This window comes from Njordella calcicola, from assembly GCF_056494125.1.
Map to the genome: position 1 here is coordinate 519043 of NZ_CM151396.1, position 57671 is coordinate 576713.

At 52.0% G+C, this 57671-nt stretch carries 43 protein-coding genes (2 of these 43 only partly in view); 31 read left to right on the forward strand and 12 right to left on the reverse strand.

Annotation, left to right across the window (positions count from 1 at the left end):
* The 26 genes from rpmB to SH302x_RS02005 all read left to right on the forward strand — a co-directional run.
* A protein-coding gene (gene rpmB, locus SH302x_RS01880; RefSeq protein ID WP_479366885.1) for a 50S ribosomal protein L28 crosses the window boundary here: on the forward strand, window positions 1-58 show its end. The gene continues 203 nt to the left of window position 1, outside the view; only the last 58 of its 261 coding nucleotides appear in the window; the start codon falls outside the window, past its left edge; it ends in the stop codon at window positions 56-58.
* A 77-nt stretch (window positions 59-135) separates the two neighbouring features.
* Window positions 136-420, forward strand: coding sequence for an Asp-tRNA(Asn)/Glu-tRNA(Gln) amidotransferase subunit GatC (gene gatC / locus SH302x_RS01885; RefSeq protein WP_479366887.1), 285 nt, complete (start codon window positions 136-138; stop codon window positions 418-420).
* Window positions 421-670: 250 nt separating this feature from the next.
* The gene (rpmE, locus tag SH302x_RS01890; protein ID WP_479366889.1) at window positions 671-919 is read left to right on the forward strand and encodes a 50S ribosomal protein L31; all 249 of its coding nucleotides are present in this window, start codon (window positions 671-673) and stop codon (window positions 917-919) included.
* A gap of 168 nt (window positions 920-1087) precedes the next feature.
* Window positions 1088-2161: a peptide chain release factor 1 gene (gene prfA, locus SH302x_RS01895; protein ID WP_479366890.1), complete on the forward strand. Its 1074-nt coding sequence runs from the start codon at window positions 1088-1090 to the stop codon at window positions 2159-2161.
* Between the two features lie 4 nt (window positions 2162-2165).
* Window positions 2166-3050: a peptide chain release factor N(5)-glutamine methyltransferase gene (gene prmC / locus SH302x_RS01900; RefSeq protein WP_479366892.1), complete on the forward strand. Its 885-nt coding sequence runs from the start codon at window positions 2166-2168 to the stop codon at window positions 3048-3050.
* A gap of 123 nt (window positions 3051-3173) precedes the next feature.
* Window positions 3174-4781, forward strand: coding sequence for a glycine--tRNA ligase (locus SH302x_RS01905; protein WP_479369231.1), 1608 nt, complete (start codon window positions 3174-3176; stop codon window positions 4779-4781).
* A 50-nt stretch (window positions 4782-4831) separates the two neighbouring features.
* The gene (locus SH302x_RS01910) at window positions 4832-5203 is read left to right on the forward strand and encodes a hypothetical protein (protein ID WP_479366894.1); all 372 of its coding nucleotides are present in this window, start codon (window positions 4832-4834) and stop codon (window positions 5201-5203) included.
* Window positions 5204-5469: 266 nt separating this feature from the next.
* On the forward strand, window positions 5470-6285 hold the full coding sequence (locus tag SH302x_RS01915; protein WP_479366895.1) for a cupredoxin domain-containing protein: 816 nt from the start codon (window positions 5470-5472) through the stop codon (window positions 6283-6285).
* Between the two features lie 220 nt (window positions 6286-6505).
* A complete protein-coding gene (locus SH302x_RS01920; protein WP_479366897.1) occupies window positions 6506-7108 on the forward strand; it encodes an NYN domain-containing protein in 603 nt (200 codons plus the stop codon).
* Between the two features lie 135 nt (window positions 7109-7243).
* On the forward strand, window positions 7244-8368 hold the full coding sequence (locus SH302x_RS01925; RefSeq protein ID WP_479366898.1) for an MraY family glycosyltransferase: 1125 nt from the start codon (window positions 7244-7246) through the stop codon (window positions 8366-8368).
* Window positions 8365-10782, forward strand: coding sequence for an O-antigen ligase family protein (locus tag SH302x_RS01930; protein WP_479366900.1), 2418 nt, complete (start codon window positions 8365-8367; stop codon window positions 10780-10782). Before SH302x_RS01925 ends, SH302x_RS01930 begins: the two co-directional genes overlap by 4 nt.
* A gap of 153 nt (window positions 10783-10935) precedes the next feature.
* Window positions 10936-12156, forward strand: a complete 1221-nt coding sequence (locus SH302x_RS01935; RefSeq protein ID WP_479366901.1) for a DUF1573 domain-containing protein — start codon at window positions 10936-10938, stop codon at window positions 12154-12156.
* A 44-nt stretch (window positions 12157-12200) separates the two neighbouring features.
* Window positions 12201-14051, forward strand: a complete 1851-nt coding sequence (locus SH302x_RS01940) for a multiheme c-type cytochrome (RefSeq protein WP_479366903.1) — start codon at window positions 12201-12203, stop codon at window positions 14049-14051.
* A gap of 12 nt (window positions 14052-14063) precedes the next feature.
* Complete coding sequence (gene hisN, locus SH302x_RS01945) at window positions 14064-14882, forward strand: histidinol-phosphatase (RefSeq protein WP_479366904.1); 819 nt, start codon at window positions 14064-14066, stop codon at window positions 14880-14882.
* A 138-nt stretch (window positions 14883-15020) separates the two neighbouring features.
* Window positions 15021-15284 carry a hypothetical protein gene (locus SH302x_RS01950; RefSeq protein WP_479366905.1) on the forward strand — a complete coding sequence of 88 codons (264 nt, stop codon included), beginning with the start codon at window positions 15021-15023 and terminating at the stop codon, window positions 15282-15284.
* Window positions 15285-15514: 230 nt separating this feature from the next.
* Window positions 15515-18283 carry a RecQ family ATP-dependent DNA helicase gene (locus tag SH302x_RS01955; protein WP_479366907.1) on the forward strand — a complete coding sequence of 923 codons (2769 nt, stop codon included), beginning with the start codon at window positions 15515-15517 and terminating at the stop codon, window positions 18281-18283.
* 161 nt (window positions 18284-18444) lie between these two features.
* On the forward strand, window positions 18445-20442 hold the full coding sequence (ftsH, locus tag SH302x_RS01960; RefSeq protein ID WP_479366909.1) for an ATP-dependent zinc metalloprotease FtsH: 1998 nt from the start codon (window positions 18445-18447) through the stop codon (window positions 20440-20442).
* A gap of 53 nt (window positions 20443-20495) precedes the next feature.
* Window positions 20496-21659, forward strand: coding sequence for a ribosome small subunit-dependent GTPase A (gene rsgA / locus SH302x_RS01965; RefSeq protein WP_479366911.1), 1164 nt, complete (start codon window positions 20496-20498; stop codon window positions 21657-21659).
* A 100-nt stretch (window positions 21660-21759) separates the two neighbouring features.
* On the forward strand, window positions 21760-22485 hold the full coding sequence (locus SH302x_RS01970; protein WP_479366913.1) for a DUF533 domain-containing protein: 726 nt from the start codon (window positions 21760-21762) through the stop codon (window positions 22483-22485).
* A 182-nt stretch (window positions 22486-22667) separates the two neighbouring features.
* Window positions 22668-23249, forward strand: a complete 582-nt coding sequence (locus SH302x_RS01975; RefSeq protein WP_479366915.1) for a dihydrolipoamide acetyltransferase — start codon at window positions 22668-22670, stop codon at window positions 23247-23249.
* Between the two features lies 1 nt (window position 23250).
* Window positions 23251-23628, forward strand: a complete 378-nt coding sequence (gene fliN / locus SH302x_RS01980) for a flagellar motor switch protein FliN (RefSeq protein ID WP_479366917.1) — start codon at window positions 23251-23253, stop codon at window positions 23626-23628.
* A gap of 112 nt (window positions 23629-23740) precedes the next feature.
* Window positions 23741-24622 carry a FliO/MopB family protein gene (locus tag SH302x_RS01985; RefSeq protein ID WP_479366919.1) on the forward strand — a complete coding sequence of 294 codons (882 nt, stop codon included), beginning with the start codon at window positions 23741-23743 and terminating at the stop codon, window positions 24620-24622.
* Window positions 24619-25566 carry a flagellar type III secretion system pore protein FliP gene (gene fliP / locus SH302x_RS01990; RefSeq protein WP_479366921.1) on the forward strand — a complete coding sequence of 316 codons (948 nt, stop codon included), beginning with the start codon at window positions 24619-24621 and terminating at the stop codon, window positions 25564-25566. The genes SH302x_RS01985 and fliP overlap by 4 nt, the downstream gene beginning before the upstream one ends.
* Before the next feature lie 2 nt (window positions 25567-25568).
* Window positions 25569-25847: a flagellar biosynthetic protein FliQ gene (locus SH302x_RS01995; RefSeq protein ID WP_479366923.1), complete on the forward strand. Its 279-nt coding sequence runs from the start codon at window positions 25569-25571 to the stop codon at window positions 25845-25847.
* Window positions 25848-25854: 7 nt separating this feature from the next.
* Entirely contained in the window at window positions 25855-26679 is an 825-nt protein-coding gene (locus tag SH302x_RS02000; protein ID WP_479366924.1) for a flagellar biosynthetic protein FliR, read from the forward strand.
* Between the two features lie 11 nt (window positions 26680-26690).
* Complete coding sequence (locus tag SH302x_RS02005) at window positions 26691-27788, forward strand: EscU/YscU/HrcU family type III secretion system export apparatus switch protein (protein WP_479366926.1); 1098 nt, start codon at window positions 26691-26693, stop codon at window positions 27786-27788.
* A 26-nt stretch (window positions 27789-27814) separates the two neighbouring features.
* On the opposite strand, the gene SH302x_RS02010 is transcribed toward SH302x_RS02005, so the two are convergent.
* Window positions 27815-28924, reverse strand: a complete 1110-nt coding sequence (locus SH302x_RS02010) for a sulfotransferase family protein (protein WP_479366928.1) — start codon at window positions 28922-28924, stop codon at window positions 27815-27817.
* Between the two features lie 198 nt (window positions 28925-29122).
* Between SH302x_RS02010 and flhA the strand changes: the two genes are divergently transcribed.
* Together flhA and SH302x_RS02020 are read left to right on the forward strand one after the other, a co-directional pair.
* Window positions 29123-31198, forward strand: coding sequence for a flagellar biosynthesis protein FlhA (flhA, locus tag SH302x_RS02015; protein ID WP_479366930.1), 2076 nt, complete (start codon window positions 29123-29125; stop codon window positions 31196-31198).
* Between the two features lie 441 nt (window positions 31199-31639).
* Window positions 31640-32149 (forward strand): tetratricopeptide repeat protein, encoded by a 510-nt coding sequence (locus SH302x_RS02020; protein WP_479366932.1) that lies wholly within the window; start codon window positions 31640-31642, stop codon window positions 32147-32149.
* Window positions 32150-32274: 125 nt separating this feature from the next.
* Here SH302x_RS02020 and SH302x_RS02025 read toward each other — a convergent pair whose 3' ends face one another.
* From SH302x_RS02025 to queC, 7 genes are all read right to left on the reverse strand, one after another.
* Window positions 32275-33321: a prenyltransferase/squalene oxidase repeat-containing protein gene (locus SH302x_RS02025; RefSeq protein ID WP_479366933.1), complete on the reverse strand. Its 1047-nt coding sequence runs from the start codon at window positions 33319-33321 to the stop codon at window positions 32275-32277.
* Between the two features lie 26 nt (window positions 33322-33347).
* Window positions 33348-39161, reverse strand: coding sequence for a hypothetical protein (locus SH302x_RS02030; protein ID WP_479366934.1), 5814 nt, complete (start codon window positions 39159-39161; stop codon window positions 33348-33350).
* Entirely contained in the window at window positions 39158-41506 is a 2349-nt protein-coding gene (locus SH302x_RS02035; RefSeq protein ID WP_479366936.1) for a hypothetical protein, read from the reverse strand. Before SH302x_RS02035 ends, SH302x_RS02030 begins: the two co-directional genes overlap by 4 nt.
* Window positions 41506-43803: a BatA domain-containing protein gene (locus SH302x_RS02040; RefSeq protein ID WP_479366937.1), complete on the reverse strand. Its 2298-nt coding sequence runs from the start codon at window positions 43801-43803 to the stop codon at window positions 41506-41508. The genes SH302x_RS02035 and SH302x_RS02040 overlap by 1 nt, the downstream gene beginning before the upstream one ends.
* Window positions 43800-44714, reverse strand: a complete 915-nt coding sequence (locus SH302x_RS02045; RefSeq protein ID WP_479366939.1) for a DUF58 domain-containing protein — start codon at window positions 44712-44714, stop codon at window positions 43800-43802. Before SH302x_RS02045 ends, SH302x_RS02040 begins: the two co-directional genes overlap by 4 nt.
* A gap of 29 nt (window positions 44715-44743) precedes the next feature.
* A complete protein-coding gene (locus SH302x_RS02050; RefSeq protein ID WP_479366941.1) occupies window positions 44744-45769 on the reverse strand; it encodes an AAA family ATPase in 1026 nt (341 codons plus the stop codon).
* 136 nt (window positions 45770-45905) lie between these two features.
* Complete coding sequence (gene queC, locus SH302x_RS02055) at window positions 45906-46664, reverse strand: 7-cyano-7-deazaguanine synthase QueC (RefSeq protein WP_479366943.1); 759 nt, start codon at window positions 46662-46664, stop codon at window positions 45906-45908.
* A gap of 365 nt (window positions 46665-47029) precedes the next feature.
* Between queC and leuA the strand changes: the two genes are divergently transcribed.
* From leuA to SH302x_RS02070, 3 genes are all read left to right on the forward strand, one after another.
* Complete coding sequence (gene leuA, locus SH302x_RS02060) at window positions 47030-48685, forward strand: 2-isopropylmalate synthase (protein ID WP_479366945.1); 1656 nt, start codon at window positions 47030-47032, stop codon at window positions 48683-48685.
* A 667-nt stretch (window positions 48686-49352) separates the two neighbouring features.
* Window positions 49353-50216, forward strand: coding sequence for a hypothetical protein (locus SH302x_RS02065; RefSeq protein ID WP_479366947.1), 864 nt, complete (start codon window positions 49353-49355; stop codon window positions 50214-50216).
* 190 nt (window positions 50217-50406) lie between these two features.
* Window positions 50407-51096 carry a hypothetical protein gene (locus SH302x_RS02070; protein ID WP_479366949.1) on the forward strand — a complete coding sequence of 230 codons (690 nt, stop codon included), beginning with the start codon at window positions 50407-50409 and terminating at the stop codon, window positions 51094-51096.
* A gap of 1211 nt (window positions 51097-52307) precedes the next feature.
* On the opposite strand, the gene SH302x_RS02075 is transcribed toward SH302x_RS02070, so the two are convergent.
* The 4 genes from SH302x_RS02075 to SH302x_RS02090 form a co-directional block, all read right to left on the reverse strand.
* Window positions 52308-52817 (reverse strand): PH domain-containing protein, encoded by a 510-nt coding sequence (locus SH302x_RS02075; protein WP_479366950.1) that lies wholly within the window; start codon window positions 52815-52817, stop codon window positions 52308-52310.
* Between the two features lie 413 nt (window positions 52818-53230).
* Window positions 53231-54406 (reverse strand): carbon-nitrogen hydrolase family protein, encoded by a 1176-nt coding sequence (locus SH302x_RS02080; protein ID WP_479366951.1) that lies wholly within the window; start codon window positions 54404-54406, stop codon window positions 53231-53233.
* A 78-nt stretch (window positions 54407-54484) separates the two neighbouring features.
* On the reverse strand, window positions 54485-55954 hold the full coding sequence (locus SH302x_RS02085; RefSeq protein ID WP_479366953.1) for a DUF1501 domain-containing protein: 1470 nt from the start codon (window positions 55952-55954) through the stop codon (window positions 54485-54487).
* Between the two features lie 91 nt (window positions 55955-56045).
* Window positions 56046-57671, reverse strand: partial view of a DUF1549 and DUF1553 domain-containing protein gene (locus tag SH302x_RS02090; RefSeq protein WP_479366955.1) — the 3' portion only. The gene runs 1251 nt beyond the window's last position; the window shows 1626 of its 2877 coding nt (coding positions 1252-2877); the start codon falls outside the window, past its right edge; the stop codon is at window positions 56046-56048.

The window sequence follows — 57671 nt, forward strand, 5'->3', positions numbered from 1 at the left end:
CCGCAGTGGACGCGTGCGAAAAGCGGTCCGTCAGAAGCCCTTTGCGCTGCCGAAATAGTCAGCGGACTGGTCGGGTTGCAGTTGGGCAACGGATGTTTTTTGTTTTCGCCGAGCGGCCGGTAAGGGCCATTTGCCATGGGTATCCATCGAGATCAGGTAGCGAAGGTTGCGAAGCTAGCTCGTTTGTCATTTACCGACGCCGAGTTGGATGAGCTCACGCTACAGCTTGGCAATATGTTGGATTTAGCTAATCAGTTGGCTGAGGTTGATACGGCAGACGTTGAGCCTATGGTGCATGCCGTTGAGCTGACCAATGCTGTTGTTGCTGATCAGTTGGGGCAGTCGTTGCCGCGAGAGCTTGCTTTAAAGAATGCTCCCGAAGATGACGGCGAGTGCTTTCTTGTTCCGGCGGTCTTGTGATTTTAGTGCCGGACGGTACTTGCTGATGCCGCTTGCGAAAGCTGTCGTAGGGTGGGTTCCGGGTTGAATTCGACGTGGTCTGTAGGCAGGAAAGTAGCGGTTAGGGCGATGTTTTGGGGGGCTGGTGCTTCGGAAACTCGCTTTGCCCTTGCAAATTCCAGTTTTCGTCCGTAATATTTCCGTCCCGCGCAAATCTTGTATCGTTCCAAGTCGCGAAATTTAAAACTCTATCTATATAGTTGTCGCTTCCATGAAATCCGAAGGTCATCCCAAGTATTTCCAAACTCAAGTCATTTGCGGCTGTGGTAATACTTTCGTAACTGGTGGGACTCGCAAAGAGTTGAAGATCGACATTTGCAGCGAATGCCATCCGTTTTACACCGGCAAGCTGAAGTATGTTGACACTGCCGGTCGTATTGAAAAGTTCCAAAACAAATTTGCGGCTGGAACTTACGCATCTTTGCAGCCCAAGAAGGCGAAGAAGGCTGCCAAGAAATAGCTTGGTTACATCGAAAATTGGTACCGCCGTCGTGCGCCATTCGAAATGGATGGGGTTCACGGCGGTTTGCTTTTGATGGTAGAACTGTTGATTGTGATGGCTGAAGTGTCCGCGTCCTAATCAGCAATCCAGGCTTTTTCTCTCGCAAATGAAGGCTCGCAGTGCGGTATGAATATCCGCGAACAACTTGACGAATCACTCCAGAAATTTGAACAACTGGAGCAAGATATGGGCGATCCGGCGGTGCTGGCTGATTCCAGCAGGATCGCGACGGTAATGCGTGAGCATGGTGCGTTGGCCAAGCTGGCTCAGAAGTATCGCACGTACCGTAAGTTGTCCGACGACATTCGGGAACTGACAGCCATGAGCGATTCGTCAGATTCTGATGAACGTGCGATGGCCGAAGAAGAGCTAACCCGAGTTCGTGCGGAACGCGAAGTCTTGTGGAAAGAACTGCTGGACTTCACCATTGGTGGTGAAGATGCAAATCGAACGCGTTGCGTTTTCGAGATTCGTGCAGGCACGGGCGGTGAAGAAGCCGCTTTGTTCGCTCGCGACCTTTTTACCATGTACAATCACCATGCCGCCAGCAAGGGTTGGAAGGTGGAGATCATGGACAGCAGCGTCAGCGAACGCGGAGGATTCAAAGAAATCGTCATGGCCCTGGAGGGCGAAGGCGTTTACCGCGAAATGCAGTTTGAAAGCGGCGGCCACCGAGTGCAACGCGTACCGGAAACAGAAACTCAAGGTCGCGTCCATACTTCCGCTGCGACGGTCGTCGTCATGCCCGAGCCCGAGGACGTTGAGATTGATCTCAAGCCGGAGGACTATCGATTGGACAAATTCTGTGCGTCGGGCCCTGGTGGTCAGCACGTCAACAAGACGGAATCAGCAATTCGTTTGACGCACTTGGAGACCGGCATTGTGGTTCAGTGTCAGGATGAAAAGAGCCAGCACAAGAATCTTGCGCGAGCTATACGCGTTCTTAAGACTAGGCTCTACGAAGCCAAACGGGCCGAAGAAGAAAAGCGACGTTCCACCGAGCGGCTTTCGTTGGCTGGTACTGGCGATCGCAGCGCACGGATTCGAACTTATAATTTCCCTCAGAATCGGTTTACCGATCATCGGATCAATTTGACGCTGTATAAACTTGATCAAATCATGTCAGGTGATTTGGCACCAGTGACCGAAGCGTTGCTGGAGTATGAACGAGACCAGCTTCGAGGCAACATGGATGAGTGATTCGATGGCACCTGCGGAAGTTTGGAATGTGGCGAAGCTGTTGACTTGGACCACCGACTATTTAAAGAAGAATGGTTCGGAATCTCCTCGCTTGGATGCAGAAGTTCTGCTGTCGCATGCGATGGAGTGCAAGCGTATTGAATTGTACACGCGTTTCGAAGAGCAGCCTGGTGATGTCGTAAAGGCCGCTTTTCGTGAAATGGTAAAGCGTCGCGCTGAAGGCACGCCCGTCGCATACTTGGTCGGTCACAAAGAGTTCTATTCGATCTCGTTTTATGTGAATTCCGACTGCTTGATTCCCAGGCCTGAGACAGAACATTTGGTGCTTACGGCTTTAGATTTGGCCAAGCAGCGTGTGGCCGTTGAGAATCGCAAATTGCACATCGCGGATGTTTGTACGGGCAGTGGATGTATAGCGGTTGCGTTTGCCAAGCAATTTCCGCGAGCCGACTTGGTGGCCGTAGATATCGACGCCAAAGCCTTGGATGTGGCGCGTCGAAATGTCGAACGCTATGAGCTGAATGAGCGAATAGAGTTGCGGCAAGCGGATCTTTTAGATTCGTTTGCGGCAGCACCAACTTTTGATCTCATCCTTTCCAATCCACCGTACGTAAGCCAACCAGAGTATGAGCAATTGGATCGCAGTGTTCGAGAGTTTGAACCGCGGCTAGCACTGGTGGCTGGTCCGACGGGCCTGGAGGTGATCGAGCGACTTGAGCAACAAGCCTTCGAGCGACTTCACTCGGGCGGCAGTATATTGATTGAACTATCGCCGATGATTGCAGACCGAGCCGAGGGGCTGTTTTCCGACCAATCGCGTTGGCAGAAGACAAGCTTCGTGAAGGATCTTGCTAAACTTCGACGTGTGTTGGTGGCTCAGAAATTGTAGAAGTCATGCACATTTCGCTTTGCAAAGTGAATTGTTCATCGAGTCTGCTTGAGTTTCTGAAATGAATTGTTAGTTCCCTTTGTTGATAAACCTTCTGTCTGCAGCCTGTTAATTATGGTCACTATGGAAAAGCTGGTCTCGCTGTGCAAACGCCGAGGCTTTTTGTTTCAGTCAAGCGAGATTTACGGCGGCATGAACGGCTTTTGGGATTATGGCCCATTGGGAGTCGAGCTGAAGCGAAACATTAAAGACGCTTGGTGGCAAGATATGTGCTCTGGGCATAACGAAATGGTGCAGCCTGAAGGTGCACCGGCTTGTTACGAAATGGTTGGTCTGGATTGCACCATTTTGATGCATCCTCAGGTCTGGAAATGCTCTGGGCATTACGATCTGTTTCATGACTTTATGGTCGACTGCCGCGAGTCCAAGAAGCGATATCGTTTTGATCAGGTGAAAGGTCGTTGGGTTACTGCCAAGGGGCAACGGATTTTTGTAACCACGCTGGCCGACGCGGAGAATCAAGATGAAGATACACAGCGCAGGGCCTTGAAGTTCTATAATCTGCGAGCCAAGGACGTCGAGCAATTGCAGTGGGAAGGCAGCTATACGTCGTTGGACAAACTGTCGCCTAGCGACACGGTAAATATTCTTGCGCCGGATGTGAACACGCTGGGCACGTTGACCGAACCACGCGAATTTAATTTGATGTTCAAGACGTATGTCGGCGCTTTATCTGGCGAAGAAGGTGCGGCGTTCTTGCGACCAGAAACCGCGCAGGGCATCTTCGTAAACTTCAAGAATGTTTGCGATAGCACGCGTGTGGCGATTCCATTTGGTGTGGCTCAAGTGGGCAAAAGTTTTCGCAATGAGATTACTCCGCGGAATTTTACTTTTCGCTCCCGCGAGTTTGAACAAATGGAGATTGAGTTCTTCTGTCATCCCAGCCAGTCTCGCGAGTGGTATTCGTACTGGCGCAATCGCCGCATGGCTTGGTACACCGCGCTAGGGCTCTCTGGCGAGCGACTGCGATTACGTGAGCACGAGCACGATGAACTGAGTCATTATTCCTGTGGTACCGCCGATATTGAGTATGCTTTTCCGTTTCTAACCGCTGGTGAGTTTGGCGAGTTGGAAGGCATCGCGCATCGCGGTGATTTTGATCTGCGTTCGCACATGGAAGGCAAACTCGATCCAAAGACACGTCCACTTACCGTGGAGCTTGATGAGCATGGGCAGCCACGTCATCGGGGCAGCGGCAAAGATTTAAGTTATCGCGATCCGATCACCAATGAAAAATTCGTTCCCCACGTCATAGAACCTTCGGCTGGCGCGGATCGAGCGACGTTGGCTTTCTTATGCGAAGCGTATTTCGAAGACCAACAACCTGACGAAAACGGGCAAATGCAAACTCGCGTTGTGATGCGATTCCACCCACGAATCGCGCCTATCAAAGCCGCCGTGTTCCCGCTGGTGAAAAAAGATGGTATGCCCGAGGTGGCTAAGGAAATCTACGGCGGACTGAAAGCCAAGTTCAGCGCGTTCTATGATGAAAAGGGCGCGGTTGGTCGACGCTATCGACGCCAAGATGAAGCGGGCACACCTTATTGTATTACCGTCGATGGTCAGACCATGATCGATGGGACCGTGACCATTCGCGATCGAGACTCATTAGAGCAATGGCGTGTTCACAAAGATGATGTGGTCGCGGAAATTGAGAAACGCGTAAGCTAATCGTTTTCACTTGTTGGTTCGATCGTCGATGTAGCGAAAGGGTATCACGCATGAAGTCGCCAGTGGGTTGGGTGGGATTGGCTGTACTCCTGTTGGGCGGACCGTGGTTGGTCAGCGAACTGAGATCGCAACAGCCCGGCGGGTATCAGCCGCCTGTGCCAGCGGCCGTGAGTGGCGGGGTGTCGGCTAGTAGCGCTGCGGCGGGTAATTTGATAGCAAGTGTCCAATCGCTGCCCGGAGGTCGTACACAAGTGATTGTGCTGGATGCTTCGATGCGGACTATGGCCACGTATATGGTAGCGGCCGAAACAGGCGGGATTGAATTGAAAAGCGTCCGGAACATCGAGGCGGACCTGCGGTTAAAGGACTTTAACGGGACTAAGCCGACGCCGGATGAAGTTCGAGCGGTCGTGCAACCGTAATGAGGGTTTGGACGGCAGCCAACCTGGACGGATTGTTTCCTGCGACGTCAGCCGCAGTGTAGGCCGAAAAGGTCGACGGCACTGGCTGACACGGTAGACTGAGCTGCATCTATTGAGTAAAGTAGCAGTGGCTGTTGGTAGCACGCTGCACAGATGTGGCGATCCGCCAGTGGCCGGAATGGAACGGTTCGCTCCCACCTATTTGGCCTGCCCTTGGGATAGGCTTCTTCTGATACTTAATTTGACGGTGACTTGACGAGGAATAAATGAAAATGCGTTTAATGAGTTTAATGGCAGTCGTGAGTTTAGCGCTTTTCGGCTCTGGTTTTTCTGCTAACGCCGCGGATACGGCCGATCTGAAAGTCACCTTTGTGTATGACTCGGACAAGATGCCAGAGAACAAGGAGATTGCGATGGGCAAAGATCCTTGGTGCGATGATGCGAACAAGGCCATCAATGCCAAGGAAGACAAAGTAATTGTCAATCCTTCGACGAAAGGCATCAAGAACGTGGTCATCTATCCAGATGCCCGTAAAAGCAATCTGAGTGTTGGCGATGTGCCTGCCGAAATGATGACTGCGGCGAAAGAGAGTTCCGTGTTGGACAACGTCAATTGCGTGTTCGAGCCGCATATCTTCACCGCAGTCGCTGGCGGGTCGGTGACCGTAAAAAACTCGGACCACACTGGACACAATGCGTCTTTCAGCTTCTTCGAGAATGATGCGGCTAATCAGATCATACCTCAAGGTGGTTCGGTCAAGTTCGATGTGAAGAAGGTGGAGCGAGCGCCGATCCCTGTTGAATGCAACATCCATCCTTGGATGCGAGCGTATGTTATTGTGAGTGAAACGCCTTATGTTGGGATTAGCGATGACAACGGAGAGCTTTTGATCAAAGGCTTGCCCGTTGGTAAAGAGCTTACGCTGAAGATTTGGCATGAGAATTCCGATGGCGCAATCGCCAAGGTGAATTTGGATGGCAAGGACACCGAATGGAAGAAAGGCGTAATTGAGATCACTTTGAAGGCTGGTCTGAATGATTTGGGGGTATGTAAGCTGACTCCCAAGCACTTCAAGCAATAAAGTTGCGACAGAGAGTTTTTAGTTCTCTGCGACTAAGTAATAAGACCCGTGCCAGATTGGTGCGGGTTTTTTTGTGGACCGAGGTAGCTCCACGGGTACACTGCTATGTGGAGAGGTGATGGCCTTTCATGGTATTTAAAATAGTATTCGTTCACACCGCGTCGATCAGCCGCAGGGCATCAGCCCCGGTTTTTGTGGTCTCCTGCTCGGTCTAGCATTAATGTCTCAATTCCAGTTTCTCATCATCGACGGCTACAACGTTTTGTTCCAAACGCCGTTGATGGTCGCAGGAAAAGGGGCTCGGCACTACGAACTAAGTCGGCAACGTTTGGTTGCGTTCGTGCAGTGGACGGTCGATGCGAGTTTGCTGAAAGACGCCACGATAGTTTTTGATTCGAAGCAAACGCGGACTGTGGAACCATTGATTCAAGAACACGCGTCGGGTATGCGGATTGTATTTGCATCGAACTACGAAGAGGCCGATCAGTACATCGAAGATTGGATTATCCAGCACCCGCGGCCCAAAAGTGTCTTGGTGGTCTCCAGCGATGGAAAAATCAAGTCGACAGCGCGATCGTATGCGGCGAAGACGATGGAGTCCAAGGACTGGTTCTTTCAGAGTTTGGCTCGAATTCCCATCGCCCAGCAAGCGTGGATCCAGGCAGGGAAGTTGCCAGAATCTGGACCGGATTCCAAGCCCAGCTTGAAACCGGCGGTTGAGTTGCAGCGACCTCCAGGGGATCCGCAGCATCAAAGTCGGGCGAGAAGGAATCTAACGGCAGAAGACTTGGCCGGTTTTCACGATTTTGATTATGACGAGTAGGCAGACGGCAGGACTCGATAGATACTAGAGCACTTGGTCCATGCAGTTTGTGGACTTCAGAATTCGTGCGGACACTTATTTCCCGGTCATTGCTTAGGGCATTCAGCAAGAGCATAGAAGCGTAACGAGGCAGGCATGGTGTGGATACTGGCGGCGGCGGTGCTGCTGCCGTCGATGGCAGTGAGCCTCGTATGTGTGGCGGTTGTAAAGCGAGCGGCCAGTCGTATGGGTCTGTTAGACAAGCCCAACGCGAGAAAAGTGCACACCTCGCCTGTTCCGCTGGGTGGCGGTTTGGGCGTCTGGTGCGGTTTGATAGGCACGTTTGCGATGGGAACAGGCGTCGCATTTTTGGCGACCCCGGACTTGCTGACCTACTTCGGTCTGGGGAGATTCATTGAACATTTGCCGGGGTTGCAAGAGAAGGCCACTGAGATTTGGGCGCTGCTTGGATGCGGAACAATATTAATGCTTTTGGGGCTCATGGATGATCGTCATGGCTTGGCATGGCAGTTAAGGCTGGGAGTTGAGTTTGCGGTAGCGGCGGTCGTAGTGTTTGTTTTGGATGTTCGCTTTACGGCCTTTATCGACAGCAACTTGATTACCGGCTTGGCCAGCATGATTTGGATCGTCGCGTTGATCAACTCTTTCAATATGCTGGACAACATGGACGGTCTGAGTGGTGGCGTGGCTGCGATCATTTGCGGCGTACTGGCGGTGATGCTGCTCGCCAGTCCACATGTAAATGGTTTCCGCCCGCAATTGTTTGTCGCCTGCATGTTACTTGCTTTGCTAGGTGCCCTGTTAGGTTTCTTATGGCACAACTGGCCGCCTGCGACCATCTTCATGGGAGACGCTGGAAGCTATCTGGTTGGATTCTGGATCGCGGTCGCGACACTTTTGACAACCTACACGGGGTATCGATCGGTCACGCCTCATGCGGTCATCGCTCCTTTATGCGCGTTAGCTATACCGTTGTATGACACGCTGAGTGTGATTTGGATTCGGGTGCGTGAAGGCCGCAGTCCCTTTCAGGCTGATAAGCGACATTTTTCGCATCGTTTGGTTGAACTTGGGCTATCGAAAAAGCAAGCGGTGGTCACGATCTATTTGGCGACCTTAACGACCTCTTTGGGAGCATTGCTGCTTCAGCGAACGGACATAGTTGGAGCCGGCGTAGTCGTCGCGATTGTCTTGTGCACGTGTAGTTTGATGGGCATGCTGGAGGTCCTTGCCTTGAGAGGAAGAAGCAAAGACAAGTGAAGACATTGCTGTTTCAACTGGCGCTGGTGGCTGCGATGGGTGCCATTTTATTTGGTTTTGCTCATCCAGCTTCCGCCAATGAAGTCGCTTCTGGCGAGGCACTTTTTTCCTGTCTCCTATGGATAGTCGCTGCAGTGCTGGCGTCGTTGCCTGGCATGACTGGAACAAAAGAACCAGACGATGCACCCAAGCGATTATCGTCTTGGGTTCGAATGATCGCAGTGATTTTGGCGATTTGTTGGGGATGCGTGTTGGCTGCAACCTTGGTGATGGGGGGGCAAGCGAATTATCGGCATGCGTTGAATACCGCTTGGCAATGGGTGGCAAGTGGTTTCGCGGTTGCCAGCATTTGGTTGTTGCTTGAGCACAGCGGCCGGAATTGGCGATGGTTCAGCGACCGGTTGGTGATTTTGCTATTGGCGATTGTTTGGACTTTAGCGATGCACGGCGTGTATCAAAAACTGGTGGAGATACCCGCGGATTTAGCTCGCTACGAAGCCAACCCAGCAGCAGTGTTGCGTGAGGTAGGGATCGACGAATCGTCGGGGCCTGGCATGGCCATGTTGTATAAAAGTCGTTTGTACGACGCCGCTCCCACGGCCACTTATTCGCTGACCAACTCGTTAGCAATTGTGCTGGCGGCAGGTTTGGTGTTGCTGCTTGGGTTGCTGCCTGCTTACTGGCGAACATCCAAGCAGGCGGGGGGAATGTTGGCGATTGCCGTGGGCCTGCCGATGGTCATGTGTTTGTTGTGGACCAAAAGTCGAACGGCTTGGCTGGCCGCGTTGCTGGGAATCCTGTGGTTGGTCATCACCCAGCCAGCTTGGAAGTCAGCTTTCCAGATGCATTATCGCCGCAACATTGGGTTTAGTATTCTTGGCGGCGTTATCGCACTGACGGGCATCTATTTCTGGGACGCGTCCATATTGCGAGATGCGCTGGATTCGCTGCTGTATCGCACATCGTATTGGCAGGCAACAGCCGCAATCGTGCGTGACCATTGGTGGCTGGGAGTAGGTGGCGGTAATTTCCAAGACTACTATGCCCAGTACAAGTCGCCGCTTTCGGCGGAGACGGTGAGCGACCCTCATAACTTTGTGTTTGAGACGGCTGCCACTGGGGGCCTGCTGGCGGGGCTAAGTTTGTTGGTCGCGATCGTTGGATTACTTGGCTGGTTTGTTTGGCGGTCGTTTGGATCAGTTGATTCAGCAGTCGAGATTTCGAGCGACCCACTTGATGAAGAGTTTGCTGCGGGTCAGCAAGCAGTCATTGCCAAAGGCATGTTGCTGGGCAGTGCGTTTGGAATCGTTTTACCATGGGCTGCAGTAGCGGTGATGTCGCTTTACCCTGATCCTACTTCGTACGTGTTCAGCATACCGATGGCTTGCGCGGTGTTGTTTTATCTGCGAAGGCAGTTTGATGTCCTGCCCGAAATTGGGTTCAATCCGTTAGTAGCGGCCGCGATTACGACTACTGTTTGTTTATCGTTTGCGGGCGGTTGGATGACTCCGGGCGTCAGTAACTATTTTTGTATCCTCTGGGCGATGTTGATGTATGCGGCCGTGCAGGTTTCAGGGGAGGGGCCACATCGCGTTGGTGAGTTGCGATCCAAGAGGCTGTCCGCGATAGTGTTCGCGTGTGGGCTGCTGGCGCTGGCGACTTTTTTGTGGAGCAGTTGGTATCCGGTTCGTAATGCCGCTGCGGCCGTGGCGGAATTGCGGGGGGCCAAGCAGATGCCGTCGGCGTCCCAGTTGCAACAGTTCGTCCAGGCCGATTCGGTTGATCCTACGTTGTGGCGATACGCAGCCGAGGTGGAGTGTCAGCGTGGTTTGAGTGTGCTGCGCAATAGCCGAGCGATCATGCCGCGCGAGTCAGAGTTTTTTGAAAACTTCCACCGCTTCAGCGATGGCTTTGTTCAGCGTGATCGTCAAAGCTGGGCCGCTTGGCTGCAGCGCGGGCATTGGTATTTCGAGTTTGCTGCGTTGGATGCAGCTCAGTGGTTGACAGTCGCGGCAGCGGATTATGCGCATGCGGCCCAGTTGTATCCCAGTGACGTTAAAGTGTTGCTACAAGCGGCTTTGGGGCACTTTCTGCAGGGCGAGTATGCGCAGGCAGAGTTGCTCTTGGCTCAAGCGGAACGCATCGACCGAGAAATTCCACATTTTGATCGTCGTATTTTTGCCGGGTCCGTGTATTGGCCAGAGGCTTTTGGGCGATCGCTGCAGGCTGCGGTACAGGCCGGGGAAGAAGTGAACCCAGCCGATCGCCAACGCAATGCGGCCAATTGGGAATTGTGGACCAAGGGCCGTCAACGGATTGCTCAAGACCCAGCGCGAGTCCAGGCTGAACCGCTGGCTAAAACCATGCGTATTTTACTGAATTCGATGCCGCAGGAGAGGTCGCCGGGCTCATAGAGCCGCTGCAATTATCGGGGCGTTTCGATGGATTCCCTTGCAGAATCCGCCATGCCTGCTTCGAACCGATCAGATAAGACGCTTCTGTCAGGTGCTGATTGCAGCTAGAATGCGGGCATCTTTCTTTCGAAGGTTCAGTTTTACGGTGAAGTAATGCGATTGATTGTTTTGTTGGTCGTCGGCAGCTTGTTGGGCAGCCTTGGTGGTGTTTGGCAAGCGAAAGCGTTCGTTTCTCAGAACAAGATCCAGATTGGTCAGCAACTGGACGAAGCCCAGCGCCTGGCGATTGTGAATTCCGATACGCAGGCGGAAAAAATCAACGAGTCGGGCATGGTCACTTCCAGCGTGTTGCCGCGAGTTGAAGTCATCGGCGGTACCGACTTCGATTTTGGGACGATGAAGCGAGGCACCAAACGGTCGCACCAGTTTGTCTTCAAAAATACGGGCGAAGCTCCCTTGAAGCTGTGGGTTGAAAACAGCACCTGCAAGTGTACGGTCGGCTCGGTCACGGAAAACTACATCCAGCCTGGAGAGGAAACGCCAGTAAAGCTTGAATGGAAAGCCGAAGGCATACAGGCGGATTTTGCTCAAACGGCCACCATCGGGACCACCGACCCACGGATGCGAGAGATCAAGCTCACAATTACGGGCCGAATCGGCGACAATTACTTGCTATCTCCCGATTTCTTAAGCTTGGATGAATTTTCTTCCCGGGACACCGTTGTCAAAAAATTCAAACTCTACGCGATGGAAGATACCCCGTTGCAATGCAGTGGGTATTGGGGTGACTTGGACTTGATGGAGATCGTCAAGGTGACTCGCGAAATCCAGCGACTGGAACCTGGCGCTGATCCCCAGTACGCGGACGCTCGCTGGCTGGCCGAATTCACGGTTACCTTTAATCCTGGCATGCCTGCTGGTCCCATCAACGGGCAGGTTCGCTTAAGTGTTGGTCCGGATGAGATTCCTATGTCGGTGCCGACAACCGGTAAAGTCGTCTCTGACCTTCGCATTATTGCCTCCACGAACTACGACGAAGCCAGAAACTACTTGGACTTGGGCGATTTCAATGGCGCTGAAGGCGGTGAGTCGACTAGCTTTTTTGTGGCAGCCCTTAGCGATCGGCAGGACTTAACGCTTGAAGTTGGACAAATCTTGCCAGATTCGATTGCAAACCAAGTGCAGTTTGAAATCGGCGAGCCGATTAGAAGCGAACGGAAAACGCTGTTCCCCGTCAAACTGGTGATTCCGCCGGGGACTGGTTCGATTGATAGGGGTGGCACCAATCCAAAAAACTTCGCGATGGTGACGTTTAAGGCAAATATCGAAAACTCTGGCGAAATCCAGTTGTTCCTTCGGTTCCGTGTCAAGTAAAACATGCGGCTGGGAAAGTGCAACGACCTTGCTGAGAGATGACAATGAATAGCAAGCAAAACAAGTATCAAGATGATCAACCTGCGGTCCGCCGTCGAGCTGCTAGGGCGTGGCCGTCGAAGTACCGAGGGCGGTTGGCCGTTTCATGCCTGCTGGGGCTGGTAGGACTCATGGTTGCGAGTTGGGCGGTGATGGCACAGGAGCCACGCTTTCGACTGCGAAATGTCCCTCAGCGGCTATTGAATCGAATTCAGCCCAAAGAGGAGGCTCCGCAAGCGGCCAAAACGCCCGGTGCGCCTGCTCTAGAGGATGTCGAAAAGAAGCTGGATTTGATGGAATCAGAATCAGCCTCGGAGCCATCGTCGGCGGCTGGTCCTTCGGTGGACACGCAAAACGCAGACAATTTGGCGGTGGTTTCTTTGGTCCCTACCAGTAGTTTGACCGCCGCGCCAGACGATGACAATCAGCGGCCGCTGGTCGTTGCGACGGAAGCAGAGAAAAACCAAGAGATTGCCAAGGATTGGCCGGAGCCTTGGGCTTGTTTCTTCATCACAGGTCGTCAACACGGATACGTCGAGCCTTGTGGATGCACTGGCCTGGCGAATCAAAAAGGAGGGCTGCTGCGACGTGATACTTTGCTGACGCAGATTCAGCAGCGAGGTTGGCCAATGGTTCCCATTGATGCAGGAGATCAAGTGCGTCGTACGGGCCGGCAAGCGGAACTGAAATTCGCCCACACCTCGGAAGCTCTCAAGCAGATGAATTACGCGGCGGTTGGCTTCGGGCATGAAGAATTGAAGCTGTCGTCGACCGATTTGTTTTATCAACTGACCAGCAGCAATGGCAAACGGCTATCGCAGTTTGTTTCCGCAAACGTAGCGGTTCTTACGCCGGATGCTCCAGAGCGAATGAAGGTTATTGAGTTGCCCAATGGTCGCAGGATCGGCATCACCGCGGTGCTTGGCGACGATTATCGTGGGGAAGTACCCGTGGGTGATGTGAAGACTCAAGAAGCAGTCGCGGCGCTCAAACCGATCGCGGCACAGTTGGAATCGCAGAAGTGTGATTACTTGGTGTTGTTGGTGAACGGTTCGCTGAATGAGACGCGACGTATCGCTCAAGCAGTTCCCAGTTTTGACTTAGTTGTGACCGCTGGTGGGCACGGCGAGCCGCTCTATAAACCAGAACCGATTGCCGGGACGGATTCGATCATGATCCAAGTCGGTGTGAAAGGTATGTACGTTGGGTTGCTTGCACTTTATGACGATGCAAAACAGCCTTTCCGTTATCAACGAATCGCTTTGAGTAGTCAGTTTGATGATTCGGAAAGGATGACGGAATTGTTTCGCAAATACCAAGAGGAACTCAAGAAGCTTGGCTTTGCCAATTTGGGGCTCAAGGCCTTATCACATCCTAGCACTCGAGAATATGTTGGCACTGAGACGTGCGCAGAGTGCCATACAACGGCCTATAACATTTGGAAGGATACCCCCCATGCGCATGCAACCGAATCCATCGTCCATCCTCCAGAACGCGGGGATATTGCGAGGCATTTTGACCCTGAGTGTATCTCTTGCCACGTAACTGGTTGGAATGCTCAAGAGTATCGTCCTTACCGAACAGGTTACGTCTCGTTGGAAGCAACTGCCCACTTAACGGCCAATGGTTGTGAGAATTGCCATGGTCCAGGATCCGAGCATGTCGCTTTTGAGCAAGGCAATATTGCTGGAGGTGACGATCTGCGAGCCAAGCTAATTGAGGAAATGCGACTGCCTTTGGATCGTGCTCGTGATAAATGTTTGGAGTGCCACGACCTGGATAATAGTCCTGGTTTCCACGAGGATGGAGCCTTTGAAACATATTGGCAGGAAGTTGCCCACTACGGCAAAGATTAAAACGGACTCATAGTGAATCAAGAATTCTTTCAAGGGCCACGCGAAGGTCGATATAAGATTGCCGTAGAAGTAGCGTTGGCCGCTGGCGCGGTGACCTTAGACCACTTCTATAATAGGGACTTTACGGTCGAGAAGAAAGCTGACCGTTCGCCAGTGACGGTGGCCGACAAAGCGGCTGAGACTTTGATCCGAAATCGCGTGCAGGAACTATTTCCTGATGATGCGATTCTGGGTGAAGAGTTTGGCGAGACGCCAGGTACTAGCGAGTATCAATGGATCATTGATCCGATTGATGGCACCAAGAGTTTCATCACTGGTGTCCCTTTGTATTCCACGCTGGTCGCGGTGACGCTTCGCGGCGAACCGTTCATCGGAGTCATCAACCTGCCTGCTCTAAATCAGATCGTGTTTGCAATGCGCGGTGACGGAGCGTGGACAACATCGCGTCAGTCCCAGGATTACGTGCCAGCGAGGGTTAGCAACGTATCGACCATTGCGGAGTCCGTTTTTGTGACGACGCAAAACGATTCGTTCGAGCGACGGAAGGCGCGAGAGATCTACTGGCAGCTAGAGTCTAAATCGTATGTAACGCGAACGTGGGGAGATGGATACGGTTATTTCTTAGTGGCCACCGGTCGAGCCGAATACATGCTGGACCCGATTGTCAACGCTTGGGATGTAGCTGCTGTGATGCCCGTCGTTTTGGAAGCCGGAGGTCAATTTACCGATTGGAGCGGTTGTGCGCGTTATGACAGTGGACATGCGGTAGGTTCCAACGGCCATGTTCATGAGCAGGTCATTGCGTCGCTCGCGGGAGCCGAGTGTACCTAACGCTTGCTGACGGGATTTTCTGAATTTCACGCGAACTACTTCTCGCCAAAATCGAATCTTCACTTTGCCACGTTAAACTTCGTGAGCTAAGTTTGGAATGATCTTAATTTGAAGTAAGGCTTGAACGGGACTCTACGAATGAATGCAGCGGCAGCAGATAATGGGCAGACAGCAGCAAACGCGGTTGGTTTTGTCGAGCGACGTCGCGTCGGAAGTGAGGAAAACACTTTTTCTGGCGAGCGGCGTCAGTTTGGTAACTCGTACAACGAGCTAACTTCTGAGGGGCGTCAATTGGCCGTTGCGATCGACGAATACAAGCTGAATAATCGACGTCGCTATATCACACCCGACGAAATGCTTCAGATCGTCAAGTCTTTGGGGTATCAGCGGGTGACCAGTTAGGTTCCCGAGCAGCCACCATTCACGCGACCTTGCTGTGGCACTTCAGGTGCTTGGCTGGCAGGTTGCGACTTCTAAATTAGCGCTGCGTTCTTCGGTAATCAAAGTTATCTTTAGGAGTTCGCTGGACATCGTTTCGCTTCCGAAGCGGTTCCTACGAGCAGATATGTTATAACTTCGGACTGACTTTTGGTCTGTGGTTGGCAGTAGATGACTTTTCTCGGAATGGGAACGTGGTTGACATCGACAAAGCATTGGAATCCTTCGGGCTTTCGCAGTTCCGGCCTGGCCAGCGCGAGGTGATCTCGACGGTCTTGCAGGGGCACGATTGTCTGTGCGTGATGCCAACTGGTGGCGGAAAAAGCTTGTGCTACCAGCTACCGGCCATTGCTCGCGACGGAATGACGATCGTGGTGTCCCCGCTGATCGCGTTGATGAAGGATCAGGTCGACTCGCTAAGCAAACGCGGTATCTCTGCAGCGTTGATCAACAGCACCCTTTCGGCTTCCGAGCAGAGCGAACGACTGCAAGAGATCTCGCGCGGTGTTTATCGACTGGTTTATATCGCTCCAGAGCGATTGCGCAACGCAAGATTTTTGGATGCGATTCGGGCCACGCCCATCAGTCTGCTGGCGGTCGACGAAGCCCATTGCATCAGCGAATGGGGGCATGACTTTCGTCCCGACTACGCTCGCTTGGGGCGATTCCGCGAGGCATTAGGCAATGTTCAAACCATTGCATTGACGGCTACGGCGACGGAGAAAGTTCGGCAAGATATCTCTAAGGTTTTGCGACTGAACAACCCCAAAAAGTTCGTCACCGGTTTTGCTCGTTCTAATTTGCACTTCGGTTCAGTTGTTTGTACCGGCGAACGAGAGAAGCAAAAAGAACTGATTGACTATCTGCGAGCGCAAACTGGATCTGGGATCATCTATGCTGCGACACGTAAACGCTGTGAAGCGGTAGTGGAGATGTTACGCGGCGAATTGCCATCGTTGAAATGCGATGTGTATCATGCGGGGTTAACCAACGACCAACGTAAATTGATTCAAGATCAATTCATGCGCAACGATCTCCGCGTGATTGTAGCCACCAATGCGTTTGGGATGGGGATCGACAAATCGGATCTTCGCTATGTGGTTCATTACAATCTGCCTGGAACGTTAGAAGCCTATTACCAAGAGGCGGGCAGAGCAGGGCGGGATGGTTTGCCTAGCAGTTGCGTGTTGCTGTACAACAGCCAAGATCGCTACATTCAAGAGTTCTTTATTGAGAATGCCAATCCGCCAGCAGAACTGGTAAAGAAGGTCTACGAGTTCCTTTGTGAGCGAACGGAAGATCCCATCGAATTGACAGCCGAGATGATTCGTGATCGAGTCAATACGCAGATGAGCAGCGAAGCGGTCAATACCGCACTGCAGATACTTGGAAAAACGAATGTTATCGAGCGATTCGAAGTGGGCGGGGGATTGGCGATGGTACGTATCGACAGTACGTTGCCGTCGTTGGTTGAAATGTTGCCCAAGGAAGCGAAGACGCGTCGGCGAGTTCTGCAAGTTGTCGAGCGGATCATCGGCGATCGCCGCGAAGAACCGGTGTTTGTACACCTGCGGTATTTGATGCAACATTGCGAACTGGACCGAGATAGCTTGGCTCGCGCGCTTTCCGAACTGCGAAAGTTGGAACCGTTCGATTATGTGCCACCGTTTCGCGGTCGAGCGATTCATTTTCGACAACGCAATATTTCGTTTGAAGATCTCAAGATCGACTTCGCTGCGTTAGAAGATCGAAAGAAGGAAGACTATGCCAAACTGGATCGGGTCGTAGCATTTGCAAGATCGACCCAGTGTCGGCAACTGTGCATTCTCGAGTACTTTGGCGAGATGAACGGTGCCGCTTGTGGTAGTTGCGATCGCTGCCAAGGCGTGCAAGGTTGGCCGAAAATGGACTTGGGCGCAGCATCTGGTTCTGTAGATTCGAAAGATACGTTTGCCTTAAGTTCGACTGCAGCCCAAGTGGAACTGGACGCCGAGTCCATTGAGCTTTTGCAGAAAGTGTTGAGCGCGATCGGCAAAACGCATGGGCGTATCGGCAAGTTGTTGATCGCGGAGTTTCTGGCTGGAACGGAAACGGCGAAGGTCAAGAGCCTACGGCTGCAGAGATTGCCCGAATTCGGCGTGTTGAATTCAATGAAAAAGAAAGAGGTCGTAGCTCTGCTGGACGCTTTGCTGCAAACCGGCTTGTTGGAGCAAAAGGAAATGAATCCGAATCGCCCGACGGTCTTTCTCACGCCTGCAGCCGAAGAGGTGATCAAGGGTGGTGGAAACATACCGCCGTTGGTCCAGCAAGCGATTGCTCCCAAGTCGCCTGCCACCGCGAGGAAGTCGCCGGCATCATCCAAAAAAGCAGCCGACGCCAAGGCTACAGAATCACAGACACCATCGACCGCCAAGACCAGCGGCGATCGCTTGAGCGGACAGCTTATGGATACGCCGAGAGCCCAAGCTGCGGCCGCCTTGAACCACGCTGATGGAGATCCAGCGAATCGTCTGGACTACCAAGACGATTCAAGTTCCGTCCAAATGGTGGGTTTGGAAGTGTTCGATAGCCTCAATGATGCTGCTGGCCACATGAACGCGGAGGTCGTGGTCGGCCAATCGGTGCTGGAATGGACGTCGCCTCGTTTGGCTGCCGAACCGATGGACTGGAAATGGTCGATGCGGTTGGTGGAGCGAGGGTTTTCCTTGGCCGAAATCATTCGAATTCGCCGTTTGTCGCTAGGCGAGGTGATCCAGGACCTGCTGACCGCCAAACGGGAGGTTGGACTGAAGATAAGCGGCCAGTTTTTTGATCGCCGAACCGAATCAGCTATTCAAGCGTTTCAATCTAGTGGTTCCAAATCACCAGACGTGAAGATTCGCATTGATGGAGAAGAGCTGCCGCTGAGGCAGTTGGCAGCGCTATTGACCGGGCAATTTGCTGAACAAAGAGAGAATTCGTAGTTTTTCCGACGAATCTCTCTGATTTGGGCCCGATTCGTGCCCTGTGTTTGCGGTCAAGGGACTACGGATTTACTGGCCAACCCGGTATAATCCATTGAGGAATAGATCAGAAGTTTCGACACTGAACGCCAATAATAAATTTGAGTTACGAAAGACGTCGCATGACCAACCCGCCAAAGGAAGACCGCAAAGAGCCACCTGCTACTGGACCAAAACGCGGACAGGGATTGATGATTTTCATCATTCTGATCAGTGTTGTCGGGGCTTATTTCTTCTTCCAAAGCGTGAAGAATCTCGAGAAAATCCAGACCGCTGTCTTCTACGAAGAGTTGGAAAAAGAGAATCTGCATGAGATCACGGTCCATGAAGGCTATGCCTATGGCACTTTTCGTGTGCGGCCGGTCAAGCCAGTTCTCTATGACCAAGAAGGGAATCCAACGAAGCAGTCGACCGATTTACAAGGGAAACCCGAACGTTATCAGAAACGCTTTTTCGTCAATTTGCCAACCGATACCAATAGCCGCAGCGAGCTGATCAAAAAATTGGAGGCGTTGAGAGCCAAGCAACCCGATTTTATTTTCGACGTCAGCACTGGGGATAGCACTGCGCAGTTCACCGTGTTTCTATACATCGCCATGACGCTTGCGGCGCTTGCGTTGCTTTGGACGTTCTTGCGACGCTCGCGAGATAACATGATGGGCGGCGGATTCTTGAACAGCTTCTCTCGATCGACGGCTCGCAAGTATGACGCAACCGAACAGCAGATTACCTTCGACGACGTGGCTGGGTTGGAAGGGGTAAAAGCGGACTTGCAAGAGATCGTGGAATTCCTCAAAGCGCCAGAGAAGTTTCAGAAACTGGGTGGACGCGTGCCCAAGGGAGTGTTGCTCAATGGCCCTCCTGGAACTGGGAAAACGTTACTCGCTCGAGCTGTTGCAGGCGAAGCGGGGGTCGCTTTCTTTAGCGTCAATGGCAGCGAGTTTATTCAGATGTTCGTGGGTGTGGGTGCTTCCCGCGTTCGCGATTTGTTTCAGCAAGCCAAGGACGCGGGATCGGCGATTATCTTCATCGACGAAATCGATGCCGTTGGCCGCCAACGCGGTGCAGGGCTCGGGGGTGGGCATGACGAACGCGAGCAAACGTTGAATCAAATCTTGTCCGAAATGGATGGGTTTTCGCCTACCGATAGCGTTATCATTATGGCGGCAACCAATCGACCTGACGTGCTTGATCCAGCGCTCCTGCGACCGGGCCGATTCGATCGCCATGTGACCGTCGGCCGACCAACACTGAAAGGTCGAACGGAGATCTTCAAAGTTCACGTTCGCGATGTTCCACTGGATGATGACGTCGATTTGAAACGCTTGGCGGAAGCGACTGTCGGGATGACGGGTGCTGATATCCGCAACGTAGTGAACGAAGCCGCTTTATGGGCCGCGCGAAATGATAAATCGCGAGTGTCGATGGTCGACTTTGATTATGCTCGCGACAAAGTCATGATGGGTGCTAAACGCGAGGAAGCTCTGAGTCGAGCGGACTTGGTGAACACCGCTTATCATGAAGCCGGGCACACCCTGACTGCTTGGTATTTGCCTGGAGCACAGCGAGTCTACAAGGTAACTGTCATTCCACGTGGTCGTTCATTAGGTAGCACGCACATCGTGCCGCAGGAAGATCGCGTGTCCATGTCGGAAAGCGAAGCTCGCGATCAACTGGTTGTGCTGCTGGGTGGACGTGCGGCTGAACGCATCATTTATGACGAGTGCAGCGCAGGAGCTGAAAACGATTTGGAACGCGCCACCAGCTTGGCACGACGAATGGTTGGCCACTGGGGCATGAGCCAGAAGATTGGACCGGTCAGTTACAAGACATCCGACGAAGATCCATTCCTTGGTCGTGAAATGCATCAGCAGCGACAGTTCAGCGAGCATACGCAAGAAACGATCGACAGCGAAGTTGGTGATTTTCTTCGGACTGCCGAACGTCGTGCCATCGACTTGCTGCATGAAAAGCGTCAAGAGTTAGAAGTGCTCAAAGAAGCACTTTTAAAGCAAGAAGAGCTGGACGAAAAGCAGATTACGGAATTGATCGGACCTAGTATTCACGCTGGGAAGAAGGACGAGCACGAAATTCCTGCGGCCTTTCAAGTGACGCAGTAAAACCGCTAGTGCTGTATGGGTTGCTTGCGGCCTCCGCGGTAGATTGGAATGATGTGGCAAAGAAGAAACGTCAGATTCGTGTTGAATTCAGAAAGAAGTACGAGTCACGGACTCGTGACGATGCGGATTTGACGCGGAAGTACGAAAGTACGCATCAGGATGATATCGATACGGTTGCTCGGCAACGCGTTAGTGGCAAAGGGCAATGGACCCGTCGCCGAACGGTTACGGTCGAAAACAACCAGGATCAATCGGCCCAGGATTCTCCTCTGAACGTCGATCTGGAAGGCACCAAGCAAGGGATGGTCCTGCGTGTTCATGGCCTAGAGTCGATTGTCATCGCCGACGATGGTTTGGAGTATCGATGTGCCTTGCGACGTTTGCTGAAAAGTGTCGCGACGGACCAGCGTCATGTCGTAGTAGCCGGTGATCGAGTCCATTTCCGCGTTGAAAATGGCTTGCAAGGATTGATTGTTAGGATTGAGCCCCGCTATAGCGAGCTAGCACGCAGCAGTAAAGAACGTCGTCACGTCATTGCTGCGAACATCGACCAAATGTTGATTGTGACCAGCGCGGCTGAGCCGCATATCAAACCTAACTTGATCGATCGCTTGCTGACAACGGCCGAGCACAGTCGTCTGGAAGCATGTGTATGCATTAACAAGTGCGATCTGATTGACCCGGCGCAGTTGCAGAGCTTGGCAGGTACTTATGCGCAGATGGGCTATCGAGTCCTTTTGTTGAGTGCCGCCAAACGCTGGAATACAGATTTGCTGCACAAACTGATGGCCGGTAAGACGACGGTGGTCGTTGGGCAAAGCGGGGTTGGCAAGTCGTCTTTGCTGAATGTGATTGAAGAAGGTTTGCAACAAAGAGTGCAAACGGTCAGTACTGAAAACAGTAAAGGGCGGCACACGACGACAACCGCGCAAGTATTCTTGTTGAAGTCTGGCGGAGCGATGATTGATACGCCTGGAGTTCGACAGTTTCAATTGTGGGATATCGCCGCCGAAGAGTTGTCTGGTTACTTCCGCGACATTCGTCCCTTGGCGTCCAAGTGCCATTTCCCCGATTGCACTCACACGCATGAAAACGATTGCTTTGTAAAGAACGCGGTAGCAGACTATCGCTTGGACGTGCGAAGGTATGAAAGCTACATCCAAATGCGGGACGATCCCACCGGCTTGTCCGCTGGCGAAGAAGAAGAACTGCTTTAAATGCTATGCTGTTAAGTTTTTAGCGGAGCAGCGCGAGCAATGCTTAAGCTTTTAATTCATGAGTCATTTGCACATTATTTTAAAACTTCAGGGGTGATATATGAACGCGATTGAGATTCTAGGAAGCTTGTTGGGTGGCAAGAAGGGCGGTGGTGCGGAGGTCTTGAACGACATCTTAGGCGGTGGCCGAAAAAGTTCTGCTGGCAGTCCAGCTAGTACTTCTTCTGGTTCGCGCAGTGCACGGGAACTTGAGGATATGTTGGGAGTTGGCGGTGGTTCTACAGCGACTCGACAACCCCCCCCGCGTCCGAATCCATCTCCGGCTCAAACGCGTCCTGCGTCACCCTCACCAACCCAATCTTCACCCGCCCAAACCGTTCCACCGCGAGGCTTTCCCGGTGATATATTCGGGCAGCAACCGAGGCAAGCGCACGTTCATCTTTCAGTCCCCAGACCGGCAGAGTTGCCGCCCAATGAGCAGGCGGTATTGATGATTCGCGCGATGATTAATTCCGCCAAGGTAGATGGCGAGATTTCGCCAGACGAACAGCAGTTTATTTTGGAGAGAGTCGGCGATACGTCGCCTGACACGGTTCAGTTTCTTCGGGCTGAATTTGCCAGACCGCTGAACGTGCGAGAGTTCAGCGATTCGATTCCGGTCGGTCTGGAAGAAAAGGTGTACATGCTCTCGTTGATGGCGATCAAGCTCGACACGAAAGTGGAAGCCGACTATTTGAGGACCTTAGCTGCTTCCTTGCGCCTGACGCCGGAGAAGGTGAACCAACTTCACCAGCAGCAAAACGCGCCGCTTCTGTACGGTAATTAGCCATCCGCTTGAATCGATACAATCGTTAAATACCACCTTGCGGGAAATGATTTCGTATTCGATTGGAGTGAACTTCTTTGCAGTAGCGATCTGCGCCAACGCCTTGACCTAGAGTTTAGCGGTTTGTAATGGTGGCCATTGAGCCAAATAGGCTCGGCCGCAATACATAGGGAGAACGACAGATGTCCGCGAAAAAAGAAGAAAAGAAACCTGAATCCGCCAGCCCTGAGCACACTGCTGGCGAATCTGCGCCTGCAAAAAGCTCCATGATGGGCAAGATTCTCTTAGGAGGCTTTATCACGGCCATCATCGGAATTGAGACCGTGGTCTTTTTCTTGATGGTTCCCAGCGGCGAAGAAGTTGCGGCATTAGCCGAATCGAGGCTGATACATCAAGCGGAAGTCAATCATTTGCTCAATAGTCATGAAGAAGATAACGGCGAGCGTGTGATTGAGTTCGACTTGGGAGCCTACGGTGTCAGCTTTGTTCCGTCTGGCAGCGATCGCCAGCAACGCGTGGAATTCCGCTTGTTTGGCACTTTGCAAGCAAAAGATTCCGAAAAGATGCGGAAGCTATTTAAAGAGCGAGAAGGTCGATTTCGCCATCGATTGTTGCTAGAGATTCGAAATTCCACGATAGATGAGTTGCACGAGAATCAACTGGGCTTGATTCAGCGGCGAATATTAGCGACAAGTACCGAATTGTTAGAAGAGGCAATCTTGTTAAGCGTGGGGTTCCACGATTACCAGGTAATTGAGGACTAGCATGGATGCAGATGATCTGCTGAACGAAGCAGAAGCGGCGCTCAAGGATGTTGAATCAGCGCTCCAAGGCCCAAAGGCTCAACCCTACCGACTCGAAGAGTTGGTTGGCGAAGGCGGACCTCCTGAAAAGGTCTCGATGGATTTGCTGCGCGATGTCAATCTTGAAATGAAGATTGAACTTGGTCGTACGCAAATGCATTTAGAGGAGATACTGAAACTGCGTCGCGGCTCCGTTGTAACCCTAGACAAGCTCGCAGGGGATCCTGTGGACATCTACGTCAATGGCCGACTGGTCGCACGTGGCGAAGTCTTGGTCTTGAACGATAACTTCTGCGTTCGTGTGGCCCAGTTGATCGGCAGCGATCAGCTAACACCTTAATCGATACGATACCGTGGTTGGGGTATACCAAATCTTATTGGACTACCATCCACTAGTCGCAGGACCATAGTCGGGTTTCGGAGAGACCCACGCAGCACGCAGGAGGCAAAGGATGCAGATTTCTATCAAGGCTGTGGTGTTCAGCATCGTTGCGGCCTGTTTATGCCTGACGACAGGCTCTGCCCACGCTCAAACAGGCACTTCAGCAGCCATTTGGGAAAATCGTGATTCGGTCCGAGAGCCCACTCGACTTCAAGTGCCCTCAATCCAAACGGATACCGAGCGATTTCAGCGATTGCCTGCATCGACCGCTCAAGTTTCGCAAGTAAGTCCTGACTACTATGAGCCTGCACCGGCCCAAGTCATTCCTGCAGGTTTCCAGCAACCAGTGCGAGCCAATGTTGTAGCCGCAGAGTCTGCCCAAAGCGGCGCTAGCGGATTGCAAAGCAACATAGCGGGCTCGCTTCCGAACGCAGATTCCAGCAGCAATGGTCAGCAAAACGCTTTGACCAAAATCCCACTTCCAAAAGTAGTCGGCAAAGGTACCACTAACAAAGCCAACGGCACTTGGAAGACGCTACTGACGACCGTTAGCTCGTTGCTGGTCGTGATTGCGATATTTGCCGCGTTGGCGACGTTGACACGCCGTGCGTGGCAGCCAACGCGAGGCGTGCTGCCTAAGCAAGTCTTCGAGGTTCTAGGGAAAACATCATACGCGCCACGCCAGCAGGTTTTGGTGATACGTTTTGGCCACAAAATCTTGTTGGTCAACCACGAGATTGGCAACGTGCAAACACTTAGTGAGATCGATCAACCTGAAGAAGTCGATCGGATCGTTGGCATGTGTGAGCAGCAATCGCCGGGCAGCATTACCGCCAGCTTTGGCAATGTCCTGTCGCAAGTGATGCAGGGGGGCAGTGAATCCCCACGCGTCAAACGCTCACTGTTTTCGCGTCCAGCAACGATTGCCAGCGTTGGAAGAAAGGTGGCATGATGGAAACTACAACCTTGCCGTCCAAAGGTCGACGATTGCACGCTCCATCCGCCGCACATCGGATCTATCGGCGAGTGTCGTGGATACTGATTGCTGTGATGGTTATTGCGTTGCAAACGCAAGTCGCGATTGCTCAGCAAACTACAAACGTCGATCCGACACGCACGATCATTGAACGTTTGGCGGAAGTCGTGGCCGAAAATCAGAAGCTCAAGGATGCGGCCGAGGCCGAGGGCGAAAATGGATTGCTGGCAGGTCCAGATCATTGGTTAAGTCCCAAGGGGTTATCTGGCTCTCTGCAGATCTTGCTGCTGCTAACAGTCTTGTCATTAGCGCCAGCCGTGTTGCTGATGACCACCTGCTATGTACGAGTGATCGTGGTTTTTGGGTTGTTGCGTCAAGCATTAGGGACGGCGCAGTTACCACCCAGTCAGGTCATCACCTCCATCTCGCTATTTATCACATTGTTTGTCATGACGCCTGTGTGGACGAAAGTCTATGACGATGCAATTAAGCCCTATACGACTGCTGGCAGTGATATGACTGCCGAGCAAGCGTGGGAGAACGGGATTCAACCGATTCGTCAGTTCATGATGAATCAAATCGTCATGGCGGAAAACTACGATGATGTCTCGATGTTTTATGCGAAGTTCAAGCCAGATAGTCCAGCGCCGGAGTATCTCGAAGAGGTACCGCTGCAAGTGTTACTGCCTGCCTACATGCTCAGCGAACTGAAGACCGCTTTTATTATGGGGTTCGCCATCTTTCTGCCGTTCCTGATTCTCGATTTGGTGATTGCATCGATCACCATATCGATGGGGATGATGATGTTGCCACCAGCGATTATCTCGACCCCTTTCAAGCTCCTGCTGTTCGTACTGGTCGATGGTTGGAGGCTTGTGGTACACATGTTGATTGACAGCTTTGGCACGTTTGGAAGTTAGTCATGCAATCCCAAGATGCTATGGATCTAGTTCGCTCGGCTCTGCTAACAGCATTGGTCATTGGTATGCCGTTGTTGTTGGTTGGCATGGCCGTGGGACTGGTGATTTCGCTAGTGCAGGCTTTGACCCAAATTCAAGATCAAACGGTTAGTACTGTGCCTAAGCTAGTGGCGATCGCTTTATTGGGCATCGTCTGCTTGCCTTGGATGACCGATCAGATGGTTGAGTATTGCAGGAACTTGATACTCAATATTCCCAACCTGGTTTCTGGAAACCCATGACGCTGCTGTGACTGCCATTGATCTCCTGTACCCGCTGATGTGGACCTTCCTGTGCGTGCTCTCAAGAGTTGGGCCATTGCTTGCGATGATGCCACCTATTCGAGGAAGCTCGGTGCCGATGCAAGTGCGAGCGTTCTTGGCGATTGGACTTTCGGCCAGCATCACGCCGCTGGCGTTGGAGTACGCAACTCCTCTACCGCCAGCGCTTCTGATGATCATCATTGCAGTGGCCAAAGAGTTGATGTTTGGCATGATGTTGGGTGGAATTGTGCTTTTGCTGGTCAATGGCTTGCAACTGGGTGCACAAGTTATCTCATCGCTGGCCAGTATGGACATTGCGGAAGTCGCGGACCCTAGTACCAACCAATCATCGTCCGTGATCAGTGCAATCTTCACATGGATGGCATTAGCGATTTTCCTATTGATTGGTGGACATCGAGCATTGTTAAGATGCTGCGTTGACACTTTTCAAATATATCCTGCAGGGGGAGTCTTAGCCGAGGAATACTGGCTTCTGCATTCGAACGATCTACTGCACCATGCCGCTGAGATCGGCATACGAGCGGCTGCGCCTGCTGCGATCGCCCTGATCTTAGCGAATTTGACGACCGCTCTACTAGGACGCACATTGCCTCAGCTAAACATTATGGCGATTGGGTTTAGTATCAACGTCATGGTGTTGTTGTGGGTGTTGATGGCGTCGATCGGAGCGGTTGGTTTGGTGTATCAAAACGAATTGATAGATTGGATTGAACGAACGCATTCAATGTTTGTCGTCAATCAGGACAGCATAGATGCGACGCCTTCGCGTGACTTTTCGGCGGTCAGATAAGGTGCATGTAGATGGCCAATGACAGTGGTGCTGATAAGAAACATGAGGCAACGCCCTATCGCAGGCAGAAGGCACGCGAAGAAGGGCAGATTGCTAAAAGCCAGGACTTGGCATCCGCACTCCTGCTTTTAGCCGGTGTTATGTTGTTAGATAGCTTTGGCGGTGGGCTGATTGAATCGCTAACAGAACTGCTGGTTGATCAGCTATCATCCACCGATTATCGCTATAGTGATTCACGCACACACTTACGCAGCTTGATTAGCGTTGCTTATCGCGCTGCAGTGGCGTTACTGCCGGTCTGCGGTGCTTTATTTTTGACCGCCCTGGCTGTCAATGTAGCTCAGACAGGCATCGTATGGCTGCCGAACAAATTGAACTTGGACGTAAGCCGTATTGATCCGATCGCCGGCTTCAAACGATTGTTCTCACTGCAGAACGCCACTCGGTTGGGGTTTGGGTTGTTGAAGGTCTCGTTGGTCGCGATCATCCTGGTCAGTGGCGTCATCTGGAAGTGGGAGACGATCTTGCAGACCGGCTCAATGAGTCTTATGGGGCTCTCGCATTTTGTCTGGCAAGTCACGGTCGAACTAGTGAAGAAGACCGCATTTGCATTAGCGATTCTAGCAATCTTGGATTTCGGTTTTCAAAAGTGGAAGCATGAACAAGACCTGCGAATGACCGACGAAGAAATTCGTGAAGAAGTCAAAAGCACTGATGGCGATCCGCAAATCAAAGCACGGCGACGACGAGTGCAACGACAATTGGCCAGCCAGCGTTTACAAAGTGATGTCCCCAAAGCGGACGTGGTCGTGACCAATCCGACAGAATTGGCGATTGCAATTCAGTACGATCCATTAACGATGAAAGCGCCCATCGTGATTGCCAAGGGGGCCGATTTGGTTGCCGCACGAATTCGTCGTATTGCGTTGGAGCATAGCGTACCCGTCGTCGAACGTAAGCCGTTAGCCCAAGCATTATTTAAAGCAGTCAACATCGGCCAGCCTATTCCAACCACAGAATACGGAGCCGTGGCCGAAGTGTTGAAATATGTTTATGAGATCAAGGGCAAAACGATGCCTGACATGAAACCACGAAACGCCAATTCGTAGCTGTACGCCCTTGAGTTGTCTGGACCTCAAAACTGGTAGCCGTATGTCGCCGCATAGTCGGCGCAGGAGGTTTGAATGCGTTGGGATAGGTCGTCGGCAATGTCCCAACGGTTTGGCTTATAGTCTTTGTCCGCATTCATCCTGGCGTCAATCTTTGTGCGAACGCTCTCGAAATTGCCTAGCTGCAGGTGACTATAAATCGATGCTACTGTATCGATGGGGTTTTGGATCAAGTCATCGTAGTGGACTTCATACAGTCGATCGGAGCTCAATTGCGACTTGCCAGAGTTGTAGCCTTGGTACATCCTTTCGAAACAATCAAACACAAAGTCCGTGTTCGCGGGTGATTCCTCAGTGGTTTGCAATCCTTGAACCGTGGAAAGCGATTCCCAAAGCTTGATCGTCGATGGAATCATGGCGTTAGGATGGCGTGTAATATGGACGAATTTTGCATCCGGGTACATCTCAGCCAGCAACCGAACGCGGCCTGTGTGCGTCGGACTTTTGAGTACCAGTGGTTTGCCTTCTCGGTAAGTGATCGCTTGCATGAACCAATGAAAGCAAGACTTCCATCGCTCAAGGTCTTCAGGCAGAAACGTGTCGCTGGAAAGACTGCTGATGTCGGTCGGCTCTTTTGGAAAAGCGATTCGTGTATACGGCGTACATGCTCCCATCGCCATCAACGCAAATTCGTCTTCTTGCGGCAGCTTCCAGCCCGCTTTCATGTTGTCCATAGGGCGGCGTTCCGGCAGCAGGAAATTGCCACATGTTGTCATCATGCCTTCGGTCAGCAGGAAGTGCCAAGGTGCGAAACACTGGTAGGTGTTGGGCGATCCGTAGTTTTCGTCTAACTGCAGCAGTTCATGCAGCAGTGTCGTTCCGCTGCGCCAATGGCCCAGCACAAATACAGGCGGTCCAGCAAGTTGCGTCTCGCGGATTTTGCCCGAGTAAATCGTGTGCTGAAGCAGGCTGACCAAATCCGTAAAAATGGTGGAGGCTGAGACTGAGCAGAGGAAATGAAATCGTTGCCAGTTAAAACGCCAATGATGCTGCTTCAGCATCGGCCACCATACTTTTGATGGCATACCATGCCAAAATCGAGGAGCGTACCATGGGAATGGATTTTTAGTCTGCATTGATCGGTTCGTGAGTGTTTAGGAAAGCTTGGGCCCGATTATTTGCTCAGCAACCTGAAGTTTACAAGCCTTTTTGCAGTTTTCTCCACAGTTTCGCTAAAGTCCGTTGGCTGTGAACCGCAAATCGTCTGGACTTCGAAGTTCTTGATTCGCTAAAAGCCAGTCTGATGGTTCATCTCTCGGTTATGGTTGCACGGAATGCTTACCGCTTTACACAATTTAGGACGCTTTCGGGACTTCATTTTCCCGGTCGGCATTATTGCGTGTTTAGTTGTTATCCTGATTCCACTTCCGCCATTCTTGCTGGACATAGCGCTGTCGTTCAACATCGCGATATCGGTCTTGGTGCTACTGACCACTATTTCGATCGGTTCTCCGCTGGAGTTCAACGTCTTTCCCACATTGTTGGTGGCGACGACGCTGGGGCGACTCGTACTGAACATTGCCACCACTCGGCTCATTCTGACGCGGACCGATGGCGACGATCTGGGCTCGGCAGGGGAAGTCATTCAAGCGTTCGGCGAATTCGTGGCCGGCGACCGTTTGGAGGTGGGCATCATTCTCTTTGTGATCATCTTTATTATCAACTTTGTGGTTATCACTAAGGGAGCCACGCGTATTGGCGAAGTCGCCGCCCGGTTCGCTCTGGATGGTATGCCTGGTCGTCAAATGGCGATCGACGCGGACTTGGGTGCTGGTGCGATCAACGAAAAAGAAGCTCAACGTCGCCGCGAGGAACTCACGCGTCAAGCCGATTTCTATGGGGCAATGGATGGTGCGAGTAAGTTCGTGCGTGGGGACGCCATCGCCGGGATTATTATCACGCTAGTGAATATCGTTGGTGGACTTTACATCGGTACGATGTATGCCGGAATGACGCTGGCAGAAGCTGGCGAGATCTTCACCAAGCTGACTATTGGTGATGGATTGGTTAGCCAAGTTCCCTCATTCTTGATATCGTTGGCGGCCGCCTTGCTGACGACTCGAAGCACACAACAAAGCAACTTGCCCAAAGAGTTCTTAGGACAGATTTTCGCACATCCAAGAGCGTTGATCGTGTCGGGTGGATTTCTGCTGCTCTTGATGACCACTCAGCTACCAACGCTACCACTATTGACCATGGGGGCAGGCTGCATTGGGCTAGCGACCATGATGCAGAAGAACGCTAAACAGAAGGTCGCGCAAGAAGCCGCTGCGCAAAAAGCGGAGGATACAGCTCCCAAGCCTCCGCCTGAGAAAAAGGTCGAAGACTACTTGGACGTAGATTCAATTCGCGTTGAATTGGGAGCCAAGCTGATTGTGCTAGCCGATACCAGTCGCGGTGGTGATCTGATGAAACGCATCTCGACGGTGCGAGCGACACTGGCGACGGAGATGGGCATCTTGCTGCCGATGGTCCGCATCAAGGATAAAATGGCGCTGCAGAAGTTTGAATATGAAATTCAGATCTCAGGTAACCGCGTCGCGGGCGACTTCTTGCGTCCAGACCGGGTCATGGCCATCGATACTGGGATGACGACTGGGAATCTCGTCGGCGAAGAAACAAAGGAACCAGCCTTTGGCAAGCGTGCTTACTGGATCGAACCCAATATGCGTCAACAAGCGGAGATTTACGGCTACCGCGTGGTCGAGTCCGGTGCGGTCTTGGCAACTCACTTGCAAGAAGTCGCTCGTAAACATGCCGAAGAACTGCTCACTCGCGATGTAACCAAGCAACTGATTGAGCAATTGAAGAAGAGTTCGCCGACGGTTGTCGATGAATTGATTCCATCGGTATTGAAGTTGTCGGAAGTCCAGCAGGTGCTGCAGAACTTGCTTCGGGAAGATGTACCTATTCGGCAACTGGGGACGATTCTCGAAACGTTAGGTGATTATGCTGGCCGTATTAAGGATCCTGTTTGGCTAACAGAGTATGTTCGCAATCGATTGGCCAGGACCATTTCGCATCGATATCGTGATCAACGTGGAGTTGTTCGAGTGTTAACGATGGATCCCGCCATGGAAGATCGCATTGCTGCCGGTTTCGAACATACGGAACGCGGTTTGATGATTCGCATGTCGCCAGCGGCCATCAAGCAAACGTGTGTGCAAATCGCTAATGCACTGAAGAAATTTGAGCAGCAGATGGAACATCCGCTGATTCTTGTTAGCCCACGCATTCGTCCAGCACTTCGTCGCATCACGTCTGACCGATTGCCCGACCTGCGGATCTTGTGCCACAACGAGATCACTCGCGATACCAACACCGAAGCTGTGGGTATGGTTGCAGATTAGTTTCCAAGCAGAGTCCAAGAATCAATACTGACTTACGGTTGATAGAAATCGATACGGACTGGAAGCCATGATCGCAAGCGACTTGGGATTTGCTAAAATGTTCCATTGTTTCGGAGCAATCTCTGATAGGTGGCACTCGCTATGTTTATCATTTGGGGGACCAGACATTACTTCAGGCGAAACAAGGTCACGCAGTATGGTTTTTGTTCCCAGTGCTTCAGTTATGCCAAGCAGCAAAGTTACGACGCCAGGACTTTCTTTCATCTCTACTTTCTACCACTGATTCCGACCCAAGGTAAGCGACGTTTTCATCGAATTTGTGGGAAGTGTAAACAAGGACAGGAGTATACCCCTGAAGCGTTCAGATCGGTTGTTACCGCAGTTAAGTGCCATGTTGCGGAGGCCCTTGTCGCTCTTCAGAATGGGGAGGAAGCAGTAACATTGTCCGAAGCAGAAGGTCCGCCTGTCGATTGCGCCGAATGTCTTTGTAAAGGCCAAGCATATCTGTTTGCTGCAAAGGAGAACGAATTTATTCAGAGTACGATTCGTCAATTGAGCGAGTTGGGCTGTCAGTACGAAACGACATTGATGCTGGGAGAGCAAGAGTTGTTGCGGGGGGATCAGAAGGTCGCTCTTGATGCATATGAGAAAGCGATAGAGCTTAACCCCCGTTCGTATTTTGCATATTCAGCGAAGGCTCAAATTCTATCGGAAATGAAGAAGACGCTGCCTGCCATTGCAGCTTTTTCCAAGACCATCGAGCTAACCGAAGACCCCGCACTAAAGACGATCAACGCATTGAGTTTAGCCGAACTGCAAATGACCGCCAAACAGTTTGCAGATGCCGTCACGAGTTACGAGTTGGCATTGCTTCTCTGTCCTGATTTCGCCTCAAATGCACCCTTTCAGAAGGACTTGAAGAAGGCAAAAAAGAAGGCGGGCATGAAATAAACTTTAGTTGTCCAATTCTCTAGCTTTAAGATGTTGAGATGTCGCATTAAACATTACGAATGTGTGATGAACGTCGTACCCCGAAATGTTTCCGCGGGGCTGCGATTACTTGTGGCCGCTATTTCCTACCGCTGATAGATCGGCAGGAAGTGGTAGTTGACGCTAAGGCTCAATATGCTCATCGCGGTTGCATAAACTGCGCCTGCACCGGCTTCTTCTCCGTTGCGAGCTTCCCAGCGACCATCAGAATTCTGAAGCGGTAAAAGCAACTCCAGCACGCGACGCTGCGCCTCCTCAGCAGTACTCTCGCCGCGCTGATGCATCGCTTGTGCATAGTAATACATCGCATAATAAAAGAAACGCTCGCTTTGCGTCGGTGGATGCTCGCGCAACCAACGTTCGGCTGCTAATACCAGCGGGGAATCGTACTGGCCGCAGATTTGAATCGCTAACATGCCTGCAGCCGTCATCGCAAAAGAGGGATTCCCACCCCCGGGCATATAACCGAATCCACCATTGTCCTCCAACGGCTTGCCGGTTTCGTCTCTACGGCCGGTATACGATCGTTCGAGATAAGCAATCGCTTGAGCGATCGCTTCTGGCGGTACATCCATCTGGTCATTGGCCGCTGATCGCAGAGCTAAAAGCTGCCACACAGAAACCGATAGATCGGAATCATTGCTGTTGGGCAAATACCGCCAGCCTCCTTGGAACTCCACAGATTTAGGCATACGTTGTGATGCCAAAATCAAATTGATGGCTAGTTTGCATTTAGCATGCAGCGTTTCTTCTTGCTTTGGATCAATCCCCATGCCGACCAATTCCGTGAACATCAGCGACACAATCCCGTGCCCGTACATGCGTGAACCGTCTTGCTCACCAAAGTAACCGTTGCTGCTGTGACGTTTGTCGTCCAACATAAACTGCAACGCGCGGTTCATCGCTTCCCCGCGTGGAGTGGGATCCGTTGGAAGCAATCCCGTGGAGGCCATGGCCATCAAAGACAACGCGGTCATCGCGGTCGCATTGGAGCGGTCAGCGATGGAGCCATCTGCACGTTGCTGCGAAAGCAAGTAGTTGATGCCACGGTCGATAGCAACTTCATAGTCGGACGCCGCTTGTCCATAAAGTATGGTTACGAGCATGCCATGCTGGCAGATGATGGCAAGCATGACTGCGACGAGGGTCTTTGGATGGATCATTCTTGAGGCGACGACTTGAGTTTGGATAACGCTTTGAAGTAAGCATTGATGCTGGATTGGAATGGCGAATCGGAAGCTTGACGCGATTGACCTGTGCCTTCTTCTAACTCGCTGCTGCGAAGATTGGCCCAATTCTTGTTAATCGTTAGGCCGTCGGGGGTGCTGCCGGGTTCAACGGCTCCCGCTTCGGAAAATTCCGGTGTCTCCACGTCGCCGGCCGCTGGGGAAGTCGACATGCTTTTGGATTGTCCAGTGCTGGCCTGCTGGCTTTTGGATGGCGGGCCTTTTTGAGAGGGGCCTGACTGGTTCTCGGACAAGCTGCGTTGTTGAGCGAGCATGTCCGCTAGTTTGTCGGCGGCTGATTGAACGGCCTGTTTGCCTTGAGAGCCGGACTGATTCTGGCCGTTCTGTGCCGACTGATTGGAGGCCTCTTGTTGGCCACTTTCAGATTGCGAACTTTGCTCACCTTGTCCATCTTGGGCTTGTTGAGCTTGCTGCCCTTTCTGGTCTTGAGTTCGATTGCGATCGAAAACAATACGATCCAGATCATCCAGCAGTCGAGCCATCTCTGGGTCCGACAGGTAGTCGCCAAAATTCGGCTGCATCAGTTGAGTTGGCGAGCGGGGAGTGTTGGCAGGAGGGGCTGTCGCATTCGTCCCATCGGCCCGCGGCGTTGGTGTGGGTAAGCTTTGCGTTAACGCATCGAGCCTGTCACGAATGTCTTGAACCGTTTCTTGCGTTTGTTTCATGTTGGCCATGGCGGAACTTGACGAGCCACCTTCGATTCTTGCATCGGGTAAAGTGTCCGGAGTTGGCGATTGGGTCGCTTGGCGAAGCGTGTCCGCAGCGGGCTGCATGTGCTCATTAACTAACTTGCCTGTTGCTTCCGCAAGTTCAGCTAACTGCTGGGTGGCAGATTCTTGTTCCAGCCGTTGGGCATGGCGACTGGTACGATTCAAGTCTCGCTGACTGCGTTGGACATCCTTGGTAAGAGCAGATTCTTTCTCGCCCGCTGAACGAGCGCTGTCCGTGCGTGATTGAGGCGGCTCTATGGCGGCGACATCGGATGTAATTCGTTCAATTTGGTTCGCGATGTCATCCAGCAGTGCAACCGATTGTTCGGAGAAGCTTTTTGCCAAACCAAGATGCGGGTTTTGTTTGGGTAGCTCTGCAGGCTGATTCGACTGAGCTTTATCGGCCAAGGCTTTGGCGAGCGTTGCCATCTCCGCCGCGGTATCTGCTTTTAGTTGAGCTGCTGCCAACTCTCGCTGGGCTTCGGTGATCTGTTGCTCAGCACGCTGCAGTTGCTGCTGGTCATTGGCCGACTGTTTCGATTTCTCGAAGCGTTCACGTTCCTTTTCTAAACGTTTGTTGGCTTCCTCCAGTTGACGTTTGCGGTTTTCAATTTGTCGAGTTTGTTGTTCTTGATGGTTGGATCGATGACGCACTTCGCCTTGCAGCCAGTTTTCATTTTCACGTCGATAACGAGTTTGCCAGTCATTCGCTTCCCGCTCCAAATTACGCAGTTGGCGTTCATCACTGGCGACGGGCTTGGGTTCCGTTTCATTGATCTTGGAGGCAATGGAACGAAAACCTTCTTGCATCTCTTGGACTTGTGATTTCAGATTGGCAAGATTGGTTGTAAGTTCTTGGACGGTCCTTTCGGTATTCGCCGATGAGAAGCTGTCCGAAAGTTTGTAGAGATCATTTTTCACTTGATTGAGTGGCTCTTGAACATCGGACAGTTGTGATCGACCGGTGGTCTGCAAGGTCCAATTCATTTGCTGATCGCTCAGCTTACGCAGCAACCGAGCGAACTGGTGCATTTGTTCGACGCTATTCTGCAATTTGGCTTGCGTGATCGGGTCGGACAGTTCTAACTCGCGGGTAAGTTCGCGCTGTTTGGTGCCGACGCTTTGCAGCGTAGATGAAATCTGATTGAGGCTTTGCGTGTTAATCGTCTTAAGGCTATCCTGCATTTCCTGGCGTTTTGGGAGTTCGTTTTCTAATTGCTTAAGGATGGCTTCCGGGGTCATCGCGGCCAGCTCACGTAGGAACTCGGCTTCTTCATAAGCCGCCTCATTTTCTTTGGAATTGGTTGCCTTTGGCTGCTGAGCGTTTGCTTGTGAGTCGGCCTCTTGTTGCGATTGCTGCTGATTCAGTGACAATGCTTCGCCGCTGGGTTGCCCTTGTTCCAGTTGTTCAAAGTGAGCGCCAACTTTTTCGAGAATGTCTTGCAAGCTGGCTTGAGCTTCGGCCGCAGCAGATTGCTTTGCGGCATCGGTACTTGGTGGCGATTGTGTCGCGGCATTTGGAGAATTCGAAAGCTCATTATGCATCGCTTGCAGAGCTTGTTCGGCCTTTTGCGCCGCAGCGTCAACGGCACGAATTGCGGTGTCTGCATCGCGTGCTACATTCGCTTGTTCTGCTGTTAAAAGATCTTGAACCGCAGCGAGGTCCTGCAGTCCTTGCTGCAGCGCCGCAATCGCTTTGGTTGCTTCTTCTTGCTTAGATTTTGGTTTTGTCTCTGAAGCGGCTTCGATCGCTTTTTTGGTTTCCGCTACCTTTTTCGCTGCGTCTTGTGCTATTTCCGAGATCTTAGGTACATACTTGGCGATGATCGCGCGAGCCTCACTGATACGCGGTTCTGTCGATCGACGAGCTTGCTCCAATGTGTCGACAAGTTCTCGCAGGCCAGCACCAACGCGCTGGATGGGGTCGCGAGACCAACGACGATTGTTCATCGAATCCGATATGACTTGCACCATCGGGCTCCAGGAAGCAGCCTGCCACGCTTCACGGACAAGTTCTGGAAATGCGAGTTCATGAGATTGCTGGCGAGATGCCTCCACGTGGAAAGCGAGGTCTGTCAAGTTACGAGGTTGCTCTGCTCTTAACAATGCATCGTTGGCGCTGGTATCAAGTTCCGCTTGCAAGAGTTGTTGGGTGGCATCGATCGCGAGTTTATTGCGATGCGCGGTGGCCAAAACTTTTGCAGCGTTGAGGATTTCCTGTAATGCCGAGGTTTGCTCTGTCGCCTCGCCAAAGCTTTCTTGCGTGACGTTCAGCAAGGCACGTCGCAGGTTGCCGACGTCCGAAAGATAGAATCGATCGATGTTGCTTCGGAGCATTTCCGCCGATCTTGTTTCCGATAGCAACGTCTCCAGTTGTTGGACCTCACGCTGCATGGCGACGATTTGAGCTAGCTTGTTGGAGAGGCCGTTTGTGGTCGAGATACGCTGAGCGGCTTGCGCAATTTGTTGTAAAGGTTGCACCCAAGCCGCTAGATAGGGAGCCACGTTGTTTCGGTTCTCACGATGCTGGCCAAAGAACCCATCCAGCAGCGTGTGCATGCGATGATACTGTTCCATTTGTTGTAGCGTTTGGTCAATCCAACGTTTGGATTCGTCGGTATTCCAATAGGCATTGTTCTGCAACAGGTTTCGTCCCGTCGTGCTGGCAATACTGGCTTGTGTCTGCCGTAGATTGCGAAGTTGAAGTAGGAACGACGACTGCTCCGAGTCGCGGAACGCTTTGCAATACCGCGTTAAGCGATCGAGCAGAGTCGCCAGGACTCCTCCGATAGCGGTTTGTCGATCGCGAATCTGATTGGATGATAGCTTGGAACTAGAGTTCAGCACGCTCCGTTGGCTTTCAATGATGCTAGCCACATCTTGGTTGGCAGCAATCATTAAGTCTTCGCCGAATAACTGGTAATTAGATTTGTCGATTTGTTCGAAAGCACGAGTGATCTCACGAGCCGCATTGCGAATTTGATTCAGCTCGTTCTTGTCCTCACGATCTTGAATAGCTGAGATTCGAGCCTGCAGACGCGGAAGTTGAATTTGAGTGAGTTGCCGCAAGAATATCGATAGATCGATCATCGCATCTTGCTCAACCAGATCTTCCGATTGATCGATGATCGCACGTAAGTTTGCTTGGCATTCGGCAATCGATTCAAGACTGGTTGGCAGGGATTTGATGTGGTTCAACGTTTCTTCAGGCGATTTCTGCCATAACTCGTCAGACTGCTTCATCCACTGCGACCATCGCTGCGAGACATCTCGCAACGGTGCGACAAGTTGAAATCGCTGATTCAAAAGCGTCCAGCGGTCATTGGAAGCGTAGGAGTTATTCACGAGCCATTGCGTGATTTCGCTACTGGTGGATTGCTTCTTTCGATCTGTAGCGACGTACCTGATTTCGAACAACTGATTGTCGCGGGCTCCAAGGGTGAGCGGATCAAGTATCCATTGGGCTTGCGCAATGGCTTGCTCTGGAATAGGCAGGTCAATATCTTTCCAGTCGGACTGGTCGATCGAGTATTGGACTTGTAACTTATCCAGCGGAAATTCGTCGTTGATTGCAATGGTGAGCGGGATCAATTCATGGGCGGAGATGAATCTTGCGCGGCTGGGAGAATCCAATAGCCACAGCAACTTGGGCGGCAGGTCCTCGCGGGCCTCGACCGTATAGCTGCGCGTTGTGTCGGTTTGCTTGCCTGAACGCTGGTCGATTGCGGAAATGGCATAACGTCCTGTGTTCCAAACATCGAAATTAGCAAACTGTTGATTGTCTGAGCGAATCTGCAGCGGAATGCTATCCGGCGTTTCGTTTTCCGGGCCACGGTTCCTTCTCGCTTTGTTTTCCTTGGTAAACAGAAGCTGCCCGGAACCTACGATCGACGTGGAGGCAAACGTTGTTTCCACTTGCGTCCCTCGCACACAATCGATCGTACCGTTCCAGTCGTCGATGGTTAAAGGCGGTACGTTCGCATAGCTGGGATAACGTAGCGTGATCGACTTGGGCGACAGGGTGGGACGGTCGACAATTTCAATCAGGTACCAGGGGCTGGCGGAATCCAATGCCACCACGCGAACTCTGGCCGACGCGGAACTCAATGCGAGATTTTGCGTGAATCGCTGTGTATCACTCTCGGACGCACGCATCTCGACCCTACGAGATTCGCTGCCATCACTGGCCTCCACTTCTAGAAATACTGTGGCTGGCTGGCCCACAATCGCGCGGGCATTTACCGAGAACAAGTCATTGCGAATCTCAATCCAAGGTGACGGTGGCGTTTCAATCGCCAGTTCATAGCTCACCAGCCGACCGATATTGAGTGCCGGCAACCAGACTCGTCCCACCCGTTTTGCAAATGACAATTGCGGAACCAGCAAGCAACCTACGAAAAGTCCTAGTAAAGTTATCGCAGCAGTTACCCATTGGCGAATCGAGTTCCACTTCAGTACATGATGAGGGGCAATCGATTCCATTCGCCCCGCGACTTGCAATTGAAACGCGTCGATAAATTCAGACGAACCAGTTGAGCGAGTTGCGGTAGCGGCTCCGGCTGACGTGCTGAGCAATTGGCCGTAGCGGAGTAGTGGTTCGCAAGCCAGGTCGAGTGCGGAAAGCAATTTGTGCTTGACCTGCGGGGCAGCCGACTCAACAACTTGAGCTAACCAGCGGGCGGAAGTCACTCGCCGCAACTTAGGAAGCAAGTTCCACAGCAAGGTCGCAATCGCAATTGAAAAGATGGACCCCGACAATACCCAACGCCAGTTCTGCGACAGGTATAAACTGGCATCCAGTAGCATTCCAATAAGCGTGGCTAGCGCCAAGACAACCCATGCAATACATATCGAACGTGTCACCAGCACGCTGCGAATGCGTTTGGCAATGGAGCTTAGACGTTGGAACGTCGACTCAGGTAGGTAGGTCCTTAAGGCTTCTAACTGAATATCGGTTCTAGTGGCAGGAACATTCCGCGTGGCATCACTCTGAGAAGAACGGCTTTTGAACTTCATACCAAACCACTCCGCTTGCGTAGGAACCACTCACAACCAAGAACCATGATAACGGGTACAAACCACCAAAAGGATTTCCAAAGTGCAAAATTGCTTCGAACGATCTTACCTGTGGCAATCGATTGCAGTCGGCTCATAAGGTCTGCGGTATCGCCCGACGGCCAGTACGCTCCGCCCGTGATCTCTGCGGCTTGCGTCATGCCAGCTCGATCTTGGTAGGAGTTCAGCAATTCGTCATGCGAATCGCCAGACACGACGATGCTGGTAGACAGCGATTGTTGCAATGCCGTCATCCCAGCGGTTTCCACGGTGAACTCGTATTGAGCCGCAGCCATCGCGGGCAAGGTCGCTCGGTAGATGGTCGGCATCACTGGATCGGATTGCAATTGGTAACGCGACTGCTCATCGGTCTCTTTATTCGTAATGACTGCGTACACCAAACGGTTGTTGCTCGGGAATCGTTGTGGATCTAGGCGAACACGAACGGGAATGGGTTCATCTTCGCGAAAAAGCTTCGCAGCTACATCGATATCGATCGAATCTGAGTGGATCAGATAAGGCTTCCTGGAGTACGCTCGGCAGATCTGAGTCCATAAGCGGCGGTGGACTTGATCCGCGACTTTGAAACGCCATTTCCACGTCTGATCTGATGCGCTGTAAAACACCAAGCCACCACCGACTCGCATTTCGACAAAGACAGGTCGTTCTGTTTTCGAAGGTTGGTGAAAAGCATTCATCAATACGGTGGCAGCCGGTTTGGCGCGAACTGACGCTTGCAGATAAAAAGGAGGCAAGGCCTTCCAGTCCAGTTCACCGTCCTCTTGCTTGGGAGGCAGCATGAAAGTCGGCTCGTTGGCGGCGGCTGCGGTCAACTCCGCTTGGTACAGGTGAATAAAAGCATTAGCGCTCGACGTCGAATCCAAGTATTCGATCGGTAGTAGTTCGCGAAAGAGTTGCAGCGCGGGGTCTTGATAGTATTCATAGGCGCCGTCAATCACGATCAGACCACCCGCCATCTGCGATACATAGTTCTCAAGCTGCTGCTGAACCGCAGGTGGCATCACTTCCGCACTGAGTTCTCCCAGGACAATCAAGTCATACTCCGACAGACGATCGTTATCTTGAGCGACAGCCAAAAACTGCTCTTGGCCTTCATCGGTAGCCACCGAAATCGCATCAACTTGCCAGGCAGGGTCACGGTCCAATGCGTTTCGAATGTAACGGCTTTCCCAACGGGGGCGACTATCGACCATCAGCACTCGATTGCGTAATAGGCTAACCCAAGTCACAAAATCTAATGAGTTATTCCGCAGTTCGATATCGTCGGTCTCTTGCTCAACACGCGCCGTAAACTCCAGCAAGGTCGACCGTCTTGCAAGCAGCGAACCCGCCTCGCCCGCATCATCAAAACCTAACTGATCAAGGATGTCTTTTACGGGAAAGGAAAAGGTAACTCGCTGGGCGCTGTCTGCATCATCGGATATCGTCTGTGACCAGAGCACTTTATTGCGGTGCAAGATCGACACACGCGTGGGAAACTGGACATCAGCCTCAAAACGAATTTCACCTGCCAGTGAATCTAGCTGGTCGATTTGCTCGGGTGCATTGACGGCCAGAATCTTTGCATCGTTGACCTTATCTTGGGCTCCAAATCCTACAAAAAATAACGGTGGCGAATCGTCTGGTCTGCTCCGTGCAGCCGAAGACAACGATGTGCCATGCGTAGTTACGCCATCGGTTAGCATCAGGATAACAGATTGCGGATTATCCTGAACCAAGCTGCCCAAAGCTGACTTCGGTGCAAACTCTTGTTCTAAAAGTGGCGAAAGGGTGGGTGTCGAAGCCTGATTGTTGACCATTGCCACTGGGGAAGCTGGCAGGATGGACTCCAAGCTTGGCAGCGGTGGCTTTTCCACCATGGAGCTGCTGCCAGTCCAAAGCGTCGTTTCTTTTTCCCCATTGCTGCGGATCAAACGCACATCGAATTGGTCAGCCAGTTTCGCCAACGATAATCGTTGGTCATCCAGCACAAGCTCCAGTGCGCTATGCCAACGAGTTTGATCATCGACATCCATCCTGCTCATGCTGGCCGAATCATCCACGACAATCAATAGTTGGCTAGGTTTGCCCACGATATGGCGAAGTGCCAGCGAGGGTTCTAGCAGCATGAGCACAACGAACCACACCGCAGTCGCTCGCAGCAAGGGCAACAAATACGTCAACACCGACTGGCGGTTGCGTTTAGAAAGCTCGCTCCAGTAAAGCCAGAACGCAAGCCCGGCCAGAAGCGTGGCAAACACGAGAATCGCTGGGGCAGACAATGAACTGGCGGAAAATAATCGCATCAGATGGCGCCCCTCGACATGCTACGCTGCAGCAACAATTCTGCAAACAAAGCCAAGAGCAAGATCGCTAGCATCCAACGCCAAACATTCCAACGCGGTATGTTGATGGGAGCATCCGCTTGTTCGGGACCCGCGGACGTAGAACCCGACTGCGGCTCATAGAGCTTGCAACCTAGTTCGTTCGCCAGACGCTGCGCCGAACTGCGATCTAGGATCGTCAAATCCGATTCGCTCCAGTTAACTTGGCTGGCGACGTAGATGGGTGGTTGCTCGGCATCTTGAACACTTGCGTCGTGATAGAAGCCAGGCAAGTCGGCCACCATAAGCTTGGCCTTGCCTTGCATTGCCAGCGGGCTTGTGAGAGTGGCGGCAAGGCCACGGTGCCACTGCGGCGGGCTACTGGACTGGTCAGATAGTTCCGCTTGGATTTTTGGCAATGGTTGCCCCACCAATAAATTACGATGGTCCAGGTCTTGCGATAATAATGATTGATAGAAGGTTTGAATCAGCGGGAGGAAGGCAGGGCGAATCGGGAAATTTGTATCATCAGGATGGAAGTCGCAACCCGATACCAGCACCGATCTTTGGCCTGCTCGAATCAACACAATAACAGGGGCACCGCTCGTGCTAGTTGCAAGGGTATCCGCGACGGGTAGGTCCGCAATGCTCTCTGCCTCTATCGATGTTGACGCAGTCAGCGTCGCATCGGGCGGCGTGTCAATTCCGTTGAACTCAAGTGCACGGTATCGCCTTAGCAGGAAGGCCGTTTCGAGATCGCGGATTGCACCAAATAGATTCTTCGAAAGGTCTAGTGAACTGGTAGAGCTAAACAGCAACTGCTGATCAGGAGCTTGGATGTTGGTTTCAGTCAGCGCAAAGGGTAGTTCACGTCGAAAACTCTGTTGAATCTGATTGAACCACTTCGTATCGAAATCCTTGCCTGCCAAGATCATCAGAGAACCGTTGGACGTTTGGTCGATCAGCTTGCGAAAGAGGTCGCTATTTAGCCGACTGACATTGCATATCGCAATGTGTTTAGGGTTCGCAGCTAGCAACCTATTGATGTTGCCTTGGTCGTTCTGTCGCACAGGGCCTAAGACTTGAAACTGTCGAGGAAGAGCCGTGAATTCTGATTCCGCGGCCAAGTTTAACTCTGGAGGCACAATGGCAAAGTTCAAGTAATCTCCACTGGATTCGGCCGCATCACCGGTAATGATCAAGACGGGCTGGGGTGCGATCGATTGGATAATCCAAGCCGCCCGATTATCCAACATAAACTCATCAGCCCGATCCAAGCGTAGTTCACAAGCGTGATTACCCATGGCCAGCGGAGGAACTTGCAACGATCGCTGTTCGATTTGCCCTGCCGCTAGCGACGTGCGAAACGTGGATTGGGTCGTGCCATTGATTTGGAAATCGACTACCACGTCATCGACTGTTTGGGAACCAAAATTACCCACGGTGAAATTGACGTTCGCTATCTGGTTTGGGCCAACCAGGGCATCGCTCGTACGTTCGATATGGATTGCCAGATTGCTTGCTCGCTGCTTGTCGTCGGCGAGCGCTTGGGTAGGCAACAGAATGACCTCTGGCATCTCAACAGAACTTGTCAGCAGCGAGCGCAACTGGCGTTTGCGTTCTGCAGTAGCTTGGTCAACAAACGACTGTCGGAAGTCTGTGGCCAGTACCAGCGTCGGCTTGGTAGAAAAACTGCTGGCCAGTTCCGAATCGCTGGCGATCAGTTCCACTGCCGTGATCAACTGGCTGATAATGTTGTCGCTCGGGCGAGCGAATTGAGTCGCAATACTGGACTCTAACGACGAATCCGCAGCTAAGGACAGCGGTGGATTGGAGCCTTCTAAGTTGCTGATCAAGATCTGCGGATTAGCGATCGCTGCTCGAATGGTCGACGCAAGCTTACTCATGGCGGCCGGATTCATTGGCGTTTGCGTGGCCGTAGGAGCCTCGCCGCTATTGCCGGATGCGAACATCGACAAGCTGTTGTCCATGAGGACAATCATGGGAGACATCGAATCGGCACCAAGTTTGTTTTGGATCCATGTCAGTGCAGGTTGTGCCATGGCCAGCGCCAAGAGTGCTGGGATAGCGCAACGAATCGCCAGTAGCAACCATTGTTGCCACTGCAATTTGCGAGAACGCCGCTCGATAGCGCCAGCCAGAAATTGCATGGCGGCCCAAGGGACAACGCGGACTTTCGTGCGATGTAAGAGGTGGATGATTAATGGGACGGCCGCCGCGAAAGCACCCAAGAGCAAAGCAGCATTCAAGAACGTCATAGGCGAGGGTTCCTTCCGAGCAGGAACTCACGCAGAATGTCGCCGCAGGATTGATCTGTCGTACATGAAATCAAATCGATGCCGTGCTCGCGACAACCTGATTGCAACTGCGATTGAAACAGCCGCACGTTTTCACGATACGCATTAGCAATTTGGTTACAGTTAACTGTTTGCTTACGCGATTGGGCTTCCAGGTTATGGAACTCCACCATCTCCGCAAACGGGAAATCGCGTTCATCTTTGTCCCACACTTGGAACACTACCACGTCGTGCCGCGCTCCGCGAATCAACTTCAAGACTCTCAGCAAACTACTGGCATCATCCAGCAAATCGCTGATGATAAAAACCAATTGTCGTCCACGCAGGCGGCTTCCCAATTTCTCAAGGGCTAACGATAGGGGAGCATCGAACGAATCGGTCTGCGATAGCAATGTCCGCGTCAACTCCTGCAGATAATTCGGCCGACTGCGAGGCGGCATATAGTCTGCAACTTGATCGGTCAAACGGCTTAAGCCCACCGCATCTTGCTGACGCAGCAACAGATAAGCAATACAGGCTGCCAGTGCACAAGCGAAATGATACTTGGTCAAACCGTTGGACTGACTGCCTGCATAATTCATCGATGCGCTACCATCAACGGCAATCATGCATTGCAGATTGATCTCCTCTTCAAACTGCTTGATATAAAGTCGATCGGTCTTGCCGTAAAGTTTCCAGTCCAACGATCGCAATTGATCACCTGGGACATACGAGCGGTGCTCTTTGAATTCGGTAGAAAAGCCTTTATGATGCGAAGCGTGACGGCCAATGGAAAGTCCATCGATAATATGTCGAGCAAACAGTTGCAGCGATTGGATATCGCGAACTGTGTCAGCAGTTAAGAGCTTTTCATCGGCACGCAAACGGCTCATAGGAATGTCGCTAGGAAGAAGCCGTAAACTTAGAGGGCAGACACCGACTTGGGCGCAACAGTCTTCCACGCTTTGGTCAACACGCTGTCGGTGCTTTCGCCTTGTGCGGTCGCTGCAAAAGACAAAACGATGCGATGTCGCAAAACTGGCAATGCAAGGGCCTCGATATCCTCGATGCTGACCACGCTGCGACCTTTGAGTAACGCTCGTGCCTTGCCCGCCAGTGCTAGATGTTGGCAAGCTCGCGGACCAGGTCCCCAATCGATAAACTCTTTGACCCACGCTTGCGAGTCCGGCTCGTTAGGTCTCAACAATCGCACATAGTCCAAGATCGCATCTTTGACGTTCAGCGGCAGAGGTACCGCGCGAACCAAGCGTTGGAATCGCTGCAACTCTTCCGCGTGCAGCACAGCTTCAATGGCCCCTTGGCTAGTACCGGTGGTCAGATCCATGATGTCTGCTTCATCGGAACGCGATGGATAGCTGACCAGCACTTGCAACAGGAAGCGATCTCGCTGCGCTTCCGGCAGCGGATAAGTGCCTTCCTGTTCAATCGGATTTTGAGTAGCTAACACAAAGAAGGGTTCTGGCAGTTGATACGTTTTGCGGCCCACCGTGACCGAGTGCTCTTGCATGGCTTCCAGCAGCGCCGCCTGTGTCTTAGGCGGCGTACGATTGATTTCATCGGCCAACAAGATCTGCGTAAAGATTGGTCCCGCTTCAAAGACCAATTGCCGCGAACCATCGGTATGCGATTCTTGGATGATGTCGGTGCCAATAATATCCGATGGCATCAGGTCTGGTGTGAACTGCACGCGAGCAAACTGCATGTGGATCGCATCGGCCAGTGAACGCACCATCAGCGTTTTGGCCAAGCCGGGAACACCCTCTAGCAAGCAATGCCCACCAGCCAGCAATGCCACGAGCAATTGTTCCAACGTGTCATGCTGGCCTACAACCTTCTGTGAAATCGCTTGGAGAACGTCTGACATGCGCTGGCGAAGTTCATTGGCGATTGCGAGATCGGAGTTGCTGAGTTTAGCCGGTGAGTTCATGCGGGCGGGACTGATCAATCAGGGTAGGGAAGTGGTTCTCTTCAGTATAACCAGAAATCCACAAATGCGACCGCAAGGGCCAAAATGTATCGCCCTTATTCGCAAGCGACCGAGCAGCATCAGGTCGATTTGCGTGTCAGGTCGACTTCTGAGCGTAGCGAATTGGATCTGCGGTGCCATTTTGAGCAAAACCCGCTTGGCGAAGCAGGCAGGAATCACAACGTCCACACGCGCGACCATCGACAAGCGGATCATAGCACGAAGATGTACTCTCATACTTGACACCCAACGCCAAACCTTGCCGAATGATTTCGGCCTTTGTCAGATCGATCAGTGGTGCGTGGATCTTGATGGCGGCAGTGCCATCCTGTTGGATCGCTTCCACCCCCGCACGCGTGGCCAGATTCGCCATTCGTTCGAAAGCGTCGATAAACGCAGGGCGGCAATCTGGATAGCCGCTATAGTCTAGCGCGTTCACTCCGATGAAGATGTCCCATATATTCAGTGATTCTGCCCAAGCCAATGCGTACGACAGAAACAAAGTATTCCGAGCTGGAACATAAGTCACCGGAATCTCGCTGCCAATTTCTGCGGTCGAATCGTGCTTCGGAACAGCAATGCTTTGATCAGTCAAAGCCGAGGTACCGACGGCGGCTAGATCCAACTGGATGATCACGTGCTTGATGACACCAGGGGTTTGAGCAAGGCCTTTGGCACATTCCAGTTCTACGGCGTGTCGCTGGCCATACTGAAACGACAGCGCGACGACCTCAAAGCCGCGATTCAAAGCGATCTGCAACACCGTTGCGGAATCAAGCCCACCGCTTAGCAGAACGATGGCTTTGGTGCGGCGGATGGGATCGCTGGACTGCATCAAATGACTCTGGAATGGCACGAGAAAAGGGGCGTATGATTGCTGGGATTTGTCGACGCTTCATCGTATCGCGTCGCACAGTCATGTCCATTGCATCTGGGAGCGACCGGTCGGGGGGCGGCGACGAGCCCACTGGCGCGAACCAGCACGTCTTGACGCGCGTCCTTTGCCCAGCTACTCTTTTTTTCGCGAATTCACTGAAAAAATTTCCACAACCAATCCACATGACCCATCTGCTGCCAACTTTACTGCAACTATTGCCGCTTGCGAAATGCGAGTGACGGGTTCGGTCTGGCGTAGAGTCGATAAAATACACCACAGAAAACCCTGAAACTCGCTTTGGCGGGCTTCGGGGTTTTTTTATACACTTGCAATCGAGGACCATCATGGCCAAATACGTACCTTTTCCGCCGATCCAATTGCCGGACCGCACGTGGCCCAACCAAACCATCACCCGCGCGCCGATTTGGTGCTCGGTCGATCTGCGCGATGGCAACCAAGCGTTGATTAACCCCATGGGGCCGGCCAAAAAGATGGAGCTCTTTCGAACGCTGCTAAAAATCGGCTTCAAGGAAATCGAAGTTGGCTTCCCGGCCGCTAGCGAAACCGATTTCGTGTTCGTCAGAGAGTTGATCGAGAAGGACTTAATCCCCGATGGCGTCACGATCCAGGTCTTGGTTCAAGCTCGCAAGCACTTAATCGACAAAACTTTTGAAGCAATCCGAGGTGCGAAATCTGCAATTGTTCATCTTTATAACTCAACCTCCACGCTCCAGCGCCGCGTCGTTTTCCAAGCCAGTAAGGAAGAGATCATTCGACTGGCCGTTGAGGGCGCGCAGCATATCCATGATCTGGCCAAAAGCGAACCAGCGTCCAGCGAAATTCGCTATCAGTACTCGCCTGAAAGTTTTACCGGAACCGAAATCGATTTCGCCGTCGAGATCTGCGAAGCGGTTTGCGAAGTTTGGCAACCGACGTCAACTAAGAAGACGATCATCAATCTGCCGTCGACGGTTGAGCTTGCGACGCCTAATGTTTATGCCGATCAGATTGAACTGTTCTCACGTTTGTTCCGATATCGCGACCAGACGATCATTTCACTGCACACACACAACGATCGTGGCACAGGCATCGCCGCATCGGAGTTAGGTCTCATGGCTGGGGCTCAGCGAGTCGAAGGCACTCTGTTTGGCAATGGCGAGCGGACAGGCAATCTTGATATTGTCACGATGGCATTGAACATGACCACGCAAGGCATTGATTCGACTTTAGATTTTTCTAATCTGAAGGAGATCCGGCGCATCGCTGAGTTCTGTACTGAGCTTAAAGTGCATGAACGCATGCCTTATGCGGGCGACTTGGTCTTTACGGCTTTTTCAGGTTCGCACCAGGACGCGATCAAAAAGGGCTTTGCGGCGCTGAAGGAGACTGGCCAAGAGCAGTTTGAAGTGCCTTATTTGACGATCGACCCGGCGGACATCGGTCGGCAGTATGATCCGGTGATTCGCGTCAATTCACAATCAGGCAAAGGCGGTGTCGCTTATTTGATCGAGAACGAGTTAGGCTTTCAGTTGCCTCGACGTTTGCAGATCGCCTTCAGCCAAGTGATCCAAAAGATTACCGACAGCACGGGTCGTGAGATACCTTCGCATGAAGTGGCCGCCAAGTTCTTGGAGACGTACGTCAATCCGCCGACGACGCTTGCATATCATAACCATACTCCGATTGCATGTGCGGTTGAAGATCAAGAGCGATATCGATTTGCGGTCAGCTATCGCGACGCGAAGTCGGAGATCGAAGGGCAGGGGGCTGGGCCGATTGATGCGTTTGTGCATGCGATCACCGAGTACTTTGGTTTGGCGTGCGATATTTTGGATTATCACGAACATGCGATGGAGGCCGGCAGTGATTCCTCCGCTGCGGCATACATACTCATCAAGACACCTGACAGCCAAGAGCTTTTTGGTGTAGGCCAGCATCGATCGATTACCAAGGCATCTTTATTAGGCTTAGTCGCCGCCATCAACCGCAGCCTGGCCTGATCGGCTCGGTTCATGCAACTAATTGTTTTGCGTCGTTCAAAACGCTAGGACTGCAAATGCCCTTAGAAACGTGCCGGTGCATTTGCCGAATACTTTCTAGAATTTTGTTGACACACGGTTTTGCGACCTTTAAAACCAAACGTCGACGACGCTTCGTTCCACTTCGTCATGCCGATTAAGGGGGCGAATACGCCGCAATGCTATCACACGTGCGCGTTACCGATCCACCTCTCCCACTCGGAACTTCCACTATGCGGCAACCCGAGGAAAAGTGGTACACCAATGTGGTACCGACGCCTGAAATTATTCGGTCGCAATTTTCCTTATTTAAACGAACGCCGTTTTTGCAGATATACCTACACCAAATATGAGCGCTCACAAAATGAAGTCACTTATTTGTTTCTTCTTTTTACTCTGCATCGTGCACTCACCAACCGTCAGATCCCAAGTTCGCGATCTTGAGCTTGTCTTTCCGAGCACAGTTCCGCAATTGTATTGCTTAAATACTCGCGACAGCGGTCAAACAGATCGGTTCTTCTGTAGCCCCTGTGGTAGGTCGTTCATTTTCACAAACTCCGAAAATGACCGTCGAAAGCTTGATAAATGGCAGAAGCAAACGAAGATAACAGATTTCCCGACGTATCAAGGCCTGATTAAAAGGTTTAGGATGAATCCAATTAGTGCGGGAACGGAGTATTCCACAGCTACAGGCCTCCCGCTTGATGGTCTAGTCGGAGCCGATATTCTGTTTCCGACATCGTTGCGAATTAGAAACAAGTCGAGTTCGAGCGTAAATCATGATTCTCCGATTCTCAACGAAAACGATGTGTCACACTGGGATGTCGAAATCAAAAAAAGTATGGGGCAGTTACAAAATCCGATCGATACATATGGACATGCGATTCCCATTTTTTTGGATGACTATAATGACTTGTCCATCGGCCTACCAAAGAAAACATTCGAGCAAATGGTCGAGTCTGGTGACCTAAGTGCGGACATAACATCAACAACAAATCCCAGAGAACGCCGTTACGCGAGGCGCATCGAATTTCAAGGCCTTGTTTTTAGACACGTTTGCGTCACTAAGCTGGAAACGCCTTTTGCTGTTATTGGTATAGAATCGCTACGTCAATATAGCCCGACATTTCAATTTCGCAAAGTAGACAAAGGAGAGTACTACACCAACATCCGTTTCTCCGAAAGTGTCGACAGAGCATACGTATTAGACAGATTGTTTTATAACTTGATTGATATTGTAGTGTTTGAGGGAGGATGCATTCTATACGACATCCAGCAGTTTCATCCGCTTGCCAAACACCTAGTTAGCGGAGATATACTTTTATCAATATCGGATTTGGATATCTCGTCTTGCACCTCCCCCGACATACTTTTACTGCTGCATCGAACAGTAGTTCAGGGTGGCACTATCAAGGTGAATCGTGGCTCAGAAGGCATTTCGGAGTTGGAAATCACTTCGGAACCAAACTGGAGTGAGACAACCATACAAAAGCTTAGTGTTGGCAAGCCATAGACTTATGCCTTCCCAATTCATGCGTTTAGTGGATTCAAAAGGAATGCAATCGGATTCAAAATCTGCTGAAATCAAAAGGTGCCGCCCCCCTATCGCGGAGTTTTCATGTCGGGATCGATATTGCGACTCACGAAATTACAAAACACTTTCAATAGAGCGTCTTTCAAGTAAACCGAGCAACTGAACTACGATGTTGAATAGCTTTTTCGATCGTGCCTTGCGATTTGCCTGTATAGGCATTGTGGCTTCTGTGTTGTTGTTGCTCGCCGAGCAGCAATCAGCCACGCAATTGCTTTGCCAGGAAACCTTCGGAGAACGCCAACTTGAGCAATTGCTCATTGATCGACCCGAAATGCAAGGAATCATTGAATCGACTAGTCCGATCATGAATTTCGTGGTTGAGATGTTCGAAAGCGGTGCTGACGGTCAAAGGATTCTATGGTCGGATCTTGAACCTATTAGCGGTGCTATTTCAGAATACAGCCCGTCCCAGTTTGGATCCCCCACAATAGTTTTTATCTCAAAAATACAGAACCTAACTGGACAAGACAAATGGTTGGCACTCCTTTTTGAGCTACATAATTCGAAGATGCAAAAAGAGTATAAAGGCTTATTGAACACCTTGTACTCAAAGAAGATTAGTGCAGACGAATTTGCTTATAGAGCGTTCGAACTTGAGTTCGAAGCTATGCATGAGACAGCAGTTTTCCTAAGGTCTCATTCATCTATTCAGTTGGTTGCGAGTAAGCCAAGTCTTGATATATCAAAACTACCTTTAACGTATCGAGAGTACTTAAAATGGGCAGAGAGTCAAAGTTTTGATCCTCAAGAGCCTTATCGGGCATTTGCCCAGCAGGTGTTAAGGTTTATCTACAGGTAGAGCGCCAGCGTGTTACTACACTGCACTTTAGGGGATTTCTAGAAGCTCGAATGTGTCACGCTACAAGGCGCAAGAGTCCTTCGAATCGGTCGCGGATTTTCATGGATCGGCGACAGATTTGAGATCCCCCATAAATACCTTTAGAACTGCCATTCGTGCCACCCACGAGTGGCACTGTAATGTTGATCCTAAGGTCTTTTACTCAAATAGGTCATCGCCTTTGCGAAGCCGTCTTTGGAGTTCGTTTCTCGGTTGCGTCATAAGAGCATATTGATCGCGACGACGTTTCAACACCCGAGGTGCAAAGCGACCAGGACGATGAGCCACTTCGCAGCTTGCAATCTGTCTCAAGAGTTTTTGGCAATACACTTCCAACTTCACAGACGAAGAAATCGATGTCACTTCCTGCCAGCTTGCAAGAATATACTGCGATGCGCTAACAAAACTGATTTGACGTGATGTGGACATTAAGTTGCATAAACATCGCTACTAACCAATAACTATAGAAGAACCGATCCGCTACGACGACATCGCCAGTATGGCATGTTTAGCACACCAATCCTATGGCGACACGTTGGGGCAAGCCCAACGGTCGCTCAGAGCTCGCGATCTCAGAACAATGTGCCTTGGTCTTCTGTCTTTCAAATGCTCCTGGCTTGCCCAGGAGATCGTTCCGTTTCTTGCTAAAGTCGTTACTGCAAAGCGAGAAGCCGAACGATCCACTGGACAAGCCAGTGGGATTCCCGTTGTAGCGGGCTCTTTGGTGTAGCGAGAAACCCAATGATCCACTGGACAAGCCAGTGGGATTTGGATCGCGCTGCGGTGCAAGCATCGACGCGCATCTGGGCCTTGTGCCCAGTCTTCGCAATAGGATTGGTGCGCGAAGAGCGACCGAATTTCTTATGGCAGGAGAATCAGGGCAGTAGAATTGATTCCATGACCATTCTCCTGCCCTCATTCTCTTGCCCAGACTTCGCAATTGGATAGGTACGCTAAAGCATGACGTGCGAGCATGTGCGTTCGGGGCTTGTCCCCGACGGACACCGCTTTGGTGTTCTAGACTCTCGTTGATTCGCCGTCTCCTTCGATTCGTTGGATACTGAAGGACGCTTAAAAATCTGGGATAAGACGAAGTTCAACTACAAATAATCAGCGATCGAACCCGCAATCGGTACGGCAGCGAAATCTACCTCTGCAAGCTTTGCGCCTTGTTAGGCTTGGTTCTTGCGGATGAAGTCGATGATTTTTCCCGGGTTAGACATGTTTTTGGCTACCACTTCCAGGTCGTCTTGGCCGGAACTGGAAATACCAATGCTTCCCACATTCAGAAGTCTTTGCATGAACGTCTGGTCGAGCTGAATATTGCGGACATCATTGTGTTGAACTTCGGATGTTTCGCGGGAAATAAGGCCTCGTTGATAAATCGTGCGGTCGTCCGTGACGATTAGCGTCGTAAACTGGCTCATCAGCTTCCAATACGCAGTAATGCATAAGATCACCAGAAGGGTGAGCGTACAAAGCCACATCAACAGTGATAGCGGTCCAATCATTTCAGTTTCGTCGAGTGGGTATCCCGCCAGCGATCTTCCAGAAATTGACATTGCCATCAAGCCGATTGCAGCTAACCCAACAACCGTGATTGCAAGAGTTGCGATTGGTCGCGCCCGGAAGACGACCGGGTGAGCCTTCACAAGCGTACGCTCTTGTGGCTCAACGGCCATGCGGGTTTTATCCGCCGATCGCTCATCGATTTGATGGATGGACGTTACTAACGCAGTTGGCATCTCTAATTCAAATGGTTTGCTGCAATTCGGGCAAATTACTGGTTTGTCCAGGTGCTCGATGGTACTTTCGACTTCGTGTTGGCAGTGTGGGCATTGGCTAGTGAGAACTTGCATGGCGAGTAGGTCCGTCAATTGGGGAGCGGTTGGATTGCAACACTGAATATGTGATGCAAGTGGCGGACCACTGTGGAGAACACTTAAAGACTTGCCCCGTAGTTGATCCAGTTATCCGCTAGCTTTGGTTTGAGTTGACAAGTCGTTCCGTTCGCTGGCAGGAGTCGGTCGGTCGCTTACACAGCGTTCGCCAGAACGAATGGGTGTTGGCAGACGACTGGGCATTAAGCTATAGATTATTGACTTGGGGCCTGTGGTTGCAGGGCTTCCAATCGTCGCTGCGACTCATAATCGATCCAAGTGCCAGGGTACTGGCGGCGAAGCTTCTCGAACGCAGCGATGGCTTCCGATTTACTCTCGGAATTCATTAGCTTTTGCGCTGCACTGAATTCCGCTTGGCCGATCGTCAACATCTTGGCAAAGATGTGGCCCGCTTGCTGCTGACTTAAAGCTAGCGGGGGCACTTTTTTAAGCGCGGGTGGGTCTGCAGCAGTAAGAATCTGAAAGGCAGACGGATTGCGCTCACGGAACAAACGAGATCGCATGTCTTGTTGACGGTTGCCCGAATCACCACCTTCGCGACCACCAAAAGGATTGATGTCAGCGATCGCTAAACCGTTCACCCCCTGGGCGGTTGCAAGTATCTTTCCGGCCGGAGAAATGATCATGGCTCCTGAGCCGCGGAAAGCGACCGCTAAGTAGACTCGGTTCTCGGCGGCACGTACCCGCAGAGCTTGCAACCCTATATCATCGTCGCCAATCGCTGCACCACCCATCGTTGGAAAGAAGATGATGTCAGCACCTTGTAAAGCCAAACATCGCGCGGTTTCCGGCATTACTAGATCGTAGCAGATTGCCATGCCAACGGTTCCCAGATCGGGCGTCTCAAAAACTGGGAAAGCATTGCCGCGACTGCGAAGCCCGCTTTCGGCCCAAGTGGGGCAGACTTTGTGATAGCGTCCAATCTCTAAACCATCGCGGCCTAGCAGAAACGACGTATTATAGATTCCGCCATCGTCTTCCAAGTGATCGCTGCAGAACACTAGATACATCTGATGCTGGGCGGCCGCTTGCCCCAAACGCTCTAGCATCAGGCGATTGGCTTGCGGCAGGTACTGGCTCGCTAGTTTCTCGTTCACACCCAGCCAGTGCAGTAAACCAAGCGTATCTTCTGGGAACGCCAAGACATCGCACGCTGCTTGGCCCGCTTGCTGAATGAGCTTTTCCAGTGCTGCGATGTTTTGTTCAACGGCAGCCAGGAACTTTTCTTCGTCGGTGATACGCCAGTCGATACTGCGCGCTTCCGCTTGGCAAGTTGCGACTCGAACCGTCGGTGCCGAATCGCTTGGATCGGCCATCAAGGAGCCGCTCAGTCCAAGCAGAAGTATCAATACAGAACATAGATTCTTCACGATTCGATTCTCAATTCGTTAAGGAGCGGTTGCCTAAACATGTCGATTGAAGTTGGCGAGTTGCGATGGGAAGTTGTGCTATGCAATGATGTCCCAAATCGGGTCGCCGTGGTCGATATCCAACCGACGTTGACCTGGGATCTCAAGTTGCCGTGAGTCGAGTCCCAGTTGATACAGGACCGTCGCGTGGATATCCGTTACGTAGTGCGGATTGGAGTTGGCCCAAAAACCTAGTTCATCGGTTTCGCCATGTGTGACGCCGCCTTTGATGCCACCGCCAGCGAGCCATGCGCTGAAGGCTTGCGGATGATGATCGCGTCCTGTCCCTTCCGCTCCTGGTGTCCTGCCAAACTCGGTCCCAAATACAACCAGCGTCTCATCCAACATTCCACGGCGCTTCAGATCCTTTAACAACGCCGCGATAGGTTGGTCCACTTGTGCGGCCAGCCGAGTATGATTGTTCTTAATGTCGCCGTGCGCGTCCCAGTCACCGCCGCCACCGCCGCCGTGGAACAACTGAATAAAGCGAACGCCACGCTCGGCCAATCGACGGGCGATCAGGCATTGGCGACCGAATGTTTGAGTCGGCTCTTGTTGGGCGCCATAAAGCTCAAGCGTCTCTTTTGTCTCTTGGGAAAGGTCGACTGCTTCAGGAACCGCTGCCTGCATTCCAAAGGCGAGCTCGTAGGATTTGATTCTCGCTCGTAACTGGGGATCGTCGGGATACTCGATACCTGCCAACCGATTGAGCTTGCCAATGAGGCTGAATTCGGCGGATTGCTCTTGCGCCGTCATGCCAGCGGCCGGCTTGGCAAATGGCAAGGGTTGATCGCCACGGGTATCCAGTCGAACGCCCGCAAACTCGGGGCCTAGGTATCCGGACCCATGAGTCCACGAACCACCGCAGCAGTCGCCCGTCGGCTCTCCCAGCACAACGTATTGAGGAAGGTTCTCATTGGCAGCGCCAAGTCCATAGTTGATCCAAGACCCCAACGTCGGCAATGCGCCTTCGCGCGGATGTCGACCTGTATGCCATGTCAATTGAGTGCCGTGATCATTATGGATTGTCCATAAGGAACGTACGACGGCGAGGTCATCGGCGCACTCTCCAATTTTGGAAAACCAATCACCGACGGTCAAACCGCACTGACCATACTGCTTGTAGCCGGTGTTGAGCCCCATCAGCTCTTTGCGGTGTTTATGAGTTGGGTTGATGCCGACTAAGTTCTTCAGTTCTCGCTCTTGATTGAAGAAGTTCTGGTAAGGCGTTTCATCAATCGATTTGCCTTGGTACTTGTTCAGTTCGGGCTTGACGTCAAAGCTTTCCATCTGGCTGACACCGCCACACAAAAAGATCCAGATAACCGATTTGGCTTTCGCGAATGGTGCTGGTCGAAGGTGAGCCGTTTGTTCTTCTGCATGGATTCGTCGCAGACTCCCATCGCGATAAAACATGGCCCCTAAGGCCAAACCGGTAAAGCCCATGCCAGTATCGGCAAGAAAAGTACGTCGATTGAGGCCAGTACATTGTGGGTGTCGTGGTTTCATGGCTGTCGATCCCTTGGGCGGCATGGAACGCGCGCCACGTTGAGATTGGAAGGGTTGGGTGGGGAGGTGGGAGGGCAACGCAAACGGGGCGTCAACGCAGTGTAACAAACTCGTGATGGTTGAACAAAACATGAATCAAGTTTTCACGAGCTCGAACATCCGCAGCCGAGGCAGGCTTGGTCAAATCTGATTCTTCGGAGGTGGTTGTGTTTGGTTCAGCCAAGTTACCTAATGCCGACGTTTGATCGGCCAAGAACGTTTGGCATTCTTTCAGTTCCAGGTCGGAAGGATGACGGCTGAGCACTTGTTGGAAAGCAAGGCTCACAAAAAGGGAGTCATCTGAGTCCGCTTGCGGATGTAGGCGGCGTGTTAGACGACGCGACTGGGTGACGCTCAGTTCGCTGTTGGCAAGTGCCAAGGCTTGTTGCGGGACAATGCTTTCTCGACGTTGATAGCACTCGGTGGGAGCTGCCATGTCGAAGATCTGCAAGAACTGCGTTTGCTTCTCGGGGGCATGTCGGAAGTAAATGCTGCGGCGTGGGATCTTCAGCGCTTGGTCGTGGTCTAATTCTTGGCCACCACGATGTAAGTCGAGACTTCCGGCCACATACAGCACGCTGTCGCGGACCGCTTCGGCTTCGATCCGTCGCGGTGTCATACGCCAGAGGTATTGATTCTCTGGATCGCGACTTGCAGAAGCTGCGTCATACCCAGAACCCATGCGATATGTACTGGAAAGCACAATCAAGCGATGCAAATGCTTCATCGACCAAGGTTGGGTTGGCTCGCCGGTTGAATCTGTTTGCGTTGGTTCCATTAGTTCAGCGGCCAGCCAATCGTGCAGGGCAGGCAGAGAGGAAGCGTGGCCGTTGCTGCCGAATTCATCGACGGTCGCAACGAGCCCACGTCCAAAATGACGAGCCCAAAGATGATTCACGGCAACACGGCTGGTCAGCGGGTTGTTGCGATCGATCAGCCAGCGAGCCAGCGCCAAGCGGCGACCGCTGCTGGTCTTAGGATAGACTTCGCCAAGTGCCGTGTACTGGTCGCTATCGTCGGCGATGGCCTTGGTGGCCGCGTCACGAGCAGAGGACGCTTCTTGGAACTTCTTGGCTGCTTCGTCGAATGCTTTTTGGTGCTCTTGGTCCTCGGACGTTTTCGCTTCCAATTGCTTGAATGTTTGGCGAACGGAGAACCATTTCGCTTCGGCCTGGGCTAATGCCGCTTGGCGCTGGAGGCGACTGGCCTGGATGGAAAGTTCTTTGATCACCTCGTCTGCAACTTTCCGATCCGAGTACTTGGCTTGATCGGCTGCAATTCTTGCCTCCAGCGACAATTGCTCAGCCAACGCGGCCGCAAGTTGTCGAGAAGCCAGTGCTTGTGCGAATTCCAGATTCGGCAGCGTCGTTTGCCAATCGGCAGCAGCGGTGGACTGATCAGCGGGATGATTCAACAGGTCTTCATCAGCCTTGCGAAGCGCCGTGAGACTGGATTCTATCGTTTGACGTACTTCCGCTCGCCGGGCGTTCAATTGGGCCGGCCGCAGCGCAGGATAATAATCGTAGCACGTCAATTCAATTGGCTCGGCAGGAAGAGCTCCACCTCCGAGGTACGCAGGCACTGCCGGGACGATCGTGCGCTCTGAATCTGGTGAACGTTCGTCGCCTCGCAAGTAGAACGCAGTTTTTGCATGTGGCTGGCCATCGTAGACGCGGGA

Coding starts and splice junctions, on each gene's coding strand:
- gatC (WP_479366887.1), top strand. CDS start 136: ATGGGTATCCATCGAGATCAGGTAGCGAAGGTTGCGAAGCTAGCTCGT.
- rpmE (WP_479366889.1), top strand. CDS start 671: ATGAAATCCGAAGGTCATCCCAAGTATTTCCAAACTCAAGTCATTTGC.
- prfA (WP_479366890.1), top strand. CDS start 1,088: ATGAATATCCGCGAACAACTTGACGAATCACTCCAGAAATTTGAACAA.
- prmC (WP_479366892.1), top strand. CDS start 2,166: ATGGCACCTGCGGAAGTTTGGAATGTGGCGAAGCTGTTGACTTGGACC.
- SH302x_RS01905 (WP_479369231.1), top strand. CDS start 3,174: ATGGAAAAGCTGGTCTCGCTGTGCAAACGCCGAGGCTTTTTGTTTCAG.
- SH302x_RS01910 (WP_479366894.1), top strand. CDS start 4,832: ATGAAGTCGCCAGTGGGTTGGGTGGGATTGGCTGTACTCCTGTTGGGC.
- SH302x_RS01915 (WP_479366895.1), top strand. CDS start 5,470: ATGAAAATGCGTTTAATGAGTTTAATGGCAGTCGTGAGTTTAGCGCTT.
- SH302x_RS01920 (WP_479366897.1), top strand. CDS start 6,506: ATGTCTCAATTCCAGTTTCTCATCATCGACGGCTACAACGTTTTGTTC.
- SH302x_RS01925 (WP_479366898.1), top strand. CDS start 7,244: ATGGTGTGGATACTGGCGGCGGCGGTGCTGCTGCCGTCGATGGCAGTG.
- SH302x_RS01935 (WP_479366901.1), top strand. CDS start 10,936: ATGCGATTGATTGTTTTGTTGGTCGTCGGCAGCTTGTTGGGCAGCCTT.
- SH302x_RS01940 (WP_479366903.1), top strand. CDS start 12,201: ATGAATAGCAAGCAAAACAAGTATCAAGATGATCAACCTGCGGTCCGC.
- SH302x_RS01950 (WP_479366905.1), top strand. CDS start 15,021: ATGAATGCAGCGGCAGCAGATAATGGGCAGACAGCAGCAAACGCGGTT.
- ftsH (WP_479366909.1), top strand. CDS start 18,445: ATGACCAACCCGCCAAAGGAAGACCGCAAAGAGCCACCTGCTACTGGA.
- SH302x_RS01970 (WP_479366913.1), top strand. CDS start 21,760: ATGAACGCGATTGAGATTCTAGGAAGCTTGTTGGGTGGCAAGAAGGGC.
- SH302x_RS01975 (WP_479366915.1), top strand. CDS start 22,668: ATGTCCGCGAAAAAAGAAGAAAAGAAACCTGAATCCGCCAGCCCTGAG.
- fliN (WP_479366917.1), top strand. CDS start 23,251: ATGGATGCAGATGATCTGCTGAACGAAGCAGAAGCGGCGCTCAAGGAT.
- SH302x_RS01985 (WP_479366919.1), top strand. CDS start 23,741: ATGCAGATTTCTATCAAGGCTGTGGTGTTCAGCATCGTTGCGGCCTGT.
- fliP (WP_479366921.1), top strand. CDS start 24,619: ATGATGGAAACTACAACCTTGCCGTCCAAAGGTCGACGATTGCACGCT.
- SH302x_RS01995 (WP_479366923.1), top strand. CDS start 25,569: ATGCAATCCCAAGATGCTATGGATCTAGTTCGCTCGGCTCTGCTAACA.
- SH302x_RS02005 (WP_479366926.1), top strand. CDS start 26,691: ATGGCCAATGACAGTGGTGCTGATAAGAAACATGAGGCAACGCCCTAT.
- SH302x_RS02010 (WP_479366928.1), bottom strand. CDS start 28,924: ATGCAGACTAAAAATCCATTCCCATGGTACGCTCCTCGATTTTGGCAT.
- flhA (WP_479366930.1), top strand. CDS start 29,123: ATGCTTACCGCTTTACACAATTTAGGACGCTTTCGGGACTTCATTTTC.
- SH302x_RS02025 (WP_479366933.1), bottom strand. CDS start 33,321: ATGCTTGCCATCATCTGCCAGCATGGCATGCTCGTAACCATACTTTAT.
- SH302x_RS02030 (WP_479366934.1), bottom strand. CDS start 39,161: ATGAAGTTCAAAAGCCGTTCTTCTCAGAGTGATGCCACGCGGAATGTT.
- SH302x_RS02035 (WP_479366936.1), bottom strand. CDS start 41,506: ATGCGATTATTTTCCGCCAGTTCATTGTCTGCCCCAGCGATTCTCGTG.
- SH302x_RS02040 (WP_479366937.1), bottom strand. CDS start 43,803: ATGACGTTCTTGAATGCTGCTTTGCTCTTGGGTGCTTTCGCGGCGGCC.
- SH302x_RS02045 (WP_479366939.1), bottom strand. CDS start 44,714: ATGAGCCGTTTGCGTGCCGATGAAAAGCTCTTAACTGCTGACACAGTT.
- SH302x_RS02050 (WP_479366941.1), bottom strand. CDS start 45,769: ATGAACTCACCGGCTAAACTCAGCAACTCCGATCTCGCAATCGCCAAT.
- leuA (WP_479366945.1), top strand. CDS start 47,030: ATGGCCAAATACGTACCTTTTCCGCCGATCCAATTGCCGGACCGCACG.
- SH302x_RS02065 (WP_479366947.1), top strand. CDS start 49,353: ATGAATCCAATTAGTGCGGGAACGGAGTATTCCACAGCTACAGGCCTC.
- SH302x_RS02070 (WP_479366949.1), top strand. CDS start 50,407: ATGTTGAATAGCTTTTTCGATCGTGCCTTGCGATTTGCCTGTATAGGC.
- SH302x_RS02075 (WP_479366950.1), bottom strand. CDS start 52,817: ATGGCCGTTGAGCCACAAGAGCGTACGCTTGTGAAGGCTCACCCGGTC.
- SH302x_RS02085 (WP_479366953.1), bottom strand. CDS start 55,954: ATGAAACCACGACACCCACAATGTACTGGCCTCAATCGACGTACTTTT.